The sequence below is a fragment of the Leifsonia sp. GW821-FHT13C09 genome, assembly GCF_058806435.1.
Window position 1 is genome coordinate 1 of the sequence record NZ_JBXAPS010000005.1, and the last position, 55490, is coordinate 55490.

A 55490-nucleotide genomic window follows, 5' to 3' on the forward strand; every position below is an offset into this window, starting at 1 on the left:
CCCCCCCCCCCCCCCCCCCCCCCCCCCCCCCCCCCCCCCCCCCCCCCCCCCCCCTACACTGTGAGATTTCCGTCCGCTACTTGGCGGCGACCACCTGCAGGGAGATGACGGCCGAGAGGTCGTCGTGCAGGCGGACGGTGGCCTCGTGGTCACCGGTCACCTTGATGGGGTTGGGGAGCTCGATCTTGCGCTTGTCGAGCTCGCCGATACCCGCGGCCTTGACCGCGTCGGCGACGTCGCCCGTCTTCACGGAACCGAACAGACGACCCTCGCGGCCGGCCTTGACGACGAGCTTGACGCGAGTCGCCTCCAGCTTCGCCTTGAGGTCCTGGGCGGCCTCGATCGTGTGCAGCTCGCGAGCGGCACGGGCCGCCTTGATCTGCTCGACCTGCTTCTCGCCTCCACGGCTCCACGCGATCGCGAAGCCCTGGGGGACGAGGTAGTTGCGCGCGTAGCCGTTCTTGACGTCCACGACGTCACCGGCGGAACCGAGGCCGGTGACCTCGTGCGTGAGAATAACCTTCGACATTCTGTCTCTTCTCCTTAACGGCCAGAGCCGGCGTAGGGGAGGAGAGCCATCTCGCGCGCGTTCTTGACGGCGCGGGCGATCAGGCGCTGCTCCTGGACGGAGACACCGGTGATGCGGCGAGCGCGGATCTTTCCGCGCTCCGAGATGAACTTCCGCAGGGTGGCGACGTCCTTGTAGTCAATGACGCCGACGCGGACGGACTTCGCCGGTGCGGCGTTCTTCCCGTCCTTGCCCTTGCGGATCGGCTTGCGGCGGTCGCCGCTCGACTTTCCAGCCATGATTTCCTTTGCTTTCCGTCTGGCGGGCCGTCGGCCTGCCGGACAAACTCAGTTGTTCGGACCCGTTAGAACGGGGTCTCGTCGTTGTAGGAGCCCGGAGTGTTCCAGACGTCGGCGCCCGCGGACGGGTCCGCGGGGGCGGAGGCGGCCCAGGGCTCCTCGACAGCGGGAGCGCCGCCGCCGAAGCCACCAGGACCGCGCGACGACTGGGCACGGGTCACCTGAGCGGTGGCGTACCGCAGCGACGGCCCGATCTCATCGATCTCGAGCTCGATGGAGGTGCGCTTCTCGCCCTCCTTCGTCTCGTAGGAGCGCTGCTTGAGGCGCCCCTGGGCGATGACACGGGAGCCCTTGGTCAGCGAGCCTGCGACGTGCTCGGCGAACTCGCGCCAGACGCTCGCGCGCAGGAAGAGAGCCTCACCGTCCTTCCACTCGTTCGCCTGACGGTCGAACGTGCGGGGAGTGGATGCGATGGTGAAGTTGGCGACGGCCAGCCCGTTCTGCGTGTAGCGCAGCTCGGGGTCGGCCGTGAGGTTGCCCACCACGGTGATGACGGTCTCGCCGGCCATGGGACTAGGCGCCGGCCTTCTCGGAGGCGGCAGCGGCCTTGTCGGCGGAGGAGGACGCCTTGCGGGCGGCCTTCTCGTCGGCGCGCTTCTGAGCGGCCGCGACCTGGGCGATGGCCTCTTCGGCACGGAGCACCTTGGTGCGCATGACGGCCTCGCTGAGCTTCAGCTGGCGGTCGAGCTCCTTCGTGGTGTCACCGGTCGCGGTGAGCTGCACGACGGCGTAGATGCCTTCGGACTTCTTGTTGATCTCGTACGCCAGGCGACGACGACCCCAGATGTCGATGCTGTCGATAGATCCGCCGTCGTTGCGAACGACGTTGAGGAACTTGTCGAGGCTGGGAGCTACGGTGCGCTCATCGATCTCGGGATCGAGGATGACCATCAACTCGTACTGATGCATGACTAACCCACCTCCTCTGGTCTCAGCGGCTGCAGACGTTCTGCAGCAGGAGGGTTTTACATCGGTTGCGTGGGCAGGACTCCGCCCGGGCAACTTACCAAGGGTAGCGGATGCGCTGGTCCCGCGCCAACCGGGGCGCTGGGCGGTGGCGGTGGGGGTGGGGGCTGCGACGATCTCTGCGATGCTCATGCGTCCAGCCTCGCGCCGGCGCGGGCGTCCCGGGGCGGAGATCCGCGATCGGTGGAGAACCCGTCGGCGGCCGACTCTGTGGAGGACGACGCTGTGGAGGACGACTACCGCGCCTCCCACCACGCGCGCAGCCGTCGCGTCGCCTCCTCCTCGCCGAGCGGCCCTTCGTCGAGCCGCAGCTCCAGAAGGAAGGAGAGCGCCTGACCGACCTCGCGGCCGGGCGTGAGCCCCAGCAGCCGCATCACCTGCTCCCCGTCCAGGTCTGGCCGGACGGCGTCCAGCTCCTCCTGCGCCTTCAACTCGGCGATGCGCTGCTCGAGGTCGTCGTACGCGAAGCCGAGCCGGTCGGCCTTGCGGCGGTTGCGGGTCGTCACGTCGGCGCGGGTCAGCATGTGGAGGCGTTCCAGCTCTCCTCCGGCGTCGCGCACATACCGGCGCACGGCCGAGTCGGTCCAGTGCGCGTCGGAGTATCCGAAGAAGCGGAGGTGCAGCTCGATCAGGCGCGCGACCGAGTCGACCGTGGCCTTGTCGAAGCGCAGCGCGGTCAGCCGCTTCTTGGCGAGCTTCGCCCCGACCACGTCGTGGTGATAGAAGCTGACGGCGCCGCCCGGTTCGAACCGCCGCGTCGCCGGCTTGCCGATGTCGTGCAGGAGCGCCGCGATCCGCAGGACGAGGTCGGGGGCCTCGCCGGGGTGACGCTCCCTCTCGTAGCCGATCGCCTGGTCCAGCACGGTCAGGCTGTGCTGGTAGACGTCCTTGTGATGGTGGTGCTCGTCGACCTCCAGCCGCAGCGCGGGCACCTCCGGCAGCACGTGGTCGGCGAGCCCGGAGTCCACGAGCAGTTCGACTCCGGGACGCGGGTTCGCGGCCTCCAGCAGCTTCGTGAACTCGTCGCGCACGCGCTCGGCGCTGACGATCCCGATCCGCTCCGCCATGTCGGCCATCGCGGCGCGGGTCTCCTCGTCGACGGTGAAGCCGAGCTGTGCCGCGAACCGGGCGGCGCGCATCATCCGCAGCGGGTCGTCGCCGAACGACACCTCGGGGCTCGACGGCGTGGTGATGCGCCGGGCCAGCAGGTCCTCCACGCCGCCCGACGGGTCGACGAGCCGCACCTCCGGGACGCGCAGAGCCAGGGCGTTGACCGTGAAGTCGCGGCGCAGCAGGTCGCCCTCGAGCGTGTCGCCGAACTGCACCTCGGGCTTCCGCGTCGCGCCGTCGTAGCTGTCGCTGCGATAGGTCGTGATCTCGACCGTGTCGTCACCGAAGCGCGCCCCGATCGTGCCGAATGCGCGACCGATGTCCCAGACGGCGTCGGCGATCGGGCGCACGACACCCAGGATGTCGTCGGGCCGCGCGTCGGTGGTGAAGTCCAGATCGTGCACCGCGCGGCCGAGCAGGGCGTCGCGTACGGGACCGCCCACGAGCGACAGCTCGAACCCGGCTGCGGCGAACGCCTGGGCGAGCCGATCGACCGTCGGGGTCTTGGCCAGGGCGCCGAGGCGGTCGAGGGATTCGGCGACGGACTGCATGGTGCCTCAGTTTAACGGGAGGCCGGACGCGCCGCTCGCCTCGCCGGGAGGCCGCGTGCTCGCCGGGCTCTCACAGGGGCCGGCCCCTAGAATCGTCGTCATGGAGGCGGAACCGGAATCGTGCGTCGGCGCATGAGCGTATCCGGGTTCACCCTCCGGGGTGCGCGACTTCCTGCTGCCCTGATCGGCGCAGGGGTGGCCGTCGTCGCCCTGCTGGCCGGTCCCGCCGCGGGCCCGGCGACCGCGGCCGCGCAGCCGACGCCCGTGGCCGCGCCCTCCGTCAGCGCAACGGCGTCCGCCTCGATCGGCGCCTCCCTCACGACCGACAACGGCGGCGTGCTGGCGCCCGGTCAGGAACTGGTCGCGTCCGTCACGGTGACAAACCAGACGAGCACCCCCTACACGGCCGGCTCCGTGGCGCTCTGGCTGGACCCGCGGCCCGTCACGTCGCGCGCGGAACTCGCCTCCTGGCTCACCTCCACGGAGACCGTCCCGAACCGCGTCGACCTCGGCACGGCGACGCTCCCGATCCTCGAGCCGGGCGCCAGCGCCGTGGTGCGCGTGAACGTGCCGGCGGCGGCCGTCCCGTTCGCCGCCAGGACGACGTCGGCCGTCTACGGGCTCGGCGCGACCGTGGACATCGGGCCGGTGGCGGCGGACGCCCGCGGCACGGTCGTGTGGAGCCCGGGCGGCGCCGCGACGCGCTCCGACGTCGGCGTCGCGATGCCGATCGTCAGCCCGTCGACCGGCGATGGGCTCATCTCCGCTCAGGACCTGGCCACCTACACGGCGCCGAACGGCGTGTTGACCCGCGATCTGGACGGCCTCCAGAACCACGCCACGGTCGCGATCGGCATCGACCCGATGATCCTCGCCTCCATCCGCGCGCTCGGGAACTCGGCGCCCGCCAGCGCCACGGGGTGGCTCGACAGGCTGAGCGCCCTCCCGAACGACACCTTCTCACTCGGTTACGGCGATGCGGACGTCGCCGGGCAGATCCAGTCCGGCCTGCCCGCACCGCTCCAGCCGACCGCTTTGGGCTACGCGCTCGACCCGAAGAACTTCTCGCCGACCCCGACCGCGATCGGGGAACCGCAGACCGCGACGCCGGCGCCCGCCGCGACACCGACCCCGACGCCCACGCCCGGCGCCGGGCCCGCGCTCCCCGGACTCGATCGGCTCCTGGCCTGGAACTACACCTTGCGCGGAATCGCCTGGCCCGGCGACGGCACCCTCCGCTCGGCGGACCTCGCCCCGCTCGCGGCCGCCGGGCTCGGGACCGTCATCGTCTCGGGGAGCAACACGAACTCCGACAAACTCGGCTCCACCCCGAACGCGCCGCAGCACAATGGATCGTCGAGGCTCGCGGTCTCCGACCAGCGGCTCAGCGACGCGCTCCGCCAGGCCGTCTCGGCGCCGAGCGACCTCGCCTGGAACGCCGCGATGTCGAAGCTGAACGCCCAGCTCCAGCTCATCAGCGCAGAAGGCACGACGCCGCGCCACGTGCTGCTCGCCCTCGACCGTTCGTGGCCGTCGAGCGGGACGCAGCTTCAGCGCACGCTCGATGCTCTCTTCACGAGCCCGTTCGCAGCGCCCTCGACGTTCCCCGCCCTGCTGTCGGCCACGCCGTCGCCCGAGCTGGCGATGACGGATTCGCCGGAGTCGCAGACCCGGATCGACAGCATCCACCAGTTGCTGAAGGACGAGAAGTCGATCGACGACTTCTCGTCCATCCTCAGCGATCCGACGACGCTCACCGGTCAGACCCGGGCGCAGCTCCTGACGCTCCTCGCCGTCTCGTGGCAGAACCCGCGCACGGACTGGACCGCCGCGGTCAACGCGAGCAGGCGGGCGACGGTGAAGACCCTCCACGCTGTCCACATCCTGCCCACCGAGAACGTCAACCTGGTGAGCGCGCAGGGATCGATCCCGTTCACGGTCAGCAACGAGCTCAGCAACGAGGCGGTCACGGTCGTGCTGAGCGCGTCGCCGTCGAACAGCCGCCTGGAGATCGACGGGCCCACCACGAAGACCATTCCCCAGGACTCCCGGGCGACGATGCTCGTGCCGGTGAAGGCCAAGGTCGGCAACGGCCAGGTCATCCTGTCGCTGCATCTCTACAGTCCGACGGGCGTTCCGATCGGCGACCCGACATCGGTGACGGTGGACGTGCACGCCGACTGGGAGGGCATCGGAGCGCTGATCTTCGGCGGCCTGCTGGTGCTCCTGTTCGGCTTCGGGATCGTGCGCAACATCCTCCGCAGGCGCGACCAGCGGCGCAAGGGCGCCGGCAGCGAGGAGGAGTCCGTTGGCGAGGCGGACCCCGCCCCAGCCGCAGACGTAACCGCCATAGACGGTGTCTCCGCAGACGATGCGTCCGCAGACGATGCGTCCGCAGACGATGCCGGCGGCGACTCCGCCGACGCTCGCGACGCGAACACCCGCCCCACCCCGGGAGGCGCCGATGGCTAGCGTCGGTCGCGCGAGCGCGATGCTCGCCTCCGGAACCCTCGTCTCACGCCTGCTCGGCTTCGCCAAGGCGTGGCTGCTGGTGCAGGCGATCGGTGCGGTGTCGTTCGCCGCGAACGCCTATGGCGTCGCGACCACGATCCCCAACAGCCTGTACGCGATCATCGCCCAGGGCATCCTGAACGCGGTGCTCGTCCCGCAGATCGTCCGGGCGTCGGTCAATCCGGACGGCGGCCGCGCGTACATCAACAAGCTCGTGACGCTCGGGATGGTCATCTTCGCGTCGATCGCCCTGGTCGCGACCTTCCTGGCCCCCGCTCTGGTCGCGCTGTTCGGCGTCCCGCTCGAGCAGCGCGAGCTGGCGACCGCGTTCGCATACTGGTCGCTGCCGCAGATCTTCTTCCTGGGCCTCTACACGCTGCTCGGGGAGGTTCTGAACGCCCGGAAGTCCTTCGGTCCGTTCACCTGGGCGCCGGTCGTCAATAACGTCGTCGCCATCGTCCTCCTCGTAGCGTTCATCCTCGCCTTCGGAACGGCGTCCCGCGGCGGGCACGGCACGGAATGGTCGTCCGGGATGATCACGCTGCTGGCCGGCGGCGCTACCCTCGGGATCGCGGTCCAGGCGCTCGTCCTGTTCGTCTTCTGGCGCCGGGTCGGTCTGCGGTTCCGGTTCGACTTCGGCTGGCGCGGCGTCAACCTCGGAACCGCGGGCAAGGCGGCCGGGTGGACGCTCGGGATGCTGATCGCGACCCAGCTCGCCGGCCTGATCGAGGTCAACGTCTCCAACTCGGGCGGACCCCAGTACGCCGGAACGTTCATCATGCAGAACGCCTGGCTCATCTTCATGCTGCCGCACGGCATCATCGCGGTCTCGATCGTCACCGCCTTCTACACGCGCATGGCCGAGCACGCGCACCAGGGCGCGGTGGACTCGTTCCGTCAGGACTTCTCCTCGGCCGCACGTTCGATCATGCTGTTCATCGTGTTCGCGTCGGCCGCGCTCATCGTCACGGCGTACCCGATCGCCCGGGTATTCACCGGCGACTATCAGGCGATGGGGCTGGTGCTCGTCGCCTACCTGATCGGACTGGTCCCGTTCTCGCTGGTGTTCATGGCCCAGCGCGCGTTCTACTCGCTCGGCGACACCCGCACACCGTTCTTCTTCACGCTCGCGCAGGTCCTCGTGATCGTGGTGGGCGTGCTCATCTGCTTCACCGTTCCGCCGTCGGTGCGCGCGGCCTCCGTCGCGCTCGTCGTCTCCCTCGCGAGCCTCCTGCAGGCGATCCTCGCGTTCTGGCTGCTGCGCCGGCGGACCGGGGGAGTGGACGGCACCCGGATCTTCGGTTCGCTCTGGCGCTTCCTTGTCGCCGGGGTGGCCGCGATGATCGCAGGCGCGGGCTTCCTCGTCATCCTCGGCGGGGTGTCGCCCGGGGCCTTCCCGGTGAGCAATCCCATCGCCGCCATCGTGTCCACGGCGGTCGTCGGCGCGGTCATGCTGATCGTCTACCTCGGCTTCCTCGCCATCCTGCGTTCGAGCGACCTGGAGGCCGGTTTGGCCCCCGTTCTGGACCGCGCCGCGGCCCGTTCCTCCGCTCGCAGGTGACACGGAATAGCATCCGCCTAGGATGTGTTCTACAGGGCGGTGTCTCCGGACGGAGCACCGCAGACCATCAAGGAGTTCCTCCGTGCGGCAGATCATCATCATCGGTTCCGGCCCTGCCGGTTACACGGCGGCCATCTACGCCGCTCGCGCCAACCTCAAGCCGCTGCTGATCGCCTCCTCTGTCGAGGCCGGCGGCGAGCTGATGAACACCACGGAGGTCGAGAACTTCCCCGGCTTCCCCGACGGTGTCATGGGCCCGGACCTCATGTTCAAGATGCAGGCGCAGGCCGAGAAGTTCGGCACCGACATCGTCCTCGACGACGTCGTGTCGGTCGACCTCTCCGGCGACGTCAAGACGGTCACCCTCGGCTCGGGCGCCGTTCACCAGGCCCTCGCGGTCATCTTCGCGACGGGTTCCGCGTACCGCAAGCTCGGCCTGCAGGACGAAGAGCGCCTGTCCGGTCACGGCGTGTCCTGGTGCGCCACCTGCGACGGGTTCTTCTTCCGCGAGCGCACGATCGCCGTCGTCGGCGGTGGCGACTCGGCGATGGAGGAGGCGACCTTCCTCACCCGCTTCGCGGACAAGGTCTACGTCATCCACCGCCGCGACTCGCTGCGCGCGTCCAAGATCATGCAGGAGCGCGCCTTCGCCAACGACAAGATCGAGTTCATCTGGAACTCCGAAGTCGTCGGCATCAGCGGCGACGAGCAGGTCCGCGCGGTGACGCTGCGCAACCTGGAGACCGGCGAGCAGAGCGAGCTGGAGCTGCAGGGTCTGTTCATCGCGATCGGCAACGACCCGCGCGTCCACTTGGTCCACGGCCAGCTCGACCTCACTCCGGAGGGGACCATCGCGGTCGCCGGCCGGAGCTCCAAGACGAAGGTCGCGGGCGTGTTCGCCGCGGGCGACGTGATCGACCCCACCTACCGCCAGGCGGTCACCGCCGCCGCGTCGGGTACGGTCGCCGCGCTCGACGCCGAGCACTACCTCACGACCCTCCCGAAGGACCTGCTGGAGCGCGCGGCGGAGGGCGCGTCCGGCGATCTCGAACTCACGACCACCGCATAAGGAGAATCAGCAACTATGTCAGCAGCACGTTCCGTCACGGACGCCACCTTCGAGCAGGACGTCCTCAGCAGCGGCAAGACCGTCCTCGTGGACTTCTGGGCCGAGTGGTGCGGCCCGTGTCGGGCCGTCGGGCCGATCCTCGACCAGATCGCCGCCGAGCACGCGGACAAGATCGAGATCGTCAAGCTCAACGTGGACGAGAACCCGCAGACCGCGGCGAAGTACCAGATCACCTCCATCCCCGCGATGAAGGTGTACCAGGGTGGCGAGGTCGTCAAGACCGTCATCGGCGCCAAGCCGAAGCCCGCCCTCGAGGCCGACCTGGCCGCCTACCTCGCGTAGCGCGACAGCCAGGCAGCTTCCACACGCTGTCAGACCCGTCCGGCGCACCTCCGCCGGGCGGGTCTTTCGTGTATCCGGGGGTCGGCTCGATTTCCAGACGGATACGTGCCGCCCCTAGCATGAATGAACGACACGAGAAACGGACGATTCGTGACAGAACAGGGCAGCCCTCGCCAGCAGGGCAACAATCTGGACCCGTGGTATCACCACTACGCACAGCGCACCAGCGGCCTGGCCGCCAGTGAGGTCCGAGCCCTGTTCGCCGTCGCCAGCCGCCCCGAGGTGGTCTCGCTGGCCGGCGGCATGCCGTACGTCGCGGCGCTCCCCGAAGATCTGGTGGTCGGGGCGATGGACCGGGTGATGCGCGAGCAGGGCCCGGTCGCCCTCCAGTACGGCTCCGGCCAGGGCGTCCCTGCGCTGCGGGAGCAGATCCTGGAGGTCATGGCGCTCGAAGGGATCACCGGCAGCGCCGACGACGTCATCGTGACGACCGGTTCGCAGCACGCGCTCGAGTTGTTCAGCAAGCTGTTCATCGACCCGGGAGACGTCGTGCTCGCCGAAGGCCCCAGCTACGTGACGGCGATGGTCATCTTCCGCTCGTACCAGGCCGAGGTCAACCACATTCCCATGGACGAGCACGGGCTGATCCCGGAGGCGTTGCGCGAACACATCGCCCGCCTGAAGGCAGCGGGCCGGCGGGTGAAGTTCCTGTACACGGTCCCGACCTTCCACAATCCGGCCGGCGTGACGCTGTCGTGGGAGCGGCGGCTCGAGATCCTCGAGATCGCCCGCCAGAACGACATCCTGGTGCTGGAGGACAACCCGTACGGGCTGCTCTACTTCGGCGAGAAGCCCCCCGCGGCGATGCGCTCGGTCGAGCGAGACGGCGTCGTGTACCTCGGCACCTTCTCGAAGACCCTGGCACCCGGATTCCGGGTCGGCTGGGCGCTCGCACCCCATGCCATCCGGGAGAAGCTGATCCTCGCCAACGAGGCGGCCGTGCTGAGTCCGAGCTCGTTCAGTCAGCTCGTCATCTCGGAGTACCTGCGCGACGCCGACTGGCGCGGCCAGATCGACACGTTCCGCGGGGTGTACCGGGAGCGCAAGGAGGCCATGATCTCCGCGCTGGAGGAGCACCTCCCCGAGCTGTCCTGGACGAACCCGAACGGCGGCTTCTACGTGTGGGTGACGCTGCCGCCGCACCTCGACTCCAAGGCGATGCTGCCGCGCGCCGTCACCGAACTCGTCGCCTACACGCCCGGGACCGCGTTCTATGGGGACGGGTCGGGCGCGCAGCACATCCGGTTGTCGTTCTGCTATCCGACGCCGGAGAACATCAAGGTGGGCGTCCGCCGGCTCGCCAACGTCATCAACGGCGAGCAGGACCTCCTGGACACTTTCGCCGGCACGGGCCCACTCACTGCCTCGCGGGCGAGCCGCACCAGCCCGAATCCGCCCACGGATCTCCGCTGACCGACACCCCGCCCTTCGCCCCCTTGCCGAAGAAAGAGCAGATCATGGCCGAAAAATCAGCCCTCGACATCGTCGTTCTAGCCGGCGGCATCTCCCACGAACGCGACATCTCGCTGCGCAGCGGTCGACGTGTCGCCGACGGCCTCCAGTCGTTCGGGCATCACGTCACCGTGCGCGAGCCGGACGGCGCGCTGCTCGGATACCTCAACGACAGCCGACCAGACGTCGTCTGGCCTGCCCTCCACGGGTCCAGCGGGGAGGACGGCGCTCTCCGCGCGCTGCTGGAACTCGCTGGCGTCCCGTTCGTCGGGTCGACCACCGACGCCGCCCGGCTCGCCTGGTCGAAGCCGACCGCAAAAACGGTCGTCTCACGCGCAGGCGTCGCCACGCCTGCGTCGATCACTCTTCCGAAGGAGACCTTCCGCGAGTTGGGCGCCAACAGGGTGCTCGCGACGGTGCTCGGCGCCTTCAGTGTTCCCTTGGTGGTGAAGCCGGCGCACGGCGGCTCGGCGCAGGGCGTCACCATCGTGACGGCCGCCGAGGAGCTCCCGCGCGCGATGGTCGACGCATACACCTACGCCGATGTTGCGCTGATCGAGCAGAAGGCCTCCGGTGTGGAGGTCTCAGTCGCCGTCATCGACACGGGAGACGGTCCCATCGCACTCCCACCGGTGGAGATCGAGCCGATCGAAGGCACCTACACGTTTGATGCGCGGTACAACGCGGGGGAGACCCGGTTCTACGTGCCGGCACGGCTGGACGAGGCGACGACGGAGGCGGTCTCCGCCGCGGCCACGGCAGCACACACCGCTCTCGGCCTCCGCCACCTGTCCCGAGTCGATCTGATCGTCGACGCGGCGGGCGTTCCGTGGTTCTTGGAGGCGAATGTCCTGCCGGGTTTGACCGAGACGTCGATCATGCCGCAGGCCATCGCGGCCTCCGGTCGAGACCTTGGCGACGTCTACGCAACCCTCGCTGCCGCGGCAATCGCCGACGCAGGGGAGTAGTCGGGGGTTTCACGTGAAACGGGGGGAGGCTGAATCAGCCTCCCCCCGTTCAGTTCTGGCGGGGTTTCACGTGAAACGGACGGGCGAGCTGTAGGTCGGCTGGCCGATCTCGTCGAGGATGCGGTTCAGGTCCTGGATCGTCGCAAAATCGACCACGATCTGGCCTTTTCGTGCACCCAGGCTGATCTTCACCCGGGTATTGAGGCGGTCACCGAGGCGTTCAGCGACCTCGTCGAGGTGACCCCGGTGCTTGCCGGGGGAGGCCTTGCTGCGCACCGGCTTCGGCGACTTGCTCGCCACCGCCTCCGCCGCGCGGACCGACAGGTCCTCATTCACGATCTTGTCCGCCAGACGCACCATCGCGTCGACGTCGTCTCCGACCGACAGGATCGCCCGCGCGTGGCCCGCACTGAGGACCCCGGCCGCCACGCGAGACTGCACCGGCGCGGGGAGCTTCAGCAAGCGGATCGTGTTCGTGATCTGCGGACGCGACCGACCGATCCGCGTCGCAAGCTCCTCCTGCGTGATCCCGAAGTCCGCCAGCAGCTGCTGGTACGCCGATGCCTCTTCGAGCGGGTTGAGCTGGGAGCGATGCAGGTTCTCGAGGAGGGCGTCTCGCAGCATGTTCTCGTCGGCGGTGTCCTTGATGACCGCCGGGATGCTGTCGAGTCCGAGTTCCTTGGTCGCACGGAGCCGGCGCTCACCCATGATGAGCTCGTACTTGTCGACCTGGCCCGCGAGCGGCCGCACAACCACTGGCTGGAGCACCCCGACCTCGCGGATGCTCGCCACGAGCTCATCGAGCGCCTCGCGGTCGAACTCGACGCGCGGCTGCACCGCGTTAGGAACGATGTCGGCGGGGGAGAGGTTCGCAAGCCGCGCGCCGGGCACCGCCACGAGCTCCGCCGTTGCCACCGCCGTCGTCTCCGGGAAGAAGACGTCCACCGGTCGCGATGACTGATCGCTCGTCGGGATCAGTGCGCCGATACCGCGTCCCAAACCAGTGCGCTTCGCTGCCATTAGCGGGGTACTCCTCTTCGTGCGATTTCAGCGGCCGCCTCGAGGTACGAGAGCGAGCCGGACGAGTTGGCGTCATAACTGATGACGCTCTGCCCGTAGCTCGGTGCCTCCGAGATCCGCACCGAGCGCGGAATGATCGTGTCGAGCACCTCATCGGGGAAGTGTTGGCGGACATCGTCGGCCACCTGATGGGCCAAGTTTGTTCGGGAGTCGTACATCGTCAGCAGAATGGTCGACACCCGCAGCTTCGGGTTCAGGTGCCGCTCGATGAGCTGGATGTTCTTGAGGAGCTGGCTCAGGCCTTCTAGCGCGTAGTACTCGCACTGGATCGGGATGAGAACCTCGGTGGCAGCGACGAACGCGTTGATCGTGAGCAACCCCAGCGAAGGCGGGCAGTCGATGAGTACGTAGTCGATGTCATACTCATCCAGGAAGCGGCCGAGCGCACGGGAGAGACGCTGCTCGCGAGCGACCATCGAAACCAGTTCGATCTCGGCGCCGGCCAGGTCAATGGTCGCTGGAATCACGAACAGCCCGTCGAACTCCGGGCTCTTCTGGATGACTTCCTCGAGCTCTTTGTCGTTGACGATCACGTCGTAGACGCTCGGAGTGCCCTCGCGGTGCTCCACGCTCAGCGCGGTGGAGGCGTTACCCTGCGGATCGAGGTCGATCGCGAGCACTCGAGCGCCGGACTTCGCGAGTGCGGCCGCGAGGTTGACGACTGTGGTCGTCTTTCCGACGCCGCCCTTCTGATTGGAGATCGTGAAGATCCGAGTACGTGATGGCAACGGCAGCGTCGTCGAAGCGATGGCTTGTCTCCTCCTGGCCAGATCCTGGATCTCCCGAGCGAGGGGTGTCGACGCGTCGAAGGTGGCTTCACCCACCTCTACGGGAGCATCCTGGTCGGGTTGTTTCACGTGAAACCTCGTCGCTTGGTTCGGTGTACGGCCCCGCCGCGGGGGAAGAAACTGGAACGCGGTGCGAACCACTCGTCAACTCTAGCTTGCATGTTCGACCACACCCCTCAGCATCGCGGAGGCTGTGGAGAACTTGATTGTCCTCAGCGGACCTGCGCCCGAATGACCCGCGTGACGTCGTCCAGGAGGCCGTCACCGAGCGTGAGAACCTCGACGTCATGGACGCGGAACTTCCGCAGTTCCTTCGTCGCTGCCTCGACCTCCGCTGCTGCGCCGGCGCCCTTCATCAGCACCAGCTCGCCGCCATCGCGGAGCAGGGGAGCGGTCAAAGGGATCAACTTCCGGAACGCACTGACCGCGCGCGCGGTGACTTGATCCAGGGGCTCGGCCAGGCGCGCATCCTCAGCACGATCCCGCACGACAACCACATTGTCGAGCCCGAGCTCGTCCACCTGCTCGTTGAGCCACGCAACCCTGCGCTCCATCGGCTCGATGAGGACGAAGTCGACATCAGGCCGCGCGATGGCAAGAACCAGGCCCGGGAGCCCGGCACCGCTTCCGACATCGCCGACACGGCCGGGATTCAGCAGGGGTGCGACGATCGCGCAGTTCAGGATGTGGCGCGACCAGATGCGGGGAAGCTCAAGCGGTCCGATGAGACCACGTTCTTCGCCCTGCGCAACGAGGTTGCCCGTGAACGCGCGCGCGACCTCAAGTCGCTCACCGAAGAGCTTTTCAGCGACCGCGGGTTCGGTCTCGACGGAGTCAGTCACCGTTTCACGTGAAACTACGCCGCGGTGATGACCGTGTGCCGGTCACGACCCTCGCCGCGCGAGTTCGACACATAACCGCGCTCGGACACGATGTCGTGGACGAGCTTCCGCTCGTACGAGGACATCGCGGGAAGAGACGCCTCGGCCGAACCCTCCTCCAGCCGGGCGATCGCCCGGTCGACCAGCGTTGCCAGTTCGGCCTGGCGCGCATCGCGCGAACCCGCGATGTCGAGGATCAGCCGGGAGAACCCACCCGTCTGGTTCTGAACCGCGAGGCGGGTCAGCTCCTGAAGGGCCGACACCGTGTCCGGCTTGGACAGCAGACGGAGGTTGGTGCCCTCGTCGGCGTTCACCGAGATGTAGGCACGCCCGTTGCGGGTGTCGATGTCGATGTCGCCGTCGATGTCGGCGATGTCGAGCAGCTCTTCGATGTAGTCCGCGGCGATGTCGCCCTCGCGATCGAGGTCGGCAGCGGGCGCCGACTCGGTGTCCCCGTCGACATCAGCGGTGGTGGGGGAGTGGACGGCTTCCTCGTCGGAAGGCGTGTACTCGGTCTGCACGTCGGTCATATCCCTACTTCTTTCCGGCCTGCTTCTTCGCACGGTTCTTGCTCACCGGCTGCACCCGCTGCGTGGGAACCGGCTTCTGCGGCACTTCGTCGACCTGGAGGACCACGGTGCCGTCCTGCACCAGCTTGCCCTTGCGCGCCAGGCGGGCCTCGCGCGCCTTGGCGGCATCGGAGCCCGGCGTCGGCATGTTGCGGATCACCAGGAACTGCTGGCCCATCGTCCACAGGTTCGAGGTCAACCAGTAGAACATGACGCCGAGCGGGAAGGCGAAGCCCGAGAAGAGGAAGACGAAGGGGAGCAGGTACAGCAGGATCCGCTGCTGCTTGAACTGCGGGCTCGCCTTGGTCTCCGGCGACATGTTCTTGGAGACGATCTGGAGCTGGGTGAGGAACTGCGATCCCGTCATCAGCACGACCATCGTCGCGGCGATCACCATGACGGCCACCTGCTGCGGGTGAGCGTTCAGCGCACCCTGAAAGCTCTGGTGCAGCGGGGCGACGCCGAACAGCGTCGCGTTACCGAACTGCTGCGCGAGGGTGGCGTTCAGCGGGCCGACGCCCGCCTTCCCACCCTGGGCGCCGTTCAGAACCTGGAACAGGGCGAAGAACACCGGCATCTGCAGCAGCAGCGGGAGGCACGAGCTCAGCGGGTTCGTGCCCGTCTTCTTGTAGAGCTCCATCGTCTCGCGGGACATCGCCTCGCGGGAGAACTGGTCCTTCTTGCCCTTGTACTTGTCCTGGATCTTCTTCAGCTGCGGCGCGATCTCCAGCATGCGTCGCTGGTTCTTGATCTGCCGGACGAAGATCGGGATGAGGGCCGCGCGAACAACGACGGTCAGGCCGACGATGGACAGCACCCAGGTGATACCCGCCGCCGGGTCCATTCCGATGGCGCTGAAGACCCAGTGCCAGGCGACGAGGATGAGTTCCACGACCCATTTGATGGGCCAAAGGATGGTACCGATGATGTCCATGTCTGGGTGCTAGGCCTTTCCCTGGCTGGTGGCGACGACGAATCCGAACGGAGTGACCCGGTAGCGGCGCTTCTTCTTGAGGGGGACGTCATCGACCCCTCCGGCTGCCCACGGGTGGCAGCGAGCGATCCGGCGGATGCCGAGCGCGCTTCCGATGGTCACCCCGTGCTCCTGAATCGCCTGCAGTGCATAGGCGGAGCACGAGGGGTAGTACCGGCAGACGTCGCCGTACAACGGGGAGATCACCGCGCGGTACGCCCGGAGCACCAACACGGCAGCGTTCCTCGGAGCGAGGAGCACGGCGGCGATCGCGGTGTTCATGGACGGACGTTGCCTTCGCTGGTGTCCCGCGGACGGCTGTCGCGCGGACTGGTGGTGTGACGGCTGAGGAAACGGTCGGTGGCCCGCGAGACCTCACCGTGCAGATTAGCCCACGTCACTTGGGCGGACGCTGGCAATGCCCGGATCACCACGTCGATGCCGGCACCGTCTGCGGCCGCCGGCGACAGGTGGGGGAGGAGGGCGTATGCCGCGGCCTTCAGGCGACGGCGCACCCGGTTGCGGATGACCGCGTTCCCGACCGCCTTGCTCACGATGAAACCGAATCGCACCACATCGGAGTCGCGGTTGAACCGGACGTACGCGATCGTGTTCGCTCCGTTGAAGCGCGCACCTCGTCGCACGGTCGCCCGGTACTCCGCGCCCCGCGTGATGCGATTGTTCTTCGCGAGCACGCGTCTCGCCCTACGCCGGAAGGGGGCTCTGACCCGGAAGGATCAGGCCGAGAGCTTCTCGCGGCCCTTTGCGCGGCGCGCCGACAGGATGGCGCGGCCGGCACGCGTGCGCATGCGAAGGCGGAAGCCGTGGGTCTTGGCGCGCTTGCGGTTGTTCGGCTGGAACGTTCTCTTGCTCATATCAATCTCCGTGGTGGTCTCTTCACAGGCCGGTGCTGAGTGGATTTCGGCCAGCACGGGGAGGCCAGGAAAGTTTCTGGGCAGCCGAAACGGCTGAAGTCAACTTATTAAAACTACGTCCTGAGGCCGACCGAGGTCAAACCGATCGTCCCGAAACCCTTGATTATGCACGGGATTAGCAGGAAGCGCGCGATCGACGCGCCGGAGTATTCCGGGAACCGAATTTGATCCCCACCTGTGGACAAGTTAGCGTGAACTCCGAAGTTATCCCCAGGCCATGCCAAAAACGGCCGGAGATCGCTACGGTATTGCACACACAGCGGTGGATAACTCTGTGAATACCCTACGGCGGCATCCCTGCCGCCAGCCCAGCGCGAGTCACACGGGGGACGACTCGTCTCGCGCCGGGCCGACGGCATCCACGAAATTCGAAGACGGGGAACGATGGCAGGCGGCGAAGAGTCCATTTCTGCGGCATGGCAGAACGTGCTCGACAATCTCGAGACGGACGACCGCATCACACCGCAGCTGCACGGCTTCCTCAGCCTGGTCGAGCCCAAGGGCATCATGGCCGGCACCTTCTACCTCGAGGTGCCCAACGAGTTCACGCGCGGGATGATCGAGCAGCGCAGCCGCGTTCCGCTCCTCAATGCCATCGGCAACCTCGACCAGGCGCTCGAAGTGAACACCTTCGCGATCGTGGTGAACCCCGAGATCCAGCAGGAGTCGATGGCCGGCCCCGCCGAGCCTGAGCCCGCCCCCTATCTGGACGCCGTCGCGCCCATGGTGGCGCCGCCGACCGAGATCACGGCTCCGCCCCGCAACGGCGACACCCGCCTCAACTCCAAGTACAGCTTCGACAACTTCGTCATCGGCCAGTCCAACCGGTTCGCGCACGCGGCCGCGGTCGCCGTCGCGGAGGCGCCGGCGAAGGCGTACAACCCGCTCTTCATCTACGGCGACTCGGGTCTCGGCAAGACCCACCTCCTCCACGCCATCGGCCACTACGCGATGAGCCTCTACCCGGGCATCCGCGTGCGGTACGTGTCGAGCGAGGAGTTCACGAACGACTTCATCAACTCGATCGCCAACAACCGGGGCTCGTCGTTCCAGGCGCGCTACCGGAACATCGACATCCTGCTGATCGACGACATCCAGTTCCTGCAACGTGCAGTGGAGACGCAGGAGGCGTTCTTCCACACCTTCAACACACTCCACGACCACAACAAGCAGGTCGTCATCACCAGCGACCTGCCGCCCAAGCACCTCACCGGCTTCGAGGACCGGATGCGCTCGCGCTTCGAGTGGGGCCTGATCACCGACGTCCAGGTGCCCGACCTGGAGACCCGCATCGCGATCCTTCGCAAGAAGGCACAGAGCGAGAAGATCCTCGTCCCGGACGACATCCTCGAGTTCATGGCGTCGAAGGTCTCGAGCAACATTCGCGAGCTGGAGGGGACGCTCATCCGCGTCACCGCCTTCGCGAGCCTGAACCGCACGCCGGTCGACATGCCGCTGGTGCAGACGGTGCTGAAGGACCTGATCACGCTCGACGACGACAACGTGATCGCGCCGACCGACATCATCACCAACACGGCGGAGTACTTCAAGCTCAGCGTCGACGACCTCTACGGCTCGAGCCGCTCGCAGGCGGTCGCCACCGCCCGTCAGATCGCGATGTACCTCTGCCGCGAGCTGACGAACCTCTCACTGCCGAAGATCGGCCAGCTCTTCGGCGGCCGCGACCACACGACGGTGATGTACGCGAACAAGAAGATCAGCGAGCTCATGAAGGAGCGGCGCTCGATCTACAACCAGGTGACGGAGCTCACCAGCCGGATCAAGCAGAACCACCGCTACGGCAAGTAGCCGGCCGCCGGCTTCGACAGCACGCCACGCCACAGCGCTCGAGAAAGTTATCCACAGATTGATCCCCAGAGTGGGGAGAGTTCGTTATTAACACCTGGGGATAACTTGTGGAGAAGTTCCGGAAAGTCGCTCGATTAATGGGGACGAACGGTCCGGGGCTGTGAGAAGCCGTCGACCGGGCTCGCGTTCGACATCCTTGTCAACAGCGGGAATCCACCGGTCATCAACAACTCACGATGGTGTAGTTCCCGCTGATTGCAAGGTATCCACCGAGTTATCCACAGTTTCCACAGCGGTTAACACCATTAATGATTAATCCTTCTCAGTTAAGGCCGGCCGACAACCTCAAGCGCTCGCTCGAATGACAACTTCTCCGCCTGAGGCCAAGCGCTAGGATCGGTGTCGTTCGTATCCGAGCGCCGACCAGGGGAGACTTCGTGAAGTTCCAAGCCAATCGGGATGTCTTCAGTGAGGCCGTCTCCTTCGCAGTGAAGCTTCTTCCGCAGCGGACAACCCTCCCCATCCTGAGCGGCGTACTGATCGAGACCACCGACACGGGACTGCAGCTCTCGTCGTTCGACTACGAGGTCTCCGCGCAGACGGAGATCGCGGCCGAGGTCGAGGAGCCGGGTCGCGTGCTCGTCTCCGGCCGCCTCCTGGCCGAGATCGCCGCCAAGCTCCCGAACGCGCCGGTGCAGTTCTCGACCGAGGAGTCGAAGATCGTCGTCCGGGCGGGATCGGCGAACTTCACGCTCCTGTCCATGCCGGTCGAGGAATACCCGAGCATCCCGCAGGTCGCCGGTGAGGCCGGACTCGTGCCGGCCGAGGAATTCGCGGAAGCCGTCGCTCAGGTCGGCGTCGCCGCCTCCCGTGACGACGTCACCCCGGTGATCACCGGCGTGCAGCTCGAGGTCGGGAACAACACGCTCGGGCTGGTCGCGACCGACCGCTACCGCGTCGCCGTCCGCGAGATCGACTGGGACAACGGCACCACCTCCGGTGAGGCGCAGACGGCGCTCGTCCCCGCCCGCACGCTGACCGAGATCGGCAAGACCTTCGGCCACTCCGGGACGGTCTCCATCTCGATCACCAACCGCGACGACCGCGAGCTCATCGCCTTCGCCGCGGACAAGAAGACGGTCACGTCGCTGCTGATCAAGGGCAACTTCCCGCCGGTTCGCCGGCTCTTCCCGGAGCAGGTCGACAACTACGCGGTGATGAACACCGCCGAGCTCATCGAGGCGACGCGTCGTGTCTCCCTCGTCCTGGAGCGCGAAGCCGCGCTCCGCTACACCTTCACCGCCGACGGGCTGACGCTGGAAGCGATCGGCTCGGAGCAGGCGCAAGCATCCGAGAGCATCGACGCTCTCCTCACTGGCCAGGAGACGGTGGTTTCATTGAAGCCGCAGTTCCTGCTCGATGGTCTCGGTGCCGTGCACTCGGAATTCGTGCGCATCTCCTTCACCAAGACCGAGAACCCCAACAAGCCGGGTCCGGTGCTCATCACGAGTCAGACCTCGAAGGATCAGTCCGGTTCGGACTCCTACAAGTACCTGCTGCAGCCGAACCTGCTGCTGCGCTAGGACCCGGTCCCGCTCCACAAGAGAAGAAGGACAATCATGCACATCGGCCTCATCGGTCTCGGACGCATGGGCAACAACATGCGCGCTCGCCTGGAGAAGAAGGGCATCGAGGTCACCGGCTACGACACCAATCCCGACGTGTCGGATGTGGCCACCCTCGCCGACCTGGTCGCCGCGCTCCCCGCTCCCCGCACCGTGTGGGTCATGGTGCCGGCCGGCGAGATCACCGACTCGGTGATCTCCGACCTGGAGCCGCTGCTCGAGAAGGGCGACCTCGTCATCGACGGCGGCAACTCGAAGTTCACCGAGGATTTCAAGCACGCCGAGCAGCTCGCACCGAAGGGCGTCGACTTCATGGACGCCGGTGTTTCGGGCGGCATCTGGGGTCTCGACAACGGCTACGGCCTGATGGTCGGCGGCTCAAAGGAGCAGGTCGAGCGTGTCATGCCCGTGTTCGACGCGCTGCGTCCGGAGGGCCCGCGCGACGAGGGCTTCGTCCACGTCGGCGAAGTCGGCGCCGGCCACTACGCGAAGATGGTGCACAACGGCATCGAGTATGCGCTGATGCAGGCGTACGCCGAGGGATATGAGCTCCTCGACACCCGCAAGGACATCATCAAGGACGTCACCGGCACGTTCAAGGCGTGGCAGCGCGGCACGGTCGTGCGTTCCTGGCTGCTCGACCTGCTCGTGCGCGCCCTGGAGCAGGACCCGGAGTTCGAGCACATCGAGGGCTTCGTGCAGGACTCGGGCGAGGGCCGCTGGACCGTAGAGGAGGCGCTCAACAACGCGGTCCCCGTCCCGACGATCAGCGCGTCGATCTTCGCGCGCTTCGTCTCCCGCCAGAAGGACTCGCCCGCCATGAAGGCGGTCGCCGCCCTCCGCAACCAGTTCGGCGGCCACGCCGTGAAGGCTGTGGACTAACCCTCATTGAGAGTTACACATCTTTCCCTGACTGATTTCCGCAACTATCGCACCGCGGATGTCCCGTTCGCGGCCGGCGCCAATCTGTTCGTCGGCCGCAACGGTCAGGGCAAGACCAATCTCGTCGAATCGCTCGGCTACCTGAGCACCCTCGGGTCGCATCGGGTGTCGAGCGATCAGGCGATGATCCGCAAAGGCGCCGACTCGGCGATCGTCCGGGCGCGCATCGAGCACGACGGCCGGGAGCTGCTCGTGGAGGTGCAGCTCAACCGCTCGTCGCCGAACCGGGCGCAGGTGAACCGCGGCGCGATCAAGCCGCGCGAACTGCCGCGCTACTTCTCCAGTGTGCTGTTCGCCCCGGAGGATCTCGCACTGGTTCGCGGTGAGCCCGGCATCCGTCGCCGCTTCCTCGATCAGTTGCTGATCCAGCGGAGCCCACGCTTCTCCGCCGTCATCTCCGATTACGAGCGCGTGCTGAAGCAGCGGAACACCCTGCTGAAGTCGGCCCGCGCCTCCCGGGTGAAGGCCGACCAGCTCGGCACACTCGACATCTGGGACGAGCGCCTGGTGGCGCTCGGCACCGAACTGTTGGACGCGCGGCTCGACCTGGTCTCGCGGCTGAGCGCCCCGCTCGTCTCGGCGTACCGGTCGGTCGCCGGCGACGACCACCATCCCCGGCTGATCCCGCAGCTCACCATCCGCGGCGCGCACGTCGACGACGAGGACGAGGATGACGACGCAGCCGTAACCACCCAAGCCGGTGACACCGCCGAGGTCTTCCGGGGTGCGCTCGCGGCCGTCCGCCCGAAGGAGTTGGAGCGCGGCCTCACGCTGGTGGGCCCGCACCGGGACGACGTGCTGTTCGAGCTCAACAGCCTCCCCGCGAAGGGCTACGCCAGTCATGGAGAGTCCTGGTCGTTCGCGCTCGCGCTGAAGCTGGCATCCGCCGAGCTGCTGCGCCGCGAGTCTTCGACGGGCGATCCCGTGCTGATCCTCGACGACGTCTTCGCCGAACTCGATCAGGCCCGCAGGCGCATGCTTGCAACCGCCGTAGCCGGTTACGAGCAGGTGCTCATCACCGCCGCCGTCTACGACGACGTCCCGGAGACCCTCACCGCCCACACCGTGCGGATCGAGGCCGGGACTATCGTGGAATCGTGAGCGAGGCGTCGGCCGTCTACCTGCGGATGAAGGAGCTCTTCACGGGCACCCCGTCCCGCAGTCGGCGTGCGAAACGCGCCGCGGACGACCCCTCCGCGTCGAAACCGTTCGGCGCCGGACGCGACCCGCGCGGACTCGGCGACGTGGTCGACGCGCTCGCCCAGCAGCTCGGCTGGACCGCGCCGCTGGCGAAGTCCGACCTCCTGGAGGGCTGGGAGCAGCTGGCCGGGGAAGAGACCGCGAAGCACGCCGTGCCCGATCAGATCACGGACGGCGTGCTGGTCGTGCGCTGCGAGTCGACGGCCTGGGCGACGCAGCTGCGGATGATGCGTTCCGAGCTCCTGGTGCGGATCGGTGAGCGCTTCCCCGACGCCGACATCCAGTCGATCCGTTTTCAGGGGCCGGACGCCCCCTCCTGGAAACGCGGTCCCAGGTCGATTCCAGGGCGCGGTCCGCGCGATACTTACGGCTAACTGCACAAAAGAGGTCGCCCGTTCGAAGAAAACGCGTCAGATGGGCGATTTCGGGCGATCCGGCTCCCTGCCCTTGGTAGAATGGAGAGTCACTGTCGAGTGCGGTCAGGAGCCAAATTTCATATGACGATGGAACCGAACAGGGCCGAGGCGGAACACGACTACGGCGCGAATGAGATCCAGATCCTCGAAGGTCTCGAAGCCGTCCGCAAGCGACCCGGAATGTACATCGGCTCCACCGGCCCCCGCGGACTCCACCACCTGGTGTACGAGATCGTCGACAACTCCGTCGACGAGGCGCTCGCCGGCCACGCCGACAACATCGAGGTGACCATCCTCCCCGACGGCGCGGTCCGCGTCGACGACAACGGCCGCGGCATCCCGGTTGACGAGCACCCGGTCGAGAAGAAGTCGACGGTGGAGGTCGTGCTCACGATCCTGCACGCCGGCGGCAAGTTCGGCGGCGGCGGTTACGCGGTCTCCGGCGGTCTGCACGGCGTCGGCAGCTCGGTCGTCAACGCGCTGTCCTCGCGCCTCGACGTCGAGGTGCACCGGCAGGGGTACGCGTGGCGGCAGAGCTATCGCGACGGCGTGCCGCAGGCGCCGCTCGAGCAGGGCGAGGCCTCCGACCGGACCGGCACGATCATCACGTTCTGGCCGAGCCCGGCGACCTTCGAGACCGTCGTGTTCGATTACGACACCCTCCGCACCCGGTTCCAGCAGATGGCCTTCCTCAACAAGGGCCTCCGCATCTCCATCACCGACCAGCGCGCTCCCGAGGTGGAGCCCGTGGAGGGCGAGGTCGAGGAGGAGGCCGAGGTGTTCGCCCCCCGCTCGGACGTCTTCCTCTACGAGCGCGGTCTGACCGACTACGTGCACTACCTCAACGCCGCCAAGAAGGCGGAGGTCGTGCACGACGAGATCATCTCGTTCGAGTCCGAGGACACCGATCGCAAGATCGCGCTCGAGGTCGCGATGCAGTGGACGACGAGCTACAACGAGTCCGTCTTCACCTACGCGAACACGATCAACACCCATGAGGGCGGCACGCACGAGGAGGGCTTCCGCGCGGCGCTGACCACCCTGGTCAACCGGTACGCCCGCGAGAAGAACATCCTCAAGGAGAAGGACGACAACCTCTCCGGCGAGGATGTGCGCGAGGGCCTCACCGCCGTCATCTCCGTCAAGCTCTCCGAGCCTCAGTTCGAGGGCCAGACGAAGACCAAGCTCGGCAACACGGAGGCCAAGGCGTTCGTGCAGAAGATCGTCGGCGACCAGCTCGGCGACTGGTTCGACCGCAACCCGAACCAGGCCAAGGAGATCATCCGCAAGGCGCTCTCGGCCGCGACCGCCCGGATCGCCGCCCGCAAGGCGCGCGAGACCGCCCGCCGCAAGGGCCTGCTCGAGAGCGGCGGCATGCCGGGCAAGCTCAAGGATTGCGCGTCCAAGGACCCGACGCTGTCCGAGATCTTCATCGTGGAGGGCGACTCGGCCGGCGGCTCCGCCGTCCAGGGCCGTAACCCGGAGACGCAGGCGATCCTCCCGCTGCGCGGCAAGATCCTCAACGTCGAGAAGGCCCGGCTCGACCGCGCCCTCGCGAACAACGAGGTGCAGGCCATGATCACGGCGTTCGGCGCCGGCATCGGTGAGGACTTCAACCCGGAGAAGGCGCGCTACCACAAGATCGTGCTCATGGCCGACGCCGATGTCGACGGCCAGCACATCACGACCCTGCTGCTGACACTGCTGTTCCGCTACATGCGGCCGCTCATCGAGCTCGGCTACGTGTACCTCGCGCAGCCGCCGCTCTACCGGCTCAAGTGGTCGAACGCCGACCACGAGTACGTCTACTCCGACCGCGAGCGCGACGCGTTCCTCGCGGACGGCCTCGCCGCCGGCAAGCGCATCCCGAAGGACAACGGGGTGCAGCGCTACAAGGGTCTGGGCGAGATGGACTACAAGGAGCTGTGGGAGACCACGATGAACCCGGAGACGCGGACGCTGCTCCAGGTGACGCTCGACGACGCGGCGGCCGCCGACGAGATCTTCGCCACGCTGATGGGCGAGGACGTCGAGTCGCGCCGTTCGTTCATCCAGAAGAACGCCAAGGACGTGCGGTTCCTCGACATCTGAGGACCCGCGACGACGAGACCCCACGGTCTGAGAAGAGAGCACTGTGACGGACGAGACCCCCACCGCCGGCGAAGGCTTCGGCATCCACGGCAGGATCGACCAGGTCGACCTGCAGTCGGAGATGCAGCGGTCGTACCTCGACTACGCGATGAGCGTCATCGTCGGGCGAGCGCTGCCCGAGGTGCGCGACGGCCTGAAGCCGGTGCACCGGCGCGTGATCTACGCGATGTTCGACGGCGGCTACCGCCCCGACAAGGCGTTCTCGAAGTGCGCCCGCGTCGTCGGCGACGTGATGGGACAGTTCCACCCGCACGGTGACTCCGCCATCTACGACGCCCTCGTCCGCCTCGTCCAGCCGTGGAGCCTGCGCTACCCGCTGGCGCTCGGCCAGGGCAACTTCGGCTCGCCGGGCAACGACGGCGCCGCGGCCCCGCGGTACACGGAGACCAAGATGGCTCCACTGGCGCTGGAGATGGTCCGGGACATCGACGAGGAGACCGTCGACTTCCAGGACAACTACGACGGTCGCACGCAGGAGCCGTCGGTCCTCCCCAGCCGCTTCCCGAACCTGCTGGTCAACGGCTCGGTCGGCATCGCCGTCGGCATGGCCACGAACATCCCGCCGCACAACCTCCGCGAGGTCGCCGACGGCGCCCTCTGGCACCTCGCCAACCCGGAGGCGCCCCGCGAGGAGCTGCTGGAAGAGCTGATCAAGCGGATCAAGGGACCGGACTTCCCGACCGGTGCGCAGATCCTCGGCGTCAAGGGCATCCAGGACACCTACCGCACCGGCCGCGGCTCGATCACGATGCGCGCCGTCGTGAACATCGAGGAGATCCAGGGCCGCGTCTGCCTGGTGGTCACCGAGCTGCCGTACCAGGTGAACCCGGACAACCTCGCGATCAAGATCGCCGAGCTGGTGAAGGACGGCCGCGTCGGCGGCATCGCGGACATCCGCGACGAGACCTCGGGCCGCACGGGCCAGCGCCTCGTGATCGTCCTGAAGCGCGACGCGGTCGCGAAGGTCGTGCTGAACAACCTCTACAAGCACACCCAGCTGCAGGAGAACTTCGGCGCCAACATGCTGGCGATCGTGGACAACGTTCCACGGACGCTCGCGCTGGACGGCTTCATCACCGCCTGGGTCGACCACCAGATCGACGTCATCGTGCGCCGCACGCGCTTCCGCCTCCGCAAGAAGGAGGAGCGCGCCCACATCCTGCGCGGCTACCTCAAGGCGCTCGACGCGCTGGATGAGGTCATCGCGCTCATCCGCCGGTCGGCGACCGTGGAAGACGCCCGCGACGGCCTGAAGAGCCTGCTCGACGTCGACGATGTGCAGGCGGACGCCATCCTGGCGATGCAGCTGCGTCGCCTCGCCGCCCTGGAACGCCAGAAGATCATCGAGGAGCACGACCAGATCGAGCTCGAGATCGCCGACCTCAAGGCGATCCTCGCGGACCCGGTCCGCCAGCGCACGATCGTGAGCGAGGAGCTCACCGAGATCGTCGAGCGCTTCGGCGACGACCGCCGCACCGAGATCATGTTCGGCTTCGACGGCGACATGAGCGTCGAGGACCTCATCCCCGAAGAGGAGATGGTGGTCACCGTCACGCGCGGCGGCTACATCAAGCGCACCCGCAGCGACAACTACCGCAGCCAGCACCGCGGCGGCAAGGGCGTCAAGGGCGCGCAGCTCCGCGGCGAGGACGTGGTCGACCACTTCTTCGTGACCACGACGCACCACTGGCTCCTCTTCTTCACCAACAAGGGCCGCGTCTACCGCGCCAAGGCCTACGAGGTGCAGGAGGCCGGCCGCGACGCCAAGGGCCAGCACGTCGCCAACCTGCTCGCCCTGCAGCCGGATGAGGAGATCGCGGAGATCTTGGACATCCGCGACTACAAGGCGGCGAAGTACCTGGTGCTCGCCACCCGCGACGGTCTCATCAAGAAGACCGCGCTGGAGGAGTACGACACCAACCGCTCGGGCGGCATCATCGCGATCAAGCTCCGCGAGGACGACGAACTCGTCTCCGCGCTGCTGGTCGAGGAAGACTCCGACCTGCTGCTGGTGTCCCGCAAGGGCATGTCGATCCGGTTCACCGCGACCGATGAGGCGCTGCGCCCGATGGGCCGCTCCACCTCCGGCGTGATCGGGATGCACTTCCGCGGCGAGGACCGCCTGCTCGACGCCGCCGTCGTCTCCGACGAGGGATACGTGTTCGTGGTGACGGAGGGCGGCTACGCCAAGCGCACCGCGGCCGACCAGTACCGCCTGCAGAACCGCGGCGGACTCGGCATCAAGGTCGCCAAACTGAGCGACGACCGAGGGGATCTGGTGGGTTCTCTCATCGTGGACGAGGACGACGAGGTGCTGGTGGTTCTTGCCAGCGGCAAGGTGGTACGCTCTGCCGTGGCCGAGGTACCCGCCAAGGGCCGAGACACTATGGGTGTCGTTTTTGCACGTTTCGCCGAGACCGACAAGATCATCGCTCTCGCGAAGAACACCGAGCGCAACCTGGATTCCCAGGAAGCCGATGCAGAATCGGTAGCCGACGATGAAACCGGTCGTGCCGGGAAGGATGAAGCCGTAGATGAGCAGTAGCGTCGCCGAGAAACTCGCGAGGAAGTCGACCCGACGACCCACGTCCGCCAAGCAGGTGCGACTGAAGCTCGTCTACGTCGACTTCTGGTCGACCGTGAAGCTCTCGTTCCTCGCAGGGATCTGCCTGGCGATCATCGCGATCGTCGGCACCTTCCTGATCTGGACGGTCCTCGACCGCACCGGTATCTTCGACCAGCTCAACGGCCTGGTGAAGGACGTCTCCGGAGCGAGCGGCGGCGACCTGCGCTCCGTGCTCGGCCTCGGCCAGGTCATGGGCTTCTCGCTGGTGGTGGGCATCCTCGACATCGTCGTGGTGACCGCTCTCGGCGCCGTGTTCGCGCTGCTCTACAACCTGTCGGTCAAGATCACGGGCGGTCTGCTCGTCGGCTTCACCAACAACTGAGCGCGACCGGCACTCGATTTCACCATCCGGGCCAGATCAGGTACCCTCTTATCTGTTGCCCATTCGGGGATATAGCTCAGGCGGTTAGAGCGCTTCGCTGATAACGAAGAGGTCCGAGGTTCAAGTCCTCGTATCCCCACCATGTGCCGTGATCGGCACCATCTCGCGGGGCCTTAGCTCAGTTGGTAGAGCGCCTGCTTTGCAAGCAGGATGTCAGGAGTTCGAATCTCCTAGGCTCCACATCCGATTCACTCCGGCGGCTGGACCGCCCGTGCGGCCACCGTGCTCGAGTAGGCGATGCTCGTCGTGACGCTGCCGAGCGTGCCGATCGCGCCGGACACCTGTTCCAGGTGGCGCATCGACGTCGCGACGACCTTGAGGATGAAGCAGTCATCGCCCGTGACGTGGTGCGCCTCCACAACCTCGGGGGTCGCGGCCAGCAGCTCGTGGAGCGGCGCGTACTGGCTGCTCGGGTAACGCAGGCGCAGGAACGCGAGGATGCCGTAGCCGAGTCGTTCGGGATCCACGACCGCCCGGTAGCCGGAGATGACGCCGGCCTCCTCCAACCTCCGGATGCGCTCCGCCACCGCACTGTTCGACATGTGGACGTTCCGTGACAGCTCGGCGATCGACTGGCGGCCGTCGCGCTGGAGCTCTGTTAGCAAGGCGCGGTCGACTCCGTCGGCGACGAATGGAGCATTCACGGTCATGGTGCGATTCTGGCACGGAAATCGCGGCCGAACGCTGCGGATGCCGTCGATCGTCTGTTCACAGGCCGGATCCGCCTCCCTATCGTTGTGTCCATGACAATGACGACCACAACCTCCGACGCCGCACAGCATTTCGCGGCGAAGCTCCGGTACGAGACCGACCCCTCCGATGTGCGGGCTGCACAGCTGGCGGGGGAGGACTTCGTCCTGATCGACAGCCGCGGCGAGGCCGCCTGGCGGCAGGGCCGGATCACTGGCGCCCTTCACCTGCCGACGGCGTCGATCCCCGAACGGGCCGCCGCACTCGTGCCCGCGGGCCGGCCGGTGGTCGTCTACTGCTGGGGTCCCGGCTGCAACGGGGCGACCCGCGCAGCCCTCGCGTTCAGCCTGCTCGGCTACGACGTGCGCGAGCTGATCGGCGGATTCGAGTACTGGGCGCGCGAAGGCCTCCCGATCGAGGACGACAACGGTCCGGTGGTTCGCGCGGCGGACCCGCTGACTGCGCCGGTGGACGCGGTGAGCTGCGCCTGCTGAGGTTGGACAGTGGGCGGCGGCTAGGATAAGATATATACGCAGGACTCCGAAAGGCCTCCCGCACCTGCCAACGCCCCGCTACGCGGGGCGTTGTGTTTTTTACGGGCACCAGACATACTCACTCGTCGTTATCGAGCGGACATTGGCTACGATCTTTCCGACGGAGCGGCGCGAGCGCGGATCGTGCTCTTCGATCGTCCGGGCGCGATTGATGAAATACGTCGCGACGTCAGCGGCCTGGAGCAGCCTGCTTTCGTGAGATGGCCCGACGTATATGGTGTCGCCGATGGAGCGCAACGCGTCGGTCGTGTACCCGGGCGCGGCCGCAGACTTGAAGTCACGGAGGCTGCGACGTGCTCGCGTTGCCGCATGATGTTCATCGGCCAGTACCAGCCCCAGTGCGTCGTCGTCGTGTCGCCCCAAGTGACGCTGAACCTCGGCGAGAGTGTGCGCGAGCGTAAGGAGGTGGGGTGGGTGCGGTCGTCGATACCGGGAGCGGAGCGCAGCGAGGTCCACGCCCCGAAAGACGAACGACCCGGACGAACGAGCGAGCACCTTGGCGACGAGCTCGCATGACTTGACCCGCCAGGCTAGCGGAACCGTCGTCCAACCGCGACGCCCATGAAACATGTCGACCGCATGGAACTCGGCACTCGGATCGAATGACGGAACATGGACTGACACGAGGTCGGCAATCTCATTCAAGCCGCGTTCGATCATGCGCAGGGCGTCAGCGTCCACGATGAGCGCTCCGAAGAAGTAGTAGCTATCGCTCCGAGCAGATTCGTCCACATAGATCAGGCGCACGAACCAAGGGTACTGAAATTGAAACGTGAAACGCCACCACTGGGCGGCTACTTCAGCAACCGCGACAGCACCCGATCCGCCAGGGGCTTCCCGCCGGTCTGGCAGGTCGGGCAGTACTGGAGCGTGGAGTCCGCGAAGATCACCTGGCGGATCGTGTCGCCGCACACCGGGCAGGGCTGGCCCGTGCGCCCGTGGACGCGCATGCCGGACTTCTTCTCGCTCTTCAGCTCCGAGGCCGCCAGGCCCTCCGAGCGGGCCAGGGCCTCGTGCAGCGTCTCCTCGAGTGCGGCGTAGAGGCGATCGACCTCGTCCGCGGTCATCGCGGCGGGCTTGAACGGGGACATCTTCGCGACGTGCAGGATCTCGTCCGAGTAGGCGTTGCCGATCCCGGCGATCAGGGCCTGGTTGCGCAGGACGCCCTTGATCTGCGCGCGGCCCTGGCCGGCGAGGATGGCGGCGAACGCGTCCCGCGTGAACGCCGCGTCGAGGGGGTCGGGCCCGAGGCGGGCGACGCCGGGAACCTCGGCCGGATCGTGGACGATGGAGATCGCGAGGCTCTTCTTCGTGCCGGCCTCGGTGATGTCGAGGCCGGAGCCGTCGTCGAGTACCAGTCGTGCGGCCAGCGGGCCCCTGGTGGGCCTCCCGGTCGGCGGGGGTGGGGGAGTATCGCGCCAGCGGATCCAGCCGGCCCGCGCGAGATGGATGACGACGTGGAGGTCGCCACCCGCGATGTCCAGGAACTTGCCGTGCCGGCTTACTCCCGAGATCGTCAGCCCCCTGAGCGCCTCCGGCGGGGGATCGAACGTCTTCAGCGCGGAGAACGCGACGATGCTGAGCCGGTCGATCATGCGACCGGTCAGCCGCTCGCCCAGGTCGGCGGCGAGGGCGGTGACTTCCGGCAGTTCGGGCACCACCCCATACTGCCGCTCTCCACCGACGAGCGGCAGTAGGGTGTCGGCATGGACATCAGGGTCGCCGCCTACGGCGTCATCGTGGACGGGCCGCGCATCCTGCTCGCCCACTGGAACGAGAGCGGCCGCTCCGGGTGGACCCTGCCCGGCGGTGGGATCGAGCCCGGCGAGGACCCGCTCGACGCCGTCGTGCGCGAGATCGAGGAGGAGACCGGGTTCCAGGCGCGGGCGGACGAACTCCTCGGCATCGACTCGAAGATCGTCCCGGCCGAGGCGCGCTTCGTCCCGGAGGCCGGCCCGCTGCACGCCCTCCGCATCGTCTACCGCGCGACCGTGACCGGCGGCAGCCTGCGGAACGAGCTCGGGGGGACGACGGACGAGGCGGCGTGGTTCGCCCTTGCGAGCATCCCGAACCGTCGTGTCGACCTGGTCGATGTGGCACTGCGGATGGCCGGTCTCGGCGACCTGGCCCGGCCGCAGCGCTGATCAGCGCTCACACCGCGCGGGTGACCGGGCGCTGCTCGGACGGGATGATGATCCACATCGCGATGTAGGCGATGAACTGCGGTCCCGGCAGCAGCAGGGAGAGCAGGAACAGGAGGCGCACGGTCAGCGGCTGGAGGCCGAAGCGGTTGGCCAGCCCGGCGCAGACGCCGCCGAGGATGCGGCCGTCGAGGGGTCGTTGCAGTGTGTTCATGCGTCCAGCCTCGCGTTCACGAGACCGGAGCACTATCGGGGAAACCCCCGATTCGACCCTGGGTCGGCTCTGCCCGGCCGACTACTCGCCGGCGGGAGTCGTCGGCTCCTCGTCGGCGACCCACAGCTCGTCGTCGGCGCGGAAGGTCTGCCAGACCGCGTAGAGCAGGCCGGCAGCCGCGATGACCCCCAGTCCGACCGCGATGATCGTGCCGGCGCCGGGACCCGAGTTGCGGCTCGCGGCGGTCGCCTTCTTGGTGATCTCCTTGCGGGCCTTGGTGAAATCTCCGGCGAAGGCCGCCCTGCGAGCGGCCCGTGCGTGGTCGACCACCGAGAGCGCCGTACCGACGGCCGTGCCCACCGCCGGGATCACGTCGCCGACGAAGCGGTCGCGGGCCACGCCGGCGTAGTGCCCGGCGGAGTCCTTGGCAGATTGAGCCGCGGGACGGACGTAGGACTCGTAACCCTCGCGTACCCGCGGCGCGAGCTCTTCACGGGAGTACTGGGCGGCCTGCTTGCGGGCGGCGGCCGCCAGAGCGTTGGCGTTCGCGAGCACTTCCTGCTGCGCCTCCCACAGCTCCTGCGCGTCACTCCGCAGACGGTCGAGCTCCTTCTGGCGCTTCCGTGTCAGGCTCATTCTGGACCTCCATTGCGTCGGCTGGGCGAACTCACTCCATCTTGCCACCGAAAGCCCTGAGGATGGCCCGAGAGCCGAAGAGGCTTCCCGAAACCCAACAGGGCCCTGTGCAAGAATTGGTGCCATGTCTAAGCACACCGCTGTCGCCACGCTCCACACTAACTACGGAGACATCAAGGTCAACCTCTTCGGCAACCACGCTCCGAAGACGGTCCGTAACTTCGTGGGCCTCGCGACCGGTGAGATCGAGTGGACGCACCCCGCCACCGGTGAGACGACCAACAAGCCGCTCTACGACGGCGTGGTCTTCCACCGCATCATCCCCGGCTTCATGATCCAGGGCGGCGACCCGCTCGGCCAGGGGATCGGCGGACCGGGCTACCAGTTCGACGACGAGATCAACCCCGAGCTCGACTTCACCCAGCCGTACATCCTGGCGATGGCCAACGCCGGCATCCAGGGCGGCCGCGGCACGAACGGCTCGCAGTTCTTCATCACCGTCGCGCCCACCACGTGGCTGCAGGGCAAGCACACCATCTTCGGCGAGGTCGCCGACGACGCGTCCCGCAAGATCGTCGACAAGCTCGCCGAGCTGCCGACCGACGCCCGCGACCGTCCCCTCGACGACGTCGTGATCGAGTCGGTCGAGATCGACCAGGCCTGAGGCCGGCCGGGGGAACGGGCGCAGCAGGAACGATGTCTCAGCCCGTCGACGCTCCCGCGAGCGTCTGCTACCGGCACCCCGATCGCGTCAGCAACGTCCGGTGCCAGCGCTGCGGGCGGCCGATCTGCGGTGAGTGCCAGACTCCCGCCGCTGTGGGAGTGATCTGCCCCGAGTGCATGGCGCAGCAGCGCGCCACCGCGCCCCGGACCCGCTCGCCGTGGGTCTCGCGCCTCACCGGGCCGGGAGCGCCGGTCGTCACGTACGCGATCATCGGCGTCTGCATCGTGGTGTTCATCCTGCAGAACCTGCCGATCATCGGCTCGCAGGTGACGAAGTCGCTGCTCTACGCGGGCGTCTACTCCTACCCGACGCACGCGCTCTCCCCGGTCCTCGCCTTCGAGCCGTGGCGGATGCTGACCTCGGTCTTCCTGCACGCGAACATCATCCACATCGCGCTCAACATGTACACGCTGTGGATCTTCGGAATGGCGCTGGAGCCCGTCCTCGGGCGTGCGCGGTTCCTCACGCTGTTCGTGATCAGCGGGTTCGCCGGCTCGCTCGGCGTGCTGCTGATCGCGCCCCCGAACCAGCCGGTGATCGGCGCCTCCGGGGCCATCTTCGGCCTGCTCGGCGCCTTCTTCGTCATCCAGCGCCGGCTGGGCGGCAACGCGACCCAGATCCTCGTGCTGGTCGGCCTCAACCTGGCCATCGGCTTCCTGCCGGGCATGAACATCGCCTGGCAGGCGCACGTGGGCGGTCTCGTCGGGGGAGCCCTGGCCGGGCTGATCTACGTCGAGACCCGACGGCCGACGCGCCGCCGGTGGCAGACGCCGCTCATCGTGCTGCTCTGCGTCGTGCTCGTCGGCGCCAGCCTGCTGCACTTCGTGTGACGCATCCCGGCGGTGCCGGTCACTTCCCACAACGCGTGGATAAGTTATCCACAGCCTTATTAACAGTGGGGATAATTACACCGGTGTAACTCTCCACAGGCTTATTAACACTGGGGAGAAGCCGACTGCGGGGTTGTGGGCTGTGGGGAGAACTGCTGTGGATAAGTGGAGGACGGCACGCAGTGGCGGGGTCAGCGCCAGCGTGTGGTCATCAGGAAGCCGATGAAGGCGATTCCGAAGCCGACCAGGATGTTCCACGCGCCGAGGGCGGGGATCGGGTACTGGTTCTGGCTGACGTAGAAGACGATGATCCAGATCAGCCCGAGCAGCATGAAGCCGAACATGACGGGCTTGAACCAGACGGGGTTCGGGGCTTCCTCGCCGGTGACGGCCGAGCTGCGCTCGGGACGGGCGGAGCGCTCGAGCTTGGTCTTGGACTTGGTGCGTGCCATAGCACACAAGTGTAGCGGGAGCGGTCTGAACGTTCGTGGCGATGGAGACGTGCACTTCCCGGGAAACACCCGGGTTGGCGGGGCCGGTACCCCCTTAGAATGTGTCATATGACCGACCCCGCCGAGCATGAGCGCCGCCGCGCCGGCTCTCGCCGCTCGGCCCGTCGTCCCCGGCGCAGGCGCAGTGCCGGCGAAGTCGTCCTCACCGTCATCGGTGAGCTGCTCATCACCGCCGGAGTGCTCGTGGGGCTCTTCCTCGGCTGGCAGGTGTGGTGGAACAACCTCGTCCTGTCCAATCAGCAGACCTCGGCGGCGGGGCAGCAGAGCAAGAAGTGGATCGATGACGCGATCAAGGCGCCCCGCCCGACGCCGACGGATCCGTCCTCCTCACCGGAGGCCGTCGACCCTCCGGTGATGTCGAAGCCCGCCGACTACGAACCCTTCGCGGTGATCTACATCCCGCGCCTCGGGCCGGACTGGAAGCGCACGATCCGCGAGACGGTCGACGTCGAGAAGGTCCTCAACAGCTACACCGCGGGAGTCGGCCACTACTCCGGCACCGCCCTGCCCGGGGAGGTCGGCAACTTCGCTGTCGCCGGCCACGACTCGGGCTGGGGCAACACCTTCATCGACCTGTCCAAGCTGCACCTGGGCGACCGCATCTACGTGCAGACCAAGGACGGCTGGTACACGTACGTGTTCCGCAACTTCGAGTTCGTGCAGCCGACGCAGGTGCAGGTGATCGCGTCGGTGCCGCACCATCCGGACGCGCAGCCCGTCGACCGGCTCATGACGATCACGACCTGCAATCCGCCGTTCCACGCGGGAGAGCGGCTGATCGCCTACAACGTCTACGCGGGCTTCCAGCCGACGCAGGACGTTCCGGACGAGATCCGCGCCGCGGTGACGGGAGGCTGAACCATGTACGGAGCACTGTGGCGCATCCTCCCCGGGCCGGTCTGGCTGCGCATCCTGATCCTGATCGCGCTGTTCGTGGTCGTGCTGTGGGCGCTGGTGACCTGGGTGTTCCCCTGGGTGGATTCGCTCCTCGGTCCTCAGGAAGGTACCGTTGGGCCGTGACCCGCGTACTCGTCATCGACAACTACGACAGCTTCGTCTACACGCTCAACGGCTATCTCCGTGAACTCGGCGCCGAGACCGAGGTCGTTCGCAACGACGACATCGCGCTCGAGGACCTGCCGGAGCGTGTGGCCGGGTTCGACGCGGTGCTGGTGTCGCCGGGGCCGGGCAAGCCGGTCGACGCCGGGGTGTCCATCCCGGTGGTCGAGCTCGCGATGAAGGCCGGGATCCCGCTGCTCGGCGTGTGCCTCGGTCACCAGGCGATCGCGGAGGCGTTCGGCGGCGTGGTCACCAACGCCGAGGAGCTGATGCACGGCAAGACCTCGCAGGTCGAGCACGACGACAGCCTGCTGTTCGACGGCGTGCCGCAGCCGTTCACCGCGACGCGCTACCACTCACTCGCCGTCGTGAACGGCACGCTCCCCGACGACCTCGTGGTCACCGCGCGCACCGCCGGCGGCGTCATCATGGCGCTGGAGCACCGCGTCGCGCCCATCTACGGCGTGCAGTTCCACCCCGAGTCGGTGCTCACCGAGGGCGGCTACCGGATGCTCGGCAACTGGCTCGAGAAGGCCGGTCTGGCGGGCGCCGCAGAGGCGTCGCGTTCGCTCAACCCGCTCGTGAAGCTGGGCTGATCCGGCGTACTGCGTCTCGGTTCGGTCAGCCCGAGCAGTAGGTCAGCCCGACAGTGCTCCCCTGGGGCACGTCGCCCGGTAGGACCGTCTGCGTGTGCACCAGCGGCGCGCCGCTGTTCTGCTTGCAGCTGGAGTCGGCCTTCGGATCGGCCGTCAGCCCGAGCTGCTGGAGCAACGCGGTCGCCGCAGGCAAGGACTGGCCGGTGAGGTCGGTGAGCGTGACCTTGCCGCTGGAGACCGTGAGAGCGATCGTGTCGCCCTCGTGGGCGTTACTGCCCGCGGCCGGCGACGTCGAGATGACGACGTTGGCCGGCACTGTCGCGGAGTTCTGAGCCGTGACCGGCCCCGGCGTCAGGCCGGCGGCTTGCAGCGCCTGTTTGGCGGCGTCCTGGGTCATGTTGGTGACGTCGGGTACCGACACGGCTTTCTTGCCCGTCGAGACGTAGACGTTGATGGTGTCGCCGGTCGCCACGACGATCCCGGCGGCCGGGTCCGTGCGGATGACCTGGCCCTGTGAGTAGGTGGAGCTGGCCTCCGTCGTCTGCGTCCACTTGAGCTTGAGGTCTTCGAGCTGCTTGGTCGCTTTGTCGATCGTCTGGCCGGACAGGTTGGGGACCTGCCGGGAGCTGTCCGGCATGGTCGTGCTCGGCGCGATCCGCAGCACCCAGGCGAGAACGGCGACGATCACGACCACCATCACCGCGATGCCGGCCCAGATCCAGATGACCGGTGGGCGGCGCTGCGTGCGGACCATCGTCTGGTCCTCCGCGAGCTGACGGAACGCGGCCTCCGGGCCCGAGACCGAGCTCGGCGGCGCGCCGAAGAGCGTCTCGGAGAACTCGTCGGGCTGCTTGTGGACGGGGACGCGGCCGGCGGCGGCCTCCTCCAGGTCGTGGCGGAAGTCGGCGACCGTCTGGTAGCGCTCGAAGCGGTCCTTGGTGAGGGCTCGGGCGACCACAGTATCCATCGCCGGGGAGACCTTGGGGTTCACGGTGCTCGGCGCCACGGCCGTCTCGCTGACGTGCTGGTAGGCGACGGCGACCGGGGTGTCGCCGCGGAACGGCGGCCGCCCCGTCAGCATCTCGAACAGGACGACGCCAGTCGAATAGAGGTCGGTGCGGGCGTCGACGGTCTCGCCCTTCGCCTGCTCGGGCGAGAAGTAGCTGGCGGTGCCGAGCACCGCGGTCGTCTGGGCGACCGTGGCGGAGGAGTCGCTGATCGCGCGGGCGATGCCGAAGTCCATCACCTTGACCTGGCCGGTCGTCGTGATCATGACGTTGCCCGGCTTGATGTCGCGGTGCACCACGCCGGCGCGGTGCGAGTACTCGAGCGCGGTCAGGATCCCCTCGGTGATCCGCACCGCCTCGGCGACCTCCAGCGGGCCGCGCTTGATGAGATCTTTCAGAAGAACGCCGTCGACGTACTCCATCACGATGAAGGGGAGCTGCGCCTCGTGGCCGTTCGGCTCGCGGACCGTCTCCTCGCCGGCGTCGAACACGCGCACGATGGTGGGGTGCGTCATCCGCGCAGCGGCCTGGGCCTCCTGGCGGAACCGCGTGCGGAACGCCGGGTCCGTCGCCAGGGACGGCTTGAGCAGCTTGATCGCGACCGTCCGGCCCAGCCGGGTGTCCGTCCCGCGGTGCACGTCGGACATCCCGCCGCGGCCGATGAGCTCGCCCACCTGATATCGGCCTGCGAGCAGGCGGCTATCTGGGCTCAAGGCGGGCTCCTTCTCGGGTGGTGGCGGGTGGCTCCGGATAGTGTAGCGGGCTGATTCTGGATGTCTCCCCCGGGCGGGGGGAGACAGGTCGGCGTCAGCGCGGGGCGGCTCCGATCACGGGCTGGGGATGGAGGTCGAGCTGCCGGCGGGCACCACCGTGTAGGGCGTCGTGGGCGACTGAGCGGACTCCACGGACTCCCCCTGGTTGCAGAAGATCGTGTAGCTCAGCGTGTAGTTGCCCGCGGCGGTCGGCGTCCAGGTGGTCTTGGTGTCGTTGACCGGCTGCTGCTGCTTGCCGTTGATGTAGAGGGCGCGCCCGGTGAGGTTCTGGCCGGCCGGGCAGGTCGCCGAGCCGAAGGACACGGTGATGGCCGAGTTGGCCGCGCCCTGGCCCGACGCCGGGTTGGCGGACACCGTGTCGCTCGGCGTCGGGATCGGCGCCACGGGTCCGTAGACCTTGAGCGTGATCGTCGTGCCCTTCTGCACCGGACCGGTCGGGTTCACCGAGTACACCGTGTTGACCTGGCCGGCGGACGACGCCGCGGAGCCTGTCTGCACGTCCGCGACCATCCCGACGCCCTGCAGCTTCTGCCGCGCCTGGTCGGCGGTCAGACCGAGGTAGTCGCCCTCGTTGATCTGGACGGTGGTGCTCGTCGCGGTCGGCGTCGGCGTCGGCGACGGGGGCGCCGGCGGCGTGGACTGGACGACGGGCGGCGTCGTCGTAGTCGCGGCCGGCGTCTTGGGCTGCGCGAGCAGCGCGATGATCGTTCCGATGAGGACCAGGGCCAGGAGTGCGATGAGCGCGATCAGTGGCCAGGTCCACGGACTGCGCTTCTTCTCCTCGACCGGCTCCTCGGTCTCCTCCTCCTCGACGACGGCTCCCGCCGCGGCGGCGGGCAGGACCGTGGTGGCCTGCGTCGGGGCGAGATTCGGAGAGGTCATCAGCACGGTCGCGGCGTCGGTTGCGGCCGCGGCGCCGAGAACGGCGGGGACGGATGCTGCCGCGGCGCGGATGTCGCCGCGGCGCAGGGCCTGCGCCGCACGCGCCAGGTGCGCGGCCGAGGACGGCCGGTCGGCGGGGTTCTTGGCGATGCAGGCGAAGACCAGATTGCGCACCGGCTCGGCGACCGTCGCGGGCAGCTCCGGCGGCGCCTCGTTGATCTGCGCCATCGCGATGGCGACCTGCGACTCGCCGGTGAACGGGCGGCGCCCCGCGAGGCACTCGTAGGCGACGATGCCGAGCGAGTAGATGTCGGTCGTCGGCGAGGCCGGGTGCCCGGACGCCTGCTCGGGGGACAGGTACTGCACCGTTCCCATGACCTGGCCCGTGGCGGTGAGCGGGACCTGGTCGGCGATGCGGGCGATGCCGAAGTCGGTGATCTTGACGCGGCCGTCCGGCGTGATCAGGAGATTGCCCGGCTTGATGTCGCGGTGGACCAACCCGGCGGCGTGAGCGGCGTGCAGGGCGGCGGCGGTCTGCGCGACGATGTCGAGGGTGCGGTCGGTGCTGAGGACGTGCTCGCGCTCGAGGATGCTGGAGAGGGCCTCGCCGGGAACCAGCTCCATCACCAGGAAGGCGCTGCCCTCCTCCTCGCCGTAGTCGTAGACGTTCGCGATGCCTTCGTGGTTGACGAGTGCGGCGTGCCTGGCCTCCGCGCGGAACCGCTCGAGGAAGCCGGGGTCGCCGAGGTACTCGTCCTTGAGGATCTTGATCGCGACGGTGCGGCCGATGACCAGGTCGGTCGCCTGCCAGACCTCGCCCATGCCGCCGATCGCGATACGCGACTGCAGCTCGTAACGTCCTCCGAAGGTGAGCCCTGCTGTGGGTCTCATTTATTCAGCACCGCCTCTAGTACTTTTCTCGCGATCGGCGCGGCGACGGAGTTGCCCGTGCCGCTCTGACCGAGTCCACCGCCATTTTCAACGACTACCGCCACAGCGAACTGAGGGTCGTTCGCCGGCGCGAATCCTGTGAACCACAGGGTGTATGGGTCGGCCGCGCCGTTCTGCGCCGTCCCCGTCTTACCGCCGACCTGGACCCCGTCTATTCTTGCATTGCTCGCAACGCCGTGATCGACGCCGTCGACCATCATCTGCTTGATGGTGTCGGCGTTCTGCTGGCTCATCGGCTGCGAGAACTGCTGGGGCTGGAAGGTCTCGATCGGCTGCAGATCCGACGAGCGGATGGAGTCGACCAAGTTCGGCGTCATCAGTTTGCCGCCGTTCGCGACCGCCGCCGACACCATCGCCATCTGCAGCGGGGTGGCCCGGTCGTCCATCTGGCCGAACGACCCCAGCGCGCGCTCCGCCGGGTCGGTGTAGAGCGGGTAGACGCTCTTCTCGACCGGGATCGGGATGCTGAGCGACTGGTTGAAGCCGAACTTGTCCGCCTGGTCCTTGATGACCTCCGGCTTGAGCTGCATCCCGAGCTCGGCGAACGGGATGTTGCAGGAGAGGATCTGCGCGGTCGCGATCGACACCGTTGCGCCGGGACCGCAGGTGGTCAGCGAGTCGTTCTTGACGACGGTCGGGGAGCCGGGCAGCGGGAGCGACGCCACATTGGGGAGCTGGCTGTCCTTCGTGAACTGGCCCGTCCCGAAGGCGGCTGCGCTCATCACCGGCTTGAACGTGGAGCCGGGCGGGTTGAGGTTGCCGCCGATGGTCCGGTTGGTGAGCGGGCTGCCCGGGGCGCCGAGGAGCTGCTGGTAGGCGGTGTTGACGGCCGCGCCGTCGTGGGAGGCCAGCACGTTCGGGTCGTACGCGGGCTTCGAGACCATCGCGAGGATCTTGCCGGTCTTCGGCTGCAGCAGCACCACCGCGCCCTGGTGGTTCCCGAGCGCGTCCCACGCCGCCTGCTGGGCCTTCGGGTCGATCGTCGTCTCGACCGTCGCGCCCTGCGGGTTCTTGCCGGTCAGGATCGAGTTGATCCGCTCGAAGAACTGCGAGTTGGAGGTGCCGGACAACCGGTCGTCGAGAGCGCCCTCCAGGCCGGTCGCCTCGCCGTTGACGGGGTAGAAGCCGGTCACAGCGGAGTACAGCGGCCCGTTGCTGTACTCGCGCTGCCACTTGTACACGTCGTTCGACGGCACGGACTGCGCGATCGGCTGGCCGGCGACGAGGATGGCGCCGCGCTGGGCGGAGTAGCTGTCGTTCCTGGCGCGGGTGTTGCGGGCGTCGGCGGCCAGGGTGTCGGCCTGGAACGCCTGCAGGATCGAGGTGGAAACCAGGAGCGCCAGGAACATCACCAGCACGATCGTGCTGACCCGCTTGATCTCGCGATTCATCGTTCAGCTCACCACCAGACGGGGTTGGTTGCGGACGGTGTCGGACAGGCGCAGCAGCAGTGCCACGATGATCCAGTTGGCCACCAGGGACGAGCCTCCCGCCGCGAGGAAGGGTGTCGTCAGGCCGGTGAGGGGGATGACCCGGGTCACACCGCCGATGACGATGAAGCACTGCAGGCCGACGGTGAAGGAGAGCCCCACCGCGAGCAGCTTCCCGAAGTCGTCCTGGCCGGCGAAGCCGATCCGGAGGCCGCGCGCCACGAAGACCAGGTAGAGCGCGAAGATCGCGAACAGGCCGGCGAGACCGAGCTCCTCACCGAGGCTGGCGATGATGTAGTCGCTCTGCGCCACGGGCGTGATCCAGGGTTGACCCTGGCCGAGCCCGGTGCCGATCAGCCCGCCGTGCGCGAGGCCGAAGAGGCCCTGGACGAGCTGGAAGCTGCCGCCCTGCGCGTCGTAGACCTTCTGCGAGAACGGGTCGAGCCAGTTCGCGAACCGGTCGTGCACGTAGGGGAGGAGCTGGCTGGCCGCAACCGCGCCGCCGACGATCAGCAGCAGGCCGAGGATGACCCAGCTGATCCGGGCGGTCGCCACGTAGACCATCACGAGGAACAGCCCGAAGATGAGGAGTCCGGTGCCCAGGTCGCGCTGGAACACGATCACGGCCATCGACATCAACCAGACGATCAGCAGCGGGCCGAGGTCGCGGGCACGCGGAAAGCGGATGCCGAGGAACTTCCTGCCCACCATCGACAGGGAGTCCCTGGCTTGCACCAGGTAGCCGGCGAAGAAGACGGCCAGGCAGAGCTTGGCGAGTTCGCCCGGCTGGAAGCTGAACGGGCCGATGCCGATCCACACCCGCGCACCGTAGATCTCCCGCCCGATGCCGGGCAGCATCGGCAGGAGCAGCAGCACGAGGGCGGCGAGGCCGAAGATGTAGGTGTACCGCAGCAGGACGCGATGGTTGCGGATGACGATGATGACCGCGATGGCGCACACGATGGCGATGGCCGCCCAGGCGATCTGCTTGACGCCCGCACTGTTCCAGCCGGAGTCCTTGAAGTGGATGTCGATCCGGTAGATCTCGGCGATCCCGATCCCCGTCAGGACCGTGGCGATCGGGAGCAGGAAGGGATCGGCCTGCGGCGCGACGATCCGGAGCGCGACATGCATCCCGAGCACCAGCGCGGACAGGCCGGCGCCGAGGTAGACGAGCGTGAGGTCGAGGTGACCGAGCGCGCCGAGCTGGACGAGGACGACCGCCGCCGCGTTGATGCCGCAGGCGATGAGCAGCAGGAACAGCTCGAGGTTGCGCTGCTTGGCGGGCAGGCGCAACCGCTTGACCGGGCCGGTGGCCGGCCTGGCCTGCTTCCGCTCGCTCACGCTAGTGTTTTGCGGCATCAGTCAACTGGTCCACGATCGCTCGGGCGGCCGCCAGGTCGTCCGCGTTGATGGTCTGCTGCACGAGCTGTTTGTCGTACTGCGGGAGGCTCTTCACTTTCACGTCCGACTCCTCGTAGACGTGCGAGAGCACGATCGGGCCGAGGTTCTGCTGGACGCCCTGGTAGATCGCGACTTTGCCCGCGGGCGAGGCACCGACGAAGAACCGGGACTGCGTCCACTGGTACCCGAAGAGCACGGCGAGCACGATTGCGATGACGAGCACCGCCAGTCCGATCATCCAGGTGAGCCGACGGCGTCGCGCCCGGCGCTCGTCCTCCTCGATCAGCTCGTCGAAATAGTCGTCCGACTGCGGCTCGAAGTGCGTCGGGCCGGTGGCCGGCCGCACCGGGTGGAGGCGGAGGGTCGGGAGGCGGGCGGCCCGAGCGGTCGGCTTGGGCTCGCCGAACTGCAGGGGCGACGCCGCCGAGCCGACGGTGATCGGGTCTTTCACCACGTCGCCGCGGGCCACGTCCGCGATGTCGACGATGACCACGGTGACGTTGTCGGGCGCGCCGGCGTCGAGGCTCTGTTTCAGCAGCTTGTCGGCGACCTGCTTGGGCGCGTCGCGCGCTGCGAGGGCCGCGAGGAGGTCGTCGTGCTTCACGACGCCGCTGAGGCCGTCGGAGCAGATCAGCCACCGGTCTCCCGGCCTGGTCGCGAGGACGAGGGTGTCGATCTCGGGGGAGGCGTCGACATCGCCGAGGACCCGCATCAGCACGGAGCGGCGCGGGTGGACCATCGCCTCCTCCTCCGTGATGCGGCCGCTGTCGACCAGCCGCTGCACGAAGGTGTGGTCGACCGAGACCTGGCTGAGCTCGCCGTCGCGGAAGAGGTAGATGCGGGAGTCGCCGATGTGGGCGATGGCCATTTCGTCGCCCACGCGCATCAGCGCGCTGACGGTGGTGCCCATCCCGGTGAGCTCCGGATGCTCGAAGACCGTCTCGGCGAGCAGGGAGTTGGCGGCGATCAGCGCGGACTGGAGGGCGAACTCGGCTTCGGACGCCGTCTCGTACTCGCCGTCAGCCTCCTTGATGCGGTTGACCGCGATCGCGCTGGCGACATCGCCGCCGGCGTGGCCGCCCATGCCGTCGGCCACCACGAACAGCTCACGACCGGCATAGCCGGAGTCCTGGTTGTTCGAGCGGATCTTTCCGACGTGGGAGACGGCCGCTGCGCGATTGCCTGCCACGGGTTACCGTCGCAGCTCGAATGTGGTCGTCCCGATCTTGATCGGGGTGTCGAGCGGGACCTGGGTCGGGACGGTGACGCGGCGGCCGTCGAGGAAGGTGCCGTTGGTCGAGTCCAGATCCTGGATCATCCACTCGTCGTTCCACAGGAGCAGGCGGGCGTGGTGGGTGGAGGTGTAGTCGTCGCGGATGACCAGCCCGGACTCGCTGGATCGTCCGATGGTGATCGGGTCGCGGCCGAGCGCCAGTTCCGTGCCGGCACGCGGACCGGAGGTGAGGACCAGGCGGTGGGCCGTCTGCACGCTCGCGTTCGTGCCGCCGAACGCGGTGTTGGCGCCGGCCGGCAGGTTGGAGACGGGCGCGTGCTTCATGACCGGCTCGGTCGGCCCGGCCGGGCCGGGGGCTGCCGCGGGGGCAGCGGCGGGCGCGGCCGCCGGCGCCGGGAACGGCGACGCGGGGACCTGCGACTCGGGGAGCTTGCGCACGCGCTGGCCGAACAGGTCGGTGCGGAGGGCGTAGACGATGCCGAACACGAACAGCCACAGCAGCAGCAGGAAGCCGAACCGCAGCACCAGGAGGGTGAGCTCGCTCGGGTTCACGAGGCGCTCCAGAAGTTGTCGCCCTGGCCGGAGCCGGGCGCGGGCGTCGCCTGCGGGAGGATTCGGAAGACGATGCGGGTGCGGCCGATGGTGATGACGGAGTCGGGTTCGAGGATCGCCTTCTTCACCGGCTGCCCGTTCAGCTGCGAACCGTTGGTGGAGCCGAGGTCCTCCACCTGGGCGCGGCGGCCGTCCCAGGTGATCAGGACGTGCCGGCGGGAGATGCCGGTGTCGTCGACCGTGATGTCGGCGTCCTGCCCGCGGCCGACGACCGTGCGGCCGGAGGTGAGCGGGTAGTGCCGTCCGTCGATGTCGAGCACCGGCGTCCAGGCGACGTCGCCCTTCACGTTCTCCGAGTCGATCTGGAGCATCCCCACCGTGATGTCGGGATCCTCGCGCAGGTCGATGGAGAGTCCGCCGGCGAACGCGTAGTGCTGGCTGGTGGCGTGCTTCTGGGCGAACGAGATGAGCTCGTCGGTCAGCGCGGCGCCCATCGAGCTCATCCGCGCGTAGTCGGCGGTCGACATCCGCAGGACGAAGCGGTTCGGCGCCAGCACGCGGTCCCGGGCGACCACGGCCGCCTTGGTGTCCATCTCCTTGCGGATGGCGCTGGTGAGCTCGACGGGCTGCAGCCCGGAGCGGAAGGTCTTCGCGAACGCGCCATTGACGGCGCGCTCGAGCCCCCGCTCGAAGTTGTCCAGAATGCCCACTAGTCTCCGCTCCCGGCTTGGCCAGCTACATGCATGTTAGTCGGAACCCCCTGGAAGACACCCCCGCACGGCTGCCTCACAGCTGAAGATCGTCCTCAGGGCTCCTCCGCGGATTCGTCGGCGACGACCGTGACGTGTTAGTCTTCCTGGGTTCGCGCGAGTGGCGGAATTGGCAGACGCGCTGGCTTCAGGTGCCAGTGCTCGAAAGGGCGTGGGGGTTCAAGTCCCCCCTCGCGCACGAACGAGAGGGTCGGATCGACGGAAGTCGGTCCGGCCCTTTCGCTTTCATTGCAGGCAAAGGATGGCCGCGAGGATGGGGATGGGGCTGATGGCGATGCCGACCGCCAGCGGCAGCACCTCTCCGATCGCTTGGGGCATCGGCTCGTCCTCCTCGTCCTCCTAGGGCTGCGTGGTGGTGTCGGTGCGCAACGCTGCGATCGCGGACCGGTTGGTGTCGAAGACCATGACGCCGGACGCGATCTCCAACCGGGCCAGCCGGTCGCGGATGCCCGGTCGGACGCGGCTGAGTGACAGGTCGGCGCCGCGGGCGGTGACGAATTCCTGGACCGCCTGCCACGACTCTGCGCCAGTCACGTCGATGTCGGTGACCGCCTCCATGTCGAGGACGACGTGCGAGGCGCCGGTCGCGTCGACCGCATGCTCGACGGCCTGCTGGAAGACCGTGCTGTTGGCGAAGAACAGCGGCGCGGCCAGCCGGATGACGACGACGCCGGGCGCGGTGAGGGGTTCCGGGATCGGCCTCGTCGAGGAGCGAGTGGGCGGGGTCGCCGTCAGCGGCGAGGGTGTCGATCGGCGGGTTCGCCGCGCGGCGGGTGACGTTGACGACGGCGAGGACGAACGCGATCACGATGCCGGCGATCGGCCCGATCAGCAACGCGCCGAGGAAGCAGGCGGCGGCGATGGCGAAACGAATTTGTCCAGTCGCCACAGGCGGATGAAGTCGGGGATCCCGAGCAGGGGTACGACAGCGACGGCGACGATCGCGCCGATGGCCGGGGAGGGGATGTCCTCCAGTAGCGCAGTCCCGAAGATCAGCAGCGCGAGTGTCCCGACCGCGGTCACGAGGGTGGGCACTTGGGTGCGGGAACCGGCCTGGTCCATCGCGGCGGTGCGCGAGGTGGAGGATCCGACGAAGAAGCCGCCGGTGATCCCGGCGCCGAGGTTGCCGAGCCCGAATGCGAACAGGTCCCGGTTCGGACTCGTCGGGTAGTGCCTCCGCTCGCCGTAGGAGCGCGACACGAGCAGTCCCTCACCCATTGTGACGAGGGTGAGCGCGATCGCGGAGGGGATGACGGCCAGCCATTGCGACCAGTCGATCACCGGCCAGGTGAATGTCGGCGGTCCGGCCTGAACCGTTCCCAGCACGGAGACCCCGGCGGCGGGCGCATCGGTCAGGACGACGATGACCGTCCCGACCACGAGCACCACGAGCGCCCACGGAACCACCCCGGCGATGCGGCGTCCGCCGAGCAGAACCACGAGCGCGCCCGCGGCGATCAGGACGGACCAGCCGTTCAGGTTCGGCAGCCCGGTGATGAGTCCACCGAGCTTGTCGACGAACTCGCCACCGGAGTCGATCTTCACCCCGAGCATCTTCGCCACCTGCGACACCAGGATGTCGAGCGCCAGACCACCGACGAAGCCGACGAGGATCGGCTTGGAGAGGAAATTCGCGAGGAACCCCAGCTTGAGGAACGCGCACGCCAGGAACAGCACGCCACCGATCACGGCCTGCGCGAGCGTCAACGCGATGTAGTTGCCCTGGCTGACCGCGAGGCCTGCGATCGAGGACGCGACGAGCGCCGCGGCTGCCGCGTCGGGAGAGGCGACCAGCTGCCGCGAGGAGACGGTGAGCGCGTAGAGGACGGCGGGGACCACCAGAGCGTACAGCCCGGCGGTCGCCGGTAGACCCGCGATCTGCGCGTACCCGATGTTCAACGGGATGGCGATGGCGAGGAGGGTGACGCCGGCCAGAAGCTCACGGACGAGGTTGTGCGTGGTGACCCCGGGGAGAAACCGGACTGTTCGACGATCCACGGTTCGTGACGCGCTCGTTCCTGCCACGGGTACCTCCTCCCCGGTGCCAGCCCACGGCCGTGCGCCGACGCTATCGTTCGGCCGCACGACCGTCTAGGCCTGTCGGGTCAGGGCGCCGGAAGCACCTCGATCAGCGCCAGGTCCCACATGTCCGTCGTGGGTGCCGTGTCGTTGATCGTGACGGGGGTTCCCGCGGTGGCGGTGGGGGCGTTCGTGCGTTGCAGCCAGTAGGTGTCGCCGGAGGGGGAGAGGTACTGGTCGACCAGCGTCTGGCCGGCGCCGGCCGTCCGCGCTCCCGCCGCTGTCCAGTCGGTTCCCACTCCCCACACCCAGGAGCCGGCGCGCGTCGTGGTGAGCGTCGCGGTCGGAGCGCCGCTGGCGGCGTTCGCTCCGATGACCGCTCCTGTGCTGGTGTCGGCGCCGAGGAATCCGGCGACCGTGAGCGACGACTGCCACGATCCGGACTTCTGGGTGGCCGTGACGGTCACGTTCGACAGCGGCGTCGGCGCCACGGCCTGCCAGACCTCCGCCGTGCCCGGCTGGCCGTTGGAGCGCTGGCGCAGCGTCCAGGTCAGGCCGCCTCCGGTCACCGAGCCGATCTGTGCGGCGCTCCCGCCGTCCGAGCTGATGAACGCCAGAAGGAGTTCGTTCGTGCCGGTGGTGGTGAGGCCGCTGACGGCGACCGACGTCGCAGCCGTGCTCTGATGTTTCGTCACGAGCTTGTCGACGGTGATCGCCTGCGGTCCGGACACGGCCGTCGCCGTGGCGCTGTTGGACGCCGCGCTGACGTTGCCCGCGGCATCCTGCGCGGTCACCGTGTACGTGTAGGAGGTGCCGCCCACGACCGCGGCGTCGGTGTAGCTCGTTCCGGTCGTCGTCGTGAGCGGTGCGCCGTTCCGGGTGATGTTGTACCGCGTGACGCCCACGTTGTCCGTGCTCGCGACCCAGGTCAGGGCGATTCCGCTCGGCCCGGCGGACGCGGTGAGGGTGCCGGGAGCGGAGGGCGGCGTCGTGTCGGTGAGCGCGGTCGCCGACACCTCCGCCGAGGGCGGGCTCACGTTCCCGGCCGCGTCCACTGCTGCGATCCGGTAGTAGTACGTGCTGGGCGCGAGGCCTGTGTCCGTGTAGGCGGTTGTGGTGCCGCCGACTTGCTTCACCAGGTTCGACGCACCGGGGGTGAAGCCGGAGGCGGTGGAGCGGTAGACGTTGTACCCCGTCACTCCCACGTTGTCCGTGGAGGCGGTCCAGCCCAGCGTGACGCTTCCGACCCCGCCGGTCGCCGTCGCACCGGTGGGCGCCGTCGGCGGGACGGTGTCCTCATAGGGTGCGGGGAAGCGGACCATGGCGGCCGTCGACGGCACGCCCTTCGCGTTCACGATCGTGAGCATGTAGTACCCGGGCGGCGCCCAGTTCCCGTTGGGCGGAAGCTGCACGTTCAGGCCGCCGGGGGCCTGGCTGAACGACAGCTGCATCCCGCGGGTGTTCTGGTCGAACGCGTGCGTGTCCGAGCCGGTCCGGATCAGGGACACCGAGGCGATGCCCGCCGCGTCCGGGGTCTGGATGAACGCGCTCGCGCCGTACTGGACCGTCGAGGGCGCGGACGTGATCGTCGGCCGTGCGCCCTTGAACAGGTAGGGAGGCGAGTAGATCTGGTAGCTGAGCTGGTTGGTCACGCCGTTGTCGCCACCACCGCCCGAGACGAACACGCGGCCATCGGGCAGCAGGAGCGCGACCGAGTGGTACAGCCGCGGCGCCGTCAGGGCGGCCACGGTCGTCCAGGTCCCGGTGCCCGGGTTCCAGATCTCGGCCGGCTTCACCGCCTTCGTGACGTCCTGTCCGGACTTGTCGGTTCCGCCGCCGGTGGCGAGCACGGTTCCGTCCGGGAGGTTGGTGAGATCCACGAAGCTGCGCGGGTAGGCCATCGAGGCGGTCGCCTTCCACGCCGGGTTCGGCTGGTTCATGTCGAGGGTGTAGGCGGTGTTCGCGGACGTCCCGGTGAAACCGCCGTCGGACGCGGTGCCCGCCTTCAGGAACTTGCCCGGGGCGTAGTTGGTGATGGACGCGCCGTCCAGCACCTGGCTGTCGACCGTGGTCCACTGCTGCGTCGCGACGTTCAGAGCCTGAGTCGTGGTGGGCTGTTCGGACGCACCGGCCTGCAGCACCCGGCCGTCCGGCAGCTGGTACATGAAGGGGTAGTACGGGATCGGGTTGCTCGCGGCGGTGAGGTCGGTCCAGGTGTTCGTGGGCGGGTTGTACACCTCGGGGATGGGGACGATGTCGGTCAGGCCGGTGTTCGAGCCGGAGGTGACCAGGACGCGACCGTCCGCGAGCGTGGTGCCCGTCGGATACCACCGTGGATGGTTCATCGACTTCAGGGGCGCCCAGGTCTGGGTGCCCGGATCGAAGGCGTTCACCGCGGTGATCCCGAGCCCGCCGCTGGTCGCGGTGCCGCCGATCACGGCGATCCGTCCGTCGGCCAGCACGGCCTGTCCTGCGCAGAACAGGTCGATGGCGCCGTTCGGCACCTGGATGTAGTCGCCGCTCACCGGGTCGAGCAGGTACTGCTGACCGTTCGCGGAGAAGTCGCCCTGCCAGGTCAGGACCTTGCCCGTGTCGGTGAGAGCCGCGTGGATCGAGACCTCGGGCCAGGGGACGACCGGCCCCCACGATCCGACGACCGACGGATCGTTCGCGGTGTTGCTCACGGTGACCGTGACCGGCGGCGCGGTGGCCTGGTTGTCGGAGCTGTCGCGGGCGATCGCGGACAGGGTATGGCTCCCGTTGGCGACCGCGGTGCTGTCCCATTGGATGGAGTACGGCGAGCTGGTGACGACCGACCCGACGGGTGCTCCGTCGAGCAGGAACTGCACGGAGGCGACGGCGACGTTGTCCGTGGCGGTCGCCGACACCGCGACAGTGCCGGTGACCGTGGTTCCACTGGCCGGGGCGCTCATGCTGACACTGGGCGGTACCGTGTCCTGCGTGCTGGCCGGCAGGACTTCGATCGCGGCGAGGTTCCACCGGTCCGTCGTCGGTGCGGTGTCGTTGACGGCGACGCTCGTCGGTGCGGGCGTGGTGGTGACCGACGTCTGCCGCTGCGTCCAGAACGTGTCGCCGGACGACGCCAGGTCTTCATCGACCTTCGTCTGGGCCGGCCCCACCGTTCGTGCCGTGGCGTTGTCCCAGTCCTCGCCGACTCCCCAGACCCAGGACCCCGTCCGGGTGGTGGTGAGCGTCGTGGAGGGCGCTCCCGAGGTGCCGCTCGCGCCCGCGACCGCGCCCGCTGTCGCGGTGTCGGCGCCGGTGAAGCCGACGACCGTGATGGCCGCGAGGGCCGTGCCGCCGTGGGTGGCCGTGACGGTGGCGTTGGTGATCACGCCGCTGGAGACGGCCTGCCAGATCTCCGCCGTCCCGTACTGGGCGTTCACCCGTTTGCGCAGCTGCCAGGTGAGCCCGGCTCCGGTCACCGAGGGGAACGTCTCGCTCCCCGCCACCGCCGGACCGTCGGCGGTGACGAAGGCCAGGAGCAGCTCGCCGCTCTGCGTCGTGCTGAACACGGGCGAGACCACAGTGGTGGAAGCGTTCGTCTGATGCCCGCTGACCACCACATCCGTGGCGAGACCGGAGGCTGCCGTCGCGGGGGACACCGGCGAGAGGGAGAGCCCGATCAGGGCGGCCAGTGCGGCGAGGGCGACGAACCGGCTCCGATGCGCAGAGATCATGAGCGAACCTCATTCGATTGATACCTGCGAGGTTCCTACAATCGCCGCCCGATGTAAATAGCGGATGGACGCTGGTCAGCGCGCGATGCGCACACGCACCGCCCGATACCCGACGCCCACCGCGAGCACGACGATCCCGGCCGCGATCGAGGTCACCGGCAACGTCACCACCAGCACCAGGCATCCCGCCGCCCCCGCGACCGCCAGCGCCCGCGGGTACCGGCGGTGCGCGCGGTCCTGCGTCCACGCCGACAGATTCGCGACGAAGTAATAGAGGAGCACGCCGAACGACGAGAAGCCGATCGCGCCGCGGAGGTCGGTGACCGCCACGAGCAGGCAGACCACCAGGCCGAGGGCCAACTCCGCTCGGTAGGGGACATGGAAGCGCGGGTGCACGGCGGCGAACCAGCCGGGGAGGTCGCGGTTGCGGGCCATCGCCAGGCTGGTCCGGCCGATCCCGGCGATCATCGCCAGGAGTGCGCCGAGGGCGGCGGCGGCCGCGCCGATCCGGATGACCACGCCCGGCCAGTCCGCGCCCGTGGTGTCGGCGACGGCGCCGAGCGGGGCCGGAGCGGAAGCGAGACCGGCGGGGCCGAGCGCGTGGAGGGCGGACACCGCGACGAGCGCGTAGACGACGAGTGTGATCGTGAGGGCGGTCGTGATGGCGCGCGGGATGGTGCGGGCCGGGTTCACGACCTCCTCGCCCATGGTCGCGATCCGGGCGTATCCCGCGAAAGCGAAGAACAGGAATCCGGCCGACTGGAGGACGCCGTAGATCGTCGGCGGCGTGCCGGGAGCGCCGGCGCTCGCCGCGGTGTGCGTGAAGCCGATGACGACGGCGACGGTGAGCGCAAGCAGGGCGATGACGACCAGGACGCGGGTGAGCAGGGCGGTCCGCGTGATCCCGAGCGTGTTGACGACGGTCAGCGCGAGGACGGCGAGGATGGCGACCGGCTTCACCCAGGCGCCGGGGACCGCGTAGGTGGCGAACGTGATCGCCATCGCCGCCGAGCTCGCGGTCTTGCCGATCACGAACGACCAGCCGGCGACGAAGCCGGGCCATTCGCCCAGCCGCTCGCGCCCGTAGACGTAGGTGCCGCCCGAGGTCGGGTACTGCGCCGCGAGCTGCGCGGAGGAGGTCGCGTTGCAGAACGCGATGAATCCGGCCACGACGAGACCCACGAGCAGGCCGGCCCCGGCAGCGGCCGCGGCGGGGGCGAACGACGCGAAGATCCCGGCGCCGATCATGGAGCCGAGGCCGATCATGACGGCGTCGCCGAGGTTCAGGCGCCGGGCGAGCGCGCCCGAGGGAGGGGAGGTGGGGGCGGTCACGGGTGGCAGCCTAGCCGGTGCGCATGAACGGCAATTAGACAGTTCCGACTGCACAGTTACGACTGAACAGCTAAACTGACGATATGCCCGATCCCTCTCCCTCCTCCATCCGCGCGGCGCTCGACCTCCGCGTCGCGTTCGCCCGGCTCCGCCGCCGCCTGCGCGAGGTGGCGACCGAGCCGGCCGGCCTCAGCGCCCAGCAGTCGTCCGCGCTCGCCCGCATCGGCAAGGGCGAGGGCAACACGGCCTCCCGACTCGCCGAGCTGGAGGGCGTGCGCCCGCAGTCGATGGCCACCACGATCGCGTCGCTCGAGGAGCTCGGGCTGGTCGTCCGCACGCCCGACCCGACCGACGGGCGGCGGCAGCTCGTCTCGCTGACCGACACCGGCCGTGAGGCCGAGAGCGGCAACCTCGACGCCCGTCGCGAGTGGCTCTCGCACGCCATGGAGGAGCGGCTGACCGAGGAGGAGCGCCAGACGGTCCTCGCGGCGACGGCGCTGATCGAGAAGCTGGTGGGTCCGTGATCGACCTCATCGCCGCGAAGCCCGGTCCAGCGGATCGCTTCGACCGCCGGCTCCTCGCTCCGATGATGATCGGCGCCGTCCTCAACCCGGTCAACTCCTCGATCATCGCCGTCGCGCTCGTCCCCATCGCCACCGCGCTCGGCGCGCCGGCCTCCGAGACGGCTTGGCTGGTGTCCTCGCTCTACTTGGCGACCTCCATCGGGCAGCCGCTCGTCGGCCGGCTGGTGGACATGTTCGGGCCGCGGCGGCTGTCGATCGCCGGCGCGATCCTGACCGGGCTCGCCGGCGTGATCGGCGTGTTCGCGCCGAACATCGCTGTGCTGGTGATCGCGCGCGTCATCCTCGGCTTCGGCACCTGCGCGGGCTACCCGGCGGCGATGTACCTCATCCGCAGCGAGGCGACCCGGACCGGGATGCGCAGCCCGGCCGGCGTGCTGACCGCCCTGTCGGTGACGACCCAGACCATCGCGGTCATCGGACCGACGCTCGGCGGCCTCCTCATCCAGGTGGGCGGCTGGCGGGCGACGTTCGCGGTCAACATCCCGTTGGCGATCGCGTCGCTGGTGCTCAGCCTGCTCTTCCTGCCGAAGCGGACTGCGCTGGATGCGCCCCGCCCGACCCGCGAGCGCCTGGACTACTTCGGCATCGCGCTCTTCGCCGGCACCCTGGTGAGCCTCCTGCTCTTCCTGATGGACATCCGGGTCGCGCAGGTCTGGCTGCTCGGACTCGCGGCGGTGTTCGGCGCGGCCTTCGCGCTGTGGGAGCTGCGCCGTGCGGACCCGTTCATCGACGTGCGCGTGTTCGCGGGCAACGTGCCGCTGCTGGTGACGTACGCGCGCGGCGTGCTCGCCGCGACCGTCTCGTACTGCTACCTCTACGGCTTCACGCAGTGGCTGGAGGGCGGGCGTGGCCTGTCGCCGGCCGCCGCGGGCCTCATCCTGCTACCGACCTTCGGCATTGGGATCGTGGTCGCGTCGGTGTTCGGGAGAAAGCCGGAGATCCGTTGGAAGCTCATCGTCGGCGCCGTCGGCCAGCTCGTGATGGCGGTGCTGCTGCTCCTGGTCGGCGCGGAGGCGGCGCTCTGGTTCCTCGTGCTCATCGCCATCGTCACCGGCGTCCCGCAGGGGCTGGTGAACCTCGCCATCCAGAACACGCTCTACCACCAGGCCGACCCGGCCCGGATGGGCGCGACCTCGGGGCTGCTGCGCACCTTCATGTACCTGGGCGCGATGCTCGCCTCGGCGGCGACCGGAGCCTTCTTCCACACGACCGCCGACACGTCCGGCCTGCACGACCTGGCCTGGTTCATGCTGGGGGCGAGCGCCGTGTTCCTCGTGATCACCCTCGTGGACCGCTCCCTCCGCCGGGTGGATCGGCTCGCGACCGGGGTCGCCGAGGGGTGACAGCGGAGGCGGCCGGAGCGCACCGACTCCGCCACCGGCCGGGCATCGCCGCGCCGTAGAATCCTCACGTGTCCGAGGACGTCCCGGTGCTGAGCGAACCGCTCTTCGAGGTGTTCGCGAGCGGAAGCTGGATCTTCCTGCCCGCCGAGCCCGCGCGCGGCGTCGCGACCGAGCTGGAGGCCGAGATCCTCGACGAGCAGTTCTCCTGGTGCGAGAACCCCCACCTCGGCGAAGGCTCCGGGCTGCTCGTCCTCACTTCCGCCATGAACGGCTGGATGCTGCTGCACGGCGCCACTGAGACGGTCGGCTGGGCCGCCGGCCTCCTCAGCGAGCAGCGCGACCTCTACCGGGCGACGATCGACGTGCGGCTGCCGGCGATGAGCTGGAGCTTCCTGGAGCGCGGAGCGGCGACTCGCTCGGTCTCGGTCGAGCTGGGCGACGACGGCGACCTGGTCACCCGCACCTCCGGCCATCCGCTCCCGTTCGAGTCGGACGGAGTGGACCTCCCCGGCACGGGCACCGGGTACGACGCCTTCTTCTACCCGGTCGCCATCCTCGGCGAGCACGGCGTCACCCTGCGCGACCTGGAGGACGCTCTCGACCGGCCGAGCGTCACGCTGCGGGTGCGCTGACCCGGTAGCGCAGCATCACGGTCCCGGAGCGGAAGGCGTGCTCCTCCTGCAACTCGAGGTGGAGCATGAGATCGGTCGGCAGCGCGGCCGTGCCCCCACCCACGGACACCGGAACGAGATAGAGGACGACCTCGTCGACCAATCCCGCGCGGAAGGCCTCCGCGGCGAGGGTCGGGCCGCCGATGGAGACGTCCCCGGGCGCGGCCTCCACCAGCGCACGGACGGCAGCCGGATCGAATACGGACTCGACGGCCGTGCGCGGCGTCGTCACGCCGGTGAGGGACGACGAGTACACGACCTTGTCGGCGTCGCGCCAGATGTCCGCGTACTCGCGGATCACGCCGGGTGCGTCCGCGCCGCCCATGTCCTGCCAGACGCGCATGGTCTCGAACATGCGACGGCCGTAGAGGTAGGTGCCGATTCCGCGCTCGCGGGCGTTGACGGCAGCGTGCACCTCCTCGTCGGGCGCAGCCCAATCGAACGAGCCGGAGGTGTCGACGGTGTAGCCGTCCAGGGACGCGAGGGCCGAGAAGACGAGGGACATGGGGCGACTCTAGGCCCGCGGTGGAGCTCAAGGGTAGCGCGGAGCGATGCCGCGACCCCAGCGCCGAGGGAGCCTGCGACCGAGGTTGACGTCAGTGCGGAAGGAGCACGGCCAGCGCCCGCAGCTCGTTCCCGAAGATCAGCGGCACGATCACGTCGAGCACGAGTCCGATCACGAGAATCAGCGACGCGGCGCCGGCCGCGAGGATGACCAGCGCGGAGAGCAGCCTGAGATAGGCGTTGTCCGCCGCAACCGCGAGCGTTCCCCGTGCTCGCACCAGGCCCCCCTGGTGTTGGCGGTGCTCCAGCGTGGTCATCGTCTCCCCTCCTCCTCGGCCGGCCCCTCGTCCGGCTGATGGGTGGCCGCCCGCCGGGCGACCGGCCACGACATCAAGTCAAGCGGGGGAGGGCGTGCCGGACATCGGCCGATGGTCGGGAGGGGGTCATCCCGCGGGATGATCTGCGGCCACCGTGCAGCCGTACCCGGTGTCCGGCGGGCCGGGCACGTCGCCGGTCGCCGACGCGAGGCGCCGGGCCAGTTGC

At 68.4% G+C, this 55490-nt stretch carries 57 protein-coding genes and 3 tRNA genes (1 of these 60 running past the window's edge); 27 read left to right on the plus strand and 33 right to left on the minus strand.

Annotated elements, in window-relative coordinates; all coding sequences use genetic code 11:
• Positions 1–76 precede the first annotated feature (76 nt).
• The 5 genes from rplI to AC1ROW_RS15775 all read right to left on the minus strand — a co-directional run bounded on the left by rplI (position 77) and on the right by AC1ROW_RS15775 (position 3494).
• Positions 77–529 (minus strand): 50S ribosomal protein L9, encoded by a 453-nt coding sequence (gene rplI, locus AC1ROW_RS15755; RefSeq protein WP_208038718.1) that lies wholly within the window; start codon positions 527–529, stop codon positions 77–79.
• Between the two features lie 14 nt (positions 530–543).
• Positions 544–807 (minus strand): 30S ribosomal protein S18, encoded by a 264-nt coding sequence (gene rpsR / locus AC1ROW_RS15760; protein ID WP_018189012.1) that lies wholly within the window; start codon positions 805–807, stop codon positions 544–546.
• Positions 808–872: 65 nt separating this feature from the next.
• Positions 873–1376, minus strand: coding sequence for a single-stranded DNA-binding protein (locus AC1ROW_RS15765; protein WP_493019845.1), 504 nt, complete (start codon positions 1374–1376; stop codon positions 873–875).
• 4 nt (positions 1377–1380) lie between these two features.
• Complete coding sequence (gene rpsF / locus AC1ROW_RS15770; protein ID WP_493019846.1) at positions 1381–1776, minus strand: 30S ribosomal protein S6; 396 nt, start codon at positions 1774–1776, stop codon at positions 1381–1383.
• Between the two features lie 293 nt (positions 1777–2069).
• On the minus strand, positions 2070–3494 hold the full coding sequence (locus tag AC1ROW_RS15775; protein ID WP_493019847.1) for a CCA tRNA nucleotidyltransferase: 1425 nt from the start codon (positions 3492–3494) through the stop codon (positions 2070–2072).
• A 132-nt stretch (positions 3495–3626) separates the two neighbouring features.
• Here AC1ROW_RS15775 and AC1ROW_RS15780 point away from each other — a divergent pair, with 132 nt between their 5' ends.
• From AC1ROW_RS15780 to AC1ROW_RS15805, 6 genes are all read left to right on the plus strand, one after another.
• Positions 3627–5966: a DUF6049 family protein gene (locus AC1ROW_RS15780; RefSeq protein ID WP_493019848.1), complete on the plus strand. Its 2340-nt coding sequence runs from the start codon at positions 3627–3629 to the stop codon at positions 5964–5966.
• Positions 5959–7566 (plus strand): murein biosynthesis integral membrane protein MurJ, encoded by a 1608-nt coding sequence (gene murJ, locus AC1ROW_RS15785; protein WP_493019849.1) that lies wholly within the window; start codon positions 5959–5961, stop codon positions 7564–7566. Before AC1ROW_RS15780 ends, murJ begins: the two co-directional genes overlap by 8 nt.
• 82 nt (positions 7567–7648) lie before the next feature.
• Positions 7649–8635, plus strand: coding sequence for a thioredoxin-disulfide reductase (gene trxB / locus AC1ROW_RS15790; RefSeq protein WP_493019850.1), 987 nt, complete (start codon positions 7649–7651; stop codon positions 8633–8635).
• A gap of 15 nt (positions 8636–8650) precedes the next feature.
• A complete protein-coding gene (trxA, locus tag AC1ROW_RS15795) occupies positions 8651–8977 on the plus strand; it encodes a thioredoxin (protein WP_179604159.1) in 327 nt (108 codons plus the stop codon).
• A 150-nt stretch (positions 8978–9127) separates the two neighbouring features.
• Positions 9128–10450 (plus strand): aminotransferase-like domain-containing protein, encoded by a 1323-nt coding sequence (locus tag AC1ROW_RS15800; protein WP_493020130.1) that lies wholly within the window; start codon positions 9128–9130, stop codon positions 10448–10450.
• A gap of 44 nt (positions 10451–10494) precedes the next feature.
• On the plus strand, positions 10495–11457 hold the full coding sequence (locus tag AC1ROW_RS15805) for a D-alanine--D-alanine ligase family protein (protein ID WP_493019851.1): 963 nt from the start codon (positions 10495–10497) through the stop codon (positions 11455–11457).
• Positions 11458–11523: 66 nt separating this feature from the next.
• On the opposite strand, the gene AC1ROW_RS15810 is transcribed toward AC1ROW_RS15805, so the two are convergent.
• From AC1ROW_RS15810 to rpmH, 8 genes are all read right to left on the minus strand, one after another.
• On the minus strand, positions 11524–12477 hold the full coding sequence (locus tag AC1ROW_RS15810; RefSeq protein WP_493019852.1) for a ParB/RepB/Spo0J family partition protein: 954 nt from the start codon (positions 12475–12477) through the stop codon (positions 11524–11526).
• On the minus strand, positions 12477–13394 hold the full coding sequence (locus AC1ROW_RS15815) for a ParA family protein (RefSeq protein ID WP_493019853.1): 918 nt from the start codon (positions 13392–13394) through the stop codon (positions 12477–12479). Before AC1ROW_RS15815 ends, AC1ROW_RS15810 begins: the two co-directional genes overlap by 1 nt.
• A 143-nt stretch (positions 13395–13537) precedes the next feature.
• Complete coding sequence (gene rsmG, locus AC1ROW_RS15820) at positions 13538–14167, minus strand: 16S rRNA (guanine(527)-N(7))-methyltransferase RsmG (RefSeq protein WP_493019854.1); 630 nt, start codon at positions 14165–14167, stop codon at positions 13538–13540.
• A 14-nt stretch (positions 14168–14181) separates the two neighbouring features.
• Positions 14182–14736 carry a Jag family protein gene (locus tag AC1ROW_RS15825; protein ID WP_493019855.1) on the minus strand — a complete coding sequence of 185 codons (555 nt, stop codon included), beginning with the start codon at positions 14734–14736 and terminating at the stop codon, positions 14182–14184.
• 4 nt (positions 14737–14740) lie between these two features.
• On the minus strand, positions 14741–15709 hold the full coding sequence (gene yidC, locus AC1ROW_RS15830; protein WP_493019856.1) for a membrane protein insertase YidC: 969 nt from the start codon (positions 15707–15709) through the stop codon (positions 14741–14743).
• A gap of 9 nt (positions 15710–15718) precedes the next feature.
• Positions 15719–16030, minus strand: a complete 312-nt coding sequence (yidD, locus tag AC1ROW_RS15835; RefSeq protein ID WP_493019857.1) for a membrane protein insertion efficiency factor YidD — start codon at positions 16028–16030, stop codon at positions 15719–15721.
• Positions 16027–16443, minus strand: coding sequence for a ribonuclease P protein component (gene rnpA, locus AC1ROW_RS15840; RefSeq protein WP_493019858.1), 417 nt, complete (start codon positions 16441–16443; stop codon positions 16027–16029). The genes yidD and rnpA overlap by 4 nt, the downstream gene beginning before the upstream one ends.
• A 42-nt stretch (positions 16444–16485) precedes the next feature.
• Positions 16486–16623, minus strand: coding sequence for a 50S ribosomal protein L34 (rpmH, locus tag AC1ROW_RS15845; RefSeq protein ID WP_055922080.1), 138 nt, complete (start codon positions 16621–16623; stop codon positions 16486–16488).
• A gap of 444 nt (positions 16624–17067) precedes the next feature.
• On the opposite strand from rpmH, the gene dnaA reads away from it, so the two are divergent.
• The 10 genes from dnaA (at position 17068) to AC1ROW_RS15895 (ending at position 28014) form a co-directional block, all read left to right on the plus strand.
• Positions 17068–18492, plus strand: a complete 1425-nt coding sequence (dnaA, locus tag AC1ROW_RS15850) for a chromosomal replication initiator protein DnaA (protein WP_493019859.1) — start codon at positions 17068–17070, stop codon at positions 18490–18492.
• Positions 18493–18929: 437 nt separating this feature from the next.
• The gene (dnaN, locus tag AC1ROW_RS15855; RefSeq protein WP_493019860.1) at positions 18930–20075 is read left to right on the plus strand and encodes a DNA polymerase III subunit beta; all 1146 of its coding nucleotides are present in this window, start codon (positions 18930–18932) and stop codon (positions 20073–20075) included.
• Between the two features lie 36 nt (positions 20076–20111).
• Positions 20112–20999 carry a phosphogluconate dehydrogenase (NAD(+)-dependent, decarboxylating) gene (gene gnd, locus AC1ROW_RS15860; RefSeq protein ID WP_493019861.1) on the plus strand — a complete coding sequence of 296 codons (888 nt, stop codon included), beginning with the start codon at positions 20112–20114 and terminating at the stop codon, positions 20997–20999.
• A gap of 6 nt (positions 21000–21005) precedes the next feature.
• Entirely contained in the window at positions 21006–22160 is a 1155-nt protein-coding gene (recF, locus tag AC1ROW_RS15865; protein ID WP_493019862.1) for a DNA replication/repair protein RecF, read from the plus strand.
• Positions 22161–22186: 26 nt separating this feature from the next.
• A complete protein-coding gene (locus AC1ROW_RS15870) occupies positions 22187–22633 on the plus strand; it encodes a DciA family protein (protein ID WP_493020131.1) in 447 nt (148 codons plus the stop codon).
• A 123-nt stretch (positions 22634–22756) separates the two neighbouring features.
• Positions 22757–24766, plus strand: a complete 2010-nt coding sequence (gyrB, locus tag AC1ROW_RS15875) for a DNA topoisomerase (ATP-hydrolyzing) subunit B (protein ID WP_493019863.1) — start codon at positions 22757–22759, stop codon at positions 24764–24766.
• 43 nt (positions 24767–24809) lie between these two features.
• Positions 24810–27371 carry a DNA gyrase subunit A gene (gene gyrA / locus AC1ROW_RS15880; protein ID WP_493019864.1) on the plus strand — a complete coding sequence of 854 codons (2562 nt, stop codon included), beginning with the start codon at positions 24810–24812 and terminating at the stop codon, positions 27369–27371.
• Positions 27361–27774, plus strand: a complete 414-nt coding sequence (locus AC1ROW_RS15885) for a DUF3566 domain-containing protein (protein WP_369961733.1) — start codon at positions 27361–27363, stop codon at positions 27772–27774. The genes gyrA and AC1ROW_RS15885 overlap by 11 nt, the downstream gene beginning before the upstream one ends.
• A 65-nt stretch (positions 27775–27839) precedes the next feature.
• Positions 27840–27916: transfer RNA gene (locus AC1ROW_RS15890), tRNA-Ile, on the plus strand.
• 25 nt (positions 27917–27941) lie between these two features.
• Positions 27942–28014 (plus strand) — tRNA-Ala (locus AC1ROW_RS15895).
• A gap of 8 nt (positions 28015–28022) precedes the next feature.
• Here the strand turns inward: AC1ROW_RS15895 and AC1ROW_RS15900 are convergent.
• Complete coding sequence (locus AC1ROW_RS15900) at positions 28023–28484, minus strand: Lrp/AsnC family transcriptional regulator (RefSeq protein WP_493019865.1); 462 nt, start codon at positions 28482–28484, stop codon at positions 28023–28025.
• Positions 28485–28583: 99 nt separating this feature from the next.
• Here AC1ROW_RS15900 and AC1ROW_RS15905 point away from each other — a divergent pair, with 99 nt between their 5' ends.
• Positions 28584–29018, plus strand: coding sequence for a rhodanese-like domain-containing protein (locus AC1ROW_RS15905; protein WP_493019866.1), 435 nt, complete (start codon positions 28584–28586; stop codon positions 29016–29018).
• 99 nt (positions 29019–29117) lie between these two features.
• On the opposite strand, the gene AC1ROW_RS15910 is transcribed toward AC1ROW_RS15905, so the two are convergent.
• Both AC1ROW_RS15910 and AC1ROW_RS15915 read right to left on the minus strand, forming a co-directional pair.
• Positions 29118–29825, minus strand: coding sequence for a DUF3800 domain-containing protein (locus AC1ROW_RS15910; protein ID WP_493019867.1), 708 nt, complete (start codon positions 29823–29825; stop codon positions 29118–29120).
• 47 nt (positions 29826–29872) lie between these two features.
• Entirely contained in the window at positions 29873–30736 is an 864-nt protein-coding gene (locus AC1ROW_RS15915; protein WP_493019868.1) for an Fpg/Nei family DNA glycosylase, read from the minus strand.
• 48 nt (positions 30737–30784) lie between these two features.
• On the opposite strand from AC1ROW_RS15915, the gene AC1ROW_RS15920 reads away from it, so the two are divergent.
• Complete coding sequence (locus tag AC1ROW_RS15920) at positions 30785–31222, plus strand: NUDIX hydrolase (RefSeq protein ID WP_493019869.1); 438 nt, start codon at positions 30785–30787, stop codon at positions 31220–31222.
• Positions 31223–31229: 7 nt separating this feature from the next.
• On the opposite strand, the gene AC1ROW_RS15925 is transcribed toward AC1ROW_RS15920, so the two are convergent.
• Positions 31230–31433: a PspC domain-containing protein gene (locus AC1ROW_RS15925; RefSeq protein ID WP_493019870.1), complete on the minus strand. Its 204-nt coding sequence runs from the start codon at positions 31431–31433 to the stop codon at positions 31230–31232.
• Between the two features lie 81 nt (positions 31434–31514).
• Positions 31515–32069, minus strand: coding sequence for a hypothetical protein (locus AC1ROW_RS15930; protein ID WP_493019871.1), 555 nt, complete (start codon positions 32067–32069; stop codon positions 31515–31517).
• Between the two features lie 124 nt (positions 32070–32193).
• Between AC1ROW_RS15930 and AC1ROW_RS15935 the strand changes: the two genes are divergently transcribed.
• Entirely contained in the window at positions 32194–32733 is a 540-nt protein-coding gene (locus AC1ROW_RS15935) for a peptidylprolyl isomerase (protein WP_493019872.1), read from the plus strand.
• A gap of 32 nt (positions 32734–32765) precedes the next feature.
• Entirely contained in the window at positions 32766–33623 is an 858-nt protein-coding gene (locus AC1ROW_RS15940) for a rhomboid family intramembrane serine protease (protein ID WP_493019873.1), read from the plus strand.
• Between the two features lie 191 nt (positions 33624–33814).
• On the opposite strand, the gene AC1ROW_RS15945 is transcribed toward AC1ROW_RS15940, so the two are convergent.
• Positions 33815–34075, minus strand: a complete 261-nt coding sequence (locus tag AC1ROW_RS15945; protein WP_493019874.1) for a cell division protein CrgA — start codon at positions 34073–34075, stop codon at positions 33815–33817.
• 108 nt (positions 34076–34183) lie between these two features.
• On the opposite strand from AC1ROW_RS15945, the gene AC1ROW_RS15950 reads away from it, so the two are divergent.
• The 3 genes from AC1ROW_RS15950 to AC1ROW_RS15960 are packed head-to-tail and all read left to right on the plus strand — an operon-like array spanning position 34184 to position 35790.
• On the plus strand, positions 34184–34993 hold the full coding sequence (locus tag AC1ROW_RS15950) for a class E sortase (RefSeq protein WP_493019875.1): 810 nt from the start codon (positions 34184–34186) through the stop codon (positions 34991–34993).
• 3 nt (positions 34994–34996) lie between these two features.
• Positions 34997–35155 carry a hypothetical protein gene (locus AC1ROW_RS15955; RefSeq protein WP_185275630.1) on the plus strand — a complete coding sequence of 53 codons (159 nt, stop codon included), beginning with the start codon at positions 34997–34999 and terminating at the stop codon, positions 35153–35155.
• A complete protein-coding gene (locus AC1ROW_RS15960) occupies positions 35152–35790 on the plus strand; it encodes an anthranilate synthase component II (RefSeq protein WP_493019876.1) in 639 nt (212 codons plus the stop codon). Before AC1ROW_RS15955 ends, AC1ROW_RS15960 begins: the two co-directional genes overlap by 4 nt.
• A gap of 25 nt (positions 35791–35815) precedes the next feature.
• On the opposite strand, the gene pknB is transcribed toward AC1ROW_RS15960, so the two are convergent.
• From pknB to AC1ROW_RS15995, 7 genes are all read right to left on the minus strand, one after another.
• Positions 35816–37510 carry a Stk1 family PASTA domain-containing Ser/Thr kinase gene (pknB, locus tag AC1ROW_RS15965; protein WP_493019877.1) on the minus strand — a complete coding sequence of 565 codons (1695 nt, stop codon included), beginning with the start codon at positions 37508–37510 and terminating at the stop codon, positions 35816–35818.
• A gap of 114 nt (positions 37511–37624) precedes the next feature.
• A complete protein-coding gene (locus AC1ROW_RS15970; protein ID WP_493019878.1) occupies positions 37625–39343 on the minus strand; it encodes a serine/threonine protein kinase in 1719 nt (572 codons plus the stop codon).
• Positions 39340–40794: a peptidoglycan D,D-transpeptidase FtsI family protein gene (locus AC1ROW_RS15975; RefSeq protein WP_493019879.1), complete on the minus strand. Its 1455-nt coding sequence runs from the start codon at positions 40792–40794 to the stop codon at positions 39340–39342. Before AC1ROW_RS15975 ends, AC1ROW_RS15970 begins: the two co-directional genes overlap by 4 nt.
• Positions 40795–40797: 3 nt before the next feature.
• A complete protein-coding gene (locus AC1ROW_RS15980) occupies positions 40798–42177 on the minus strand; it encodes an FtsW/RodA/SpoVE family cell cycle protein (RefSeq protein ID WP_493019880.1) in 1380 nt (459 codons plus the stop codon).
• A 1-nt stretch (position 42178) separates the two neighbouring features.
• A complete protein-coding gene (locus tag AC1ROW_RS15985) occupies positions 42179–43426 on the minus strand; it encodes a PP2C family protein-serine/threonine phosphatase (protein WP_493019881.1) in 1248 nt (415 codons plus the stop codon).
• Positions 43427–43429: 3 nt separating this feature from the next.
• Positions 43430–44023 carry an FHA domain-containing protein FhaB/FipA gene (locus AC1ROW_RS15990; RefSeq protein ID WP_493019882.1) on the minus strand — a complete coding sequence of 198 codons (594 nt, stop codon included), beginning with the start codon at positions 44021–44023 and terminating at the stop codon, positions 43430–43432.
• A complete protein-coding gene (locus AC1ROW_RS15995; RefSeq protein WP_493019883.1) occupies positions 44020–44733 on the minus strand; it encodes an FHA domain-containing protein in 714 nt (237 codons plus the stop codon). Before AC1ROW_RS15995 ends, AC1ROW_RS15990 begins: the two co-directional genes overlap by 4 nt.
• 154 nt (positions 44734–44887) lie before the next feature.
• Here AC1ROW_RS15995 and AC1ROW_RS16000 point away from each other — a divergent pair.
• A tRNA-Leu gene (locus AC1ROW_RS16000) sits at positions 44888–44971 on the plus strand.
• 161 nt (positions 44972–45132) lie between these two features.
• On the opposite strand, the gene AC1ROW_RS16005 is transcribed toward AC1ROW_RS16000, so the two are convergent.
• The 4 genes from AC1ROW_RS16005 to AC1ROW_RS16020 all read right to left on the minus strand — a co-directional run bounded on the left by AC1ROW_RS16005 (position 45133) and on the right by AC1ROW_RS16020 (position 51845).
• Complete coding sequence (locus AC1ROW_RS16005) at positions 45133–45528, minus strand: sodium-independent anion transporter (protein ID WP_493020132.1); 396 nt, start codon at positions 45526–45528, stop codon at positions 45133–45135.
• 93 nt (positions 45529–45621) lie between these two features.
• A complete protein-coding gene (locus tag AC1ROW_RS16010; RefSeq protein ID WP_493019884.1) occupies positions 45622–46818 on the minus strand; it encodes a SulP family inorganic anion transporter in 1197 nt (398 codons plus the stop codon).
• Positions 46819–46898: 80 nt separating this feature from the next.
• Positions 46899–50513: a galactose oxidase-like domain-containing protein gene (locus tag AC1ROW_RS16015; protein WP_493019885.1), complete on the minus strand. Its 3615-nt coding sequence runs from the start codon at positions 50511–50513 to the stop codon at positions 46899–46901.
• A 75-nt stretch (positions 50514–50588) separates the two neighbouring features.
• Entirely contained in the window at positions 50589–51845 is a 1257-nt protein-coding gene (locus tag AC1ROW_RS16020; RefSeq protein ID WP_493019886.1) for an APC family permease, read from the minus strand.
• An 83-nt stretch (positions 51846–51928) separates the two neighbouring features.
• Here AC1ROW_RS16020 and AC1ROW_RS16025 point away from each other — a divergent pair, with 83 nt between their 5' ends.
• The 3 genes from AC1ROW_RS16025 to AC1ROW_RS16035 all read left to right on the plus strand — a co-directional run bounded on the left by AC1ROW_RS16025 (position 51929) and on the right by AC1ROW_RS16035 (position 54404).
• A complete protein-coding gene (locus AC1ROW_RS16025) occupies positions 51929–52369 on the plus strand; it encodes a MarR family winged helix-turn-helix transcriptional regulator (RefSeq protein WP_493019887.1) in 441 nt (146 codons plus the stop codon).
• On the plus strand, positions 52366–53772 hold the full coding sequence (locus AC1ROW_RS16030) for an MFS transporter (RefSeq protein WP_493019888.1): 1407 nt from the start codon (positions 52366–52368) through the stop codon (positions 53770–53772). Before AC1ROW_RS16025 ends, AC1ROW_RS16030 begins: the two co-directional genes overlap by 4 nt.
• Before the next feature lie 68 nt (positions 53773–53840).
• A complete protein-coding gene (locus AC1ROW_RS16035) occupies positions 53841–54404 on the plus strand; it encodes a hypothetical protein (protein ID WP_493019889.1) in 564 nt (187 codons plus the stop codon).
• Here AC1ROW_RS16035 and AC1ROW_RS16040 read toward each other — a convergent pair.
• The 3 genes from AC1ROW_RS16040 to AC1ROW_RS16050 form a co-directional block, all read right to left on the minus strand.
• Positions 54385–54948 (minus strand): dihydrofolate reductase family protein, encoded by a 564-nt coding sequence (locus tag AC1ROW_RS16040; RefSeq protein WP_493019890.1) that lies wholly within the window; start codon positions 54946–54948, stop codon positions 54385–54387. The two genes, AC1ROW_RS16035 and AC1ROW_RS16040, sit on opposite strands and share 20 nt — an antisense overlap.
• Before the next feature lie 91 nt (positions 54949–55039).
• The gene (locus AC1ROW_RS16045) at positions 55040–55264 is read right to left on the minus strand and encodes a hypothetical protein (RefSeq protein ID WP_493019891.1); all 225 of its coding nucleotides are present in this window, start codon (positions 55262–55264) and stop codon (positions 55040–55042) included.
• Between the two features lie 126 nt (positions 55265–55390).
• Positions 55391–55490: the 3' end of a MerR family DNA-binding transcriptional regulator gene (locus AC1ROW_RS16050; protein WP_493019892.1), read on the minus strand. 314 nt of this gene lie beyond the right edge of the window; 100 of the gene's 414 nt are visible here — the last part of the coding sequence; the start codon falls outside the window, past its right edge — the gene reads right to left on this strand; its stop codon occupies positions 55391–55393.

Coding starts and splice junctions, on each gene's coding strand:
- AC1ROW_RS16045 (WP_493019891.1), bottom strand. CDS start 55,264: ATGACCACGCTGGAGCACCGCCAACACCAGGGGGGCCTGGTGCGAGCA.
- AC1ROW_RS16015 (WP_493019885.1), bottom strand. CDS start 50,513: ATGATCTCTGCGCATCGGAGCCGGTTCGTCGCCCTCGCCGCACTGGCC.
- rpsF (WP_493019846.1), bottom strand. CDS start 1,776: ATGCATCAGTACGAGTTGATGGTCATCCTCGATCCCGAGATCGATGAG.
- AC1ROW_RS15920 (WP_493019869.1), top strand. CDS start 30,785: ATGGACATCAGGGTCGCCGCCTACGGCGTCATCGTGGACGGGCCGCGC.
- AC1ROW_RS15810 (WP_493019852.1), bottom strand. CDS start 12,477: ATGGCAGCGAAGCGCACTGGTTTGGGACGCGGTATCGGCGCACTGATC.
- rpsR (WP_018189012.1), bottom strand. CDS start 807: ATGGCTGGAAAGTCGAGCGGCGACCGCCGCAAGCCGATCCGCAAGGGC.
- gyrB (WP_493019863.1), top strand. CDS start 22,757: ATGACGATGGAACCGAACAGGGCCGAGGCGGAACACGACTACGGCGCG.
- AC1ROW_RS15945 (WP_493019874.1), bottom strand. CDS start 34,075: ATGGCACGCACCAAGTCCAAGACCAAGCTCGAGCGCTCCGCCCGTCCC.
- AC1ROW_RS16040 (WP_493019890.1), bottom strand. CDS start 54,948: ATGTCCCTCGTCTTCTCGGCCCTCGCGTCCCTGGACGGCTACACCGTC.
- AC1ROW_RS15930 (WP_493019871.1), bottom strand. CDS start 32,069: ATGAGCCTGACACGGAAGCGCCAGAAGGAGCTCGACCGTCTGCGGAGT.
- AC1ROW_RS15870 (WP_493020131.1), top strand. CDS start 22,187: ATGAAGGAGCTCTTCACGGGCACCCCGTCCCGCAGTCGGCGTGCGAAA.
- AC1ROW_RS15935 (WP_493019872.1), top strand. CDS start 32,194: ATGTCTAAGCACACCGCTGTCGCCACGCTCCACACTAACTACGGAGAC.
- murJ (WP_493019849.1), top strand. CDS start 5,959: ATGGCTAGCGTCGGTCGCGCGAGCGCGATGCTCGCCTCCGGAACCCTC.
- yidD (WP_493019857.1), bottom strand. CDS start 16,030: ATGAACACCGCGATCGCCGCCGTGCTCCTCGCTCCGAGGAACGCTGCC.
- yidC (WP_493019856.1), bottom strand. CDS start 15,709: ATGGACATCATCGGTACCATCCTTTGGCCCATCAAATGGGTCGTGGAA.
- AC1ROW_RS15925 (WP_493019870.1), bottom strand. CDS start 31,433: ATGAACACACTGCAACGACCCCTCGACGGCCGCATCCTCGGCGGCGTC.
- AC1ROW_RS15905 (WP_493019866.1), top strand. CDS start 28,584: ATGACGACCACAACCTCCGACGCCGCACAGCATTTCGCGGCGAAGCTC.
- AC1ROW_RS16025 (WP_493019887.1), top strand. CDS start 51,929: ATGCCCGATCCCTCTCCCTCCTCCATCCGCGCGGCGCTCGACCTCCGC.
- AC1ROW_RS15775 (WP_493019847.1), bottom strand. CDS start 3,494: ATGCAGTCCGTCGCCGAATCCCTCGACCGCCTCGGCGCCCTGGCCAAG.
- gnd (WP_493019861.1), top strand. CDS start 20,112: ATGCACATCGGCCTCATCGGTCTCGGACGCATGGGCAACAACATGCGC.
- AC1ROW_RS15805 (WP_493019851.1), top strand. CDS start 10,495: ATGGCCGAAAAATCAGCCCTCGACATCGTCGTTCTAGCCGGCGGCATC.
- AC1ROW_RS15955 (WP_185275630.1), top strand. CDS start 34,997: ATGTACGGAGCACTGTGGCGCATCCTCCCCGGGCCGGTCTGGCTGCGC.
- trxA (WP_179604159.1), top strand. CDS start 8,651: ATGTCAGCAGCACGTTCCGTCACGGACGCCACCTTCGAGCAGGACGTC.
- AC1ROW_RS15765 (WP_493019845.1), bottom strand. CDS start 1,376: ATGGCCGGCGAGACCGTCATCACCGTGGTGGGCAACCTCACGGCCGAC.
- AC1ROW_RS15940 (WP_493019873.1), top strand. CDS start 32,766: ATGTCTCAGCCCGTCGACGCTCCCGCGAGCGTCTGCTACCGGCACCCC.
- AC1ROW_RS15900 (WP_493019865.1), bottom strand. CDS start 28,484: ATGACCGTGAATGCTCCATTCGTCGCCGACGGAGTCGACCGCGCCTTG.
- AC1ROW_RS15885 (WP_369961733.1), top strand. CDS start 27,361: ATGAGCAGTAGCGTCGCCGAGAAACTCGCGAGGAAGTCGACCCGACGA.
- rplI (WP_208038718.1), bottom strand. CDS start 529: ATGTCGAAGGTTATTCTCACGCACGAGGTCACCGGCCTCGGTTCCGCC.
- AC1ROW_RS15975 (WP_493019879.1), bottom strand. CDS start 40,794: ATGAATCGCGAGATCAAGCGGGTCAGCACGATCGTGCTGGTGATGTTC.
- rpmH (WP_055922080.1), bottom strand. CDS start 16,623: ATGAGCAAGAGAACGTTCCAGCCGAACAACCGCAAGCGCGCCAAGACC.
- AC1ROW_RS15950 (WP_493019875.1), top strand. CDS start 34,184: ATGACCGACCCCGCCGAGCATGAGCGCCGCCGCGCCGGCTCTCGCCGC.
- AC1ROW_RS15825 (WP_493019855.1), bottom strand. CDS start 14,736: ATGACCGACGTGCAGACCGAGTACACGCCTTCCGACGAGGAAGCCGTC.
- AC1ROW_RS15780 (WP_493019848.1), top strand. CDS start 3,627: ATGAGCGTATCCGGGTTCACCCTCCGGGGTGCGCGACTTCCTGCTGCC.
- dnaA (WP_493019859.1), top strand. CDS start 17,068: ATGGCAGGCGGCGAAGAGTCCATTTCTGCGGCATGGCAGAACGTGCTC.
- AC1ROW_RS15970 (WP_493019878.1), bottom strand. CDS start 39,343: ATGAGACCCACAGCAGGGCTCACCTTCGGAGGACGTTACGAGCTGCAG.